Origin of the sequence: Hydrogenophaga sp. (genome assembly GCF_018780075.1) — a bacterium.
Taxonomy (GTDB): Bacteria; Pseudomonadota; Gammaproteobacteria; order Burkholderiales; family Burkholderiaceae_C; genus Hydrogenophaga.
On record NZ_JADMKB010000029.1, the window covers coordinates 1 to 46,564 of the forward strand.

The window sequence follows — 46,564 nt, forward strand, 5'->3', positions numbered from 1 at the left end:
AAGAACGTGGACGACGAGCTGGCCACGCAGGCCGGCCCGCAGCTGGTGGTGCCGATCCTGAACGCGCGCTACGCGCTCAACGCCGCCAACGCGCGCTGGGGCAGCCTGTACGACGCGCTCTACGGCACCGACGTGCTGAGCGAAGACAAGGGTTGTGAAAAGGTCGGCAAGAAGGGCGGCTACAACCCCAAGCGCGGCGCCAAGGTCATCGAATACGCACGCTACGTGCTGGACCGCACCGCCCCGCTGAAAAAGGGCTCGCACCTGGGCTCCACCGGCTACAAGGTCAACAAGGACGGTGAACTCGTGGTGAGCCTGGCCGAAGGCGGCACCAGCAAACTGGCCGACAAGAGCCAGTTCGTCGGCTACCAGGGCGAGGCCAAGGCACCGACCGCCGTGCTGCTCAAGCACAACGGCCTGCACCTGGAGATCCAGATCAACCGCTCCACGCCCATCGGCAAATCGGACGCCGCCGGCGTGAGCGACCTCGTGGTCGAAGCCGCTTTGTCCACCATCCTCGACCTGGAAGACTCCGTGGCCGCGGTGGACGCACAGGACAAGGTGCTGGCCTACCGCAACTGGCTCGGCATCCTGCAGGGCACGCTGACCGAAGAGGTGAGCAAGGGCGGCAAGAGCTTCACGCGCGGCCTGAACGCCGACCGCGAATACACGGCACCCAACGGCAAAAAGGGCGTGCGCCTGCACGGCCGCTCGCTCATGTTCGTGCGCAACGTGGGCCACCTCATGACCAACCCCGCCATCCTCTGGGGCGCGGAAGGCAAGGAAATCCCCGAAGGCATCCTGGACGCGATGGTCACCACCACCATCGCCATGCACGACCTCCAGCGCACGAAGAAGGACGCCATCCGCAACTCGCGCAAGGGCTCGGTCTACATCGTCAAACCCAAGATGCACGGCCCGCGCGAAGTGGCGTTTGCCGGCGAGCTGTTCGGCCGCGTCGAGCAGGTGCTGGGCCTGCCCGAGAGCACCGTCAAGCTCGGCATCATGGACGAAGAGCGCCGCACCTCGGTGAACCTCAAGGCCTGCATCGAAGCCGCCGCCAGCCGCGTCGCCTTCATCAACACCGGCTTCCTCGACCGCACCGGCGACGAGATGCACAGCGCCATGCTGGCCGGCCCCATGGTGCGCAAGGGCGACATGAAGACCAGCGCCTGGATCCAGAGCTACGAGCGCAACAACGTGCTGGTGGGTCTGAGCTGCGGCCTGCGCGGCAAGGCGCAGATCGGCAAGGGCATGTGGGCCATGCCCGACCTGATGAAGGCCATGATGGAGCAGAAGATCGCCCACCCCAAGGCCGGCGCCAACACCGCCTGGGTGCCCAGCCCCACCGGCGCCACGCTGCACGCCCTGCACTACCACCAGGTGCTGGTGTCCGACGTGCAGAAGGACCTGGAGAAGATCGACGCAGGCAAGGAGCGCGACAACCTGCTCACCGGCCTGCTGACCATCCCCGTGACCGCCAACCCCAACTGGACCGCGGCCGAAAAGCAGCAGGAGCTGGACAACAACGCCCAGGGCATCCTCGGCTACGTGGTGCGCTGGGTGGACCAGGGCGTGGGCTGCTCCAAGGTGCCCGACATCCACAACGTGGGCCTGATGGAAGACCGCGCCACGCTGCGCATCAGCAGCCAGCACATGGCCAACTGGCTGCACCACGGCGTGGTGACCGAGGCCCAGGTGCGCGAGACCTTCGAGCGCATGGCCGCCGTGGTGGACCAGCAGAACGCGGGCGACCCGTTCTACAAGAAGATGGCCGGCAACTTCGACACCAGCATGGCCTACCAGGCCGCCTGCGACCTGGTGTTCAAGGGCCTCGTCCAGCCGAGCGGTTACACCGAGCCGCTGCTGCATGCCTGGCGCCTCAAAGTGAAGGCAGCGCAGTAAGCCCACCCCCGCGCCGCGCCTGCGGTGCGGCACCCCCACAAGGGGCCACGCGATGCGGTCCGGCAAAACCGGTTGCGCCGCGTTCTGGACAACGTCACACGGCGCCTTCGGGCGCCGTGGTGTTGTCGGGTGTAATCGCGGCATGCGCGTTGCCCGATCCCTCGCCGTCCTGCTCTCCCTGTGCGCCCTGGCCCCGCTCGCCCAGGCCCAATCCCCCTCGTGGAAAACCACCTGCGAGTCGCGCCTGCCGGCCACGGCCATCGAGGTGAAGACGGCGCCCGCGCCCATCCGCTTCACCCACCACCGCAGCGTCGCCGAACTCACGAGCGTGCAGAAGCTGCCGCACCAAGGCTTCCACACGCTGGGGCTGACCGAGATGCGGCTGGGCACCCGCATCGACTACCGCAGCCCCTCGCTGACCCACCCGGACGAGCCGCTGGCCTGCACCCGTCCCCACATCGTCGTCACGCTCAGCCTGGACCCGCACGTGGTGTCGGTCGCGAGCGAATTCCCCGAGGGCGGCTGCGCGCACCGGTCCATCCGCGAACACGAGATGCGCCATGTGAAGGTGAACCAGCACACGCTGGACGACACCGCCACGCGCATGCGCCAGGGGCTGCTGGCGTCCTTCGGGAACAAGGTGTTCTACGGCACGCCCGCCGAGCTGGAGGACCGATTCAACCGGCACATTCAGGGCGAGTGGCTGCCCTGGGTCAAGGCCCAGATGGACCACACGCTGCAGCTGCACCGCGAGATCGACACACCCCAGGAATACGCGCGCAACCGCACGGCCTGCAACGGCGAGATCGCGCGCGTGCTGGACGCGATGCGCTGAGCCGCCGCGGCGGCGGGGTCGTCACGCCAGCGCACGCGCCTGCTGCCGGGCGCGCTGGGTCTGCCCGCCGTAGCCCCAGTCGGTGGCCGGCCGTTCGCGCACCGTCACATAGCTCGCGAGCTCGAAGCCGCCGTCCGGCGCCAGCTGGCGCTGCAGCTCGCGGTACGCGGCGTCGATGAAACGCGCCTTCTCGGCGTCGGTGTTGGTGCCGGCGGTGATGCCGATCTCCAGCAAAGCCGTGGCGCCCTGCACCGCGCCCCCGCCCACCCACCAGCGTGCCCGGGGCAGGTCGTCGATCACCACGGCGGTGACCTCCGGGCGCTTGCCCAGGATGTCGGCGGTGAGGCGGGTGAGCGCGGCGGCCAGGGCCTGGTAGCGCTCGGGGTTTTGCAGCGGGGCGATCTTGAGCATCAAGGTGGGCATGGTCAGGCTTTCTGGGGGTGGGTGGGGATGAAGGGGTGGCGCAGGCGCTGCACGCGCTGCCACAGCTGGCGCGGCCAGGCCTGGCCGAAGGCCCGCAGCGCCCGCCGGCGGTCTTGCACGGCCTGCCGCTGAATGCGGTCCAGCAAGGCCGCATAGGCCCGCGGTGAGAGGGTCTGGTACAGGTGTTCGGTGTGCATGGTGGGCTCCGTTGAAGGGGTGCCTGAACTCTAGGCACCGCCCCTCCGTCGGGAAACGGCGGCGGTGTCAAAACGGTTTTGCGCGCCGCGCAAAGGCCCGTGCAGCGCCCCGCCCCACGGCGGTGGCCTACCATCGCCGCCATGGACGACCTCGCCTTCGACGACCTGAAGCTCTTTGCCCGCGTGGCCGCACTGGGCAGCCTTTCGGCGGTGGCACGCGAGCGCGACGTGCCGGTCAGCCAGGTCTCGCGCGCCCTGACGCGCATCGAAAAAACCTGCGGCGCGCGCCTGGTGCACCGCTCCACCCACGGGCTCTCGCTGAGCGCCGAGGGCGACACCTTTCTCGCGTACTGCCACCGCATCACCGGCGCGCTCGACGAGCTGCAGGGCGAGTTCGCCCAGCACGCGGGCGAGGCCAGCGGGCGGGTGCGCGTGGCGGCCAGCACCGTGATCGCGCAGTACCTGCTGCTGCCCAGCCTGGGCGCGCTGAACCAGCGCCACCCGCGGCTGCGCATCGAGCTGGAGGTGAGCGACCGGCTGGCCGACATGGCCCGTGACGGCATCGACATCGCCATCCGCACCAGCACCGCCCTGCCCGACACCCAGGTGGCGCGCGCGCTCGGCCACCTTGACCGCGCGCTGTACGCCGCCCCGGCCTACGCCGAGCGGGCCGGGTTGCCGCAACACCCGCACGAGCTGCGGCAGCACCGCCTCATCACCAACACCGCCGCACCGCACCTCAACCAGTGGCCGTTCGAGGTGGATGGGCAACCGCTGCAACTTCCAGCCGAGGGGTACTGGTGCACCAACGACACCGGCCTGGCCGCCAACATGGTGCTGCAGGGCCTGGGCATCGGCCGGCTCGCCACGCTCGTGGCGGCACCGCTGGTGCAACAGGGGCTGCTGCTGCCGGTGCTGCCCGCGTTCTCAGACCACCAGCCGGTGCCGCTGTACGCCATCACGGCCAGCGCGCGCCAGCGGCTGCCCAAGATCCGGGCCTGCATCGGGTTCTGGGCCGACTGGATCGCCCAGACACACAAACCTGACGTCACTGCCCCATGAAAACCATCCCCTTGGACTACCTGATCTTCGACGCCAGCGACGATGGCGAGGGCACCGGCACCTGGGAAGCCATGGCCAGCGTGCGGGCGGCCGACCTGCCCGCGGTGCGGGCCGAAGCGCAGGCCGTGCTGGCCGTGGCCGAACGCCGCGCCCCCGGCCCGCGCGGGCCGCTGGACGACGGTGGGGCGTGGGACGCCGATGTGCAGCAGCACACCGACGGCGACTGGACCACGGTGACGCTGACGCTCACCGGCCCCTGGGCCTGGGGCGAGGCGCTGATCGAGGACTTCTGCAGGCGCTGAACCAGGCCCGGTACCCCACCAGGGCGCCGAGGTGGCCGCCCGGAACGCGCCACATGGCGGCACGACCTCAAGTTCCGGGCCAGATGTCCGAAGACCAGACAGGACCGCCCGGCTCCACACCGGGCGAACGGCCACCCCATCTCCAGAGGTTCGCATGAGCAACTTTTCATCCCGCCTGGGCCACTTGTCGATCAAGTCGCGCCTGGTACTGACCGTGGCCATGCTGTTGGTGGCCGGCCTGGTCGCGGTCAGCGCCTTCAACTTCCTGAGCCTGCGATCGACCACGCTGGCCTCGGTGAACGCCTCGGCGCAGAGCCTGGCCCTCGCACGGGCCGAAGGCATCGGCCAATGGATCGCCAGCAAATCCGCTGTCGTGGGCGCACTGCTGCCCGCCACACAGGTGGAAGACCCGATGACGGCGCTGACGCAGGCGGTCAAGAGCGGTGCGTTTGACACCACTTACATCGGCTATCAGGACAAGCGTGCCATCTTCTCGACCCCTCAGAACCTGCCCTCTGGCTGGGACCCCACCGGGCGCCCCTGGTACCAGAAGGCCGCCAGTGGCCAGGGCGTGGTGCTGACCGAGCCCTATGTGGATTCGGACAGCAAGAAGCTGGTGATGACCTTTGCCGCGGCCGACCGCAACGGCAGCGAGATCCGCGCGGTGGCGGCCGGTGATGTGTTCATGGACGTGGTGGCCGCGGCGGTGACCGCCATCAAGCCCACGCCGTCCAGCGACGCCTTCGTGCTGTCGAGCAACGGCAAGGTGATGGTGCACGCCCAACTGGACCGGGTGCTCAAGGATGCGGTCAGCCTGAGCCCGGCGCTCACCCCCGCGGCGGTGGCCGCCCTGGGCGCCGAACTGACCGAGGTGACGATCGACGGCAGCGCCCGATTGCTGACGGCCGTGCCGGTGGCGGGCACCGACTGGAAGCTGGTGATTTCGCTGCACAAGGGCGAGGCGCTGGCGTCGGTGTCGGATTTCCTGATGCGTTCGCTGATCGGCGCGCTGGTGGTCACCGTGATCGCGGCGCTGCTGGCCGGTGTGGTCGTGGCGCGCTCGCTGCAGCGGCTGGACCGGCTGCAGACCGCCATGCAGGACGTGGCCTCCGGCGACGGCGACCTGACCAAGCGGCTGGACGCCAGCGGCCACGACGAGCTGGCCCGCATCGCCCAGGCCTTCAACGCCTTCGTGGACAAGATCCAGGCCACGCTGCGCGACATCGCGTCGGCCAGCGAAGCGGTGCACAACGCCTCGCGCGAGATCGCCACCGGCAACCACGACCTGTCCTCGCGCACCGAGTCGGCGGCGTCGAACCTGCAGGAAACCTCGGCCACGATGGAGGAGATGACCGCCACGGTGGCCCAGTCGGCCCAGTCGGCCCAGGAGGCCAACCAGATCGCGGGCAGCGCCGCCGCCTCGGCCGCGCGTGGCGGCGAAGTGGTCGGCCAGGTGGTCAGCAGCATGGAAGCCATCACCCACAGCTCGCGCAAGATCAACGACATCATTTCGGTCATCGACGGCATCGCCTTCCAGACCAACATCCTGGCGCTCAACGCGGCGGTGGAAGCGGCGCGGGCCGGCGAGCAGGGCCGCGGCTTCGCGGTGGTGGCGGCCGAGGTGCGCAACCTGGCCCAGCGCAGCGCCGAAGCGGCCAAGGAGATCAAGCAGCTGATCGGCAGCTCGGTCGAGAATGTGGAAGCCGGCTCGGCCCTGGTGGGCCGCACCGGCGCGGTCATGGAAGAGATCGTGCAGAACGTGCAGCGCGTCTCGCAGATGATGCAGGCCGTGGCCGCGGCGGCCTCGGAGCAGCGGTCGGGCATCGCGCAGGTGGGCAGCGCGATCAGCAACCTCGACCAGATGACGCAGCAGAACGCGGCCCTGGTGGAGGAGAGCGCGGCCGCGGCCAGCGGCCTGCAGGACCAGGCCGAGCGGCTGTCCCGCACCGTGGGGCAGTTCCGCATCGGCTGATGCGGCTGATGCGGTCGAGGCTTTTTGAACGGACGCCAAGGTGTGAATGCATCGGGCGAGCCCGAGCGCCGCAAGCGGGTTTGCAGGATTCGTTCACACCGGCTCAACGCACCCGCTGCACGTCCAGCAACGACACCGCGCCCACACGGTCCGCTGGATGGCAGGGGATGTGGGATGCGGAGGCACCGCGCCGCGGCGACGGGTCCACGGTGACGCTGACGCTCACCGGTCAGTGGGGCGAGGCGCGGTGGCGCGGTTGGCACCGCACGACTGAAGCGCTGCGGGCGTTGCCTCAGCGCCCTTTGAACACCGCCGCCCGCTTGGCCACGAACGAGGCCACGCCTTCCTTCGCATCCTCGCTGTTCGCCAGGCCTTTCTGCACCGCATCGAACTCGGCCATCGCCACCAGCGGCCCCTGCTCCACCGCCTTCTGCGCATTGAGGCGCGTGGCGACCACGGCCAGCGGCGCCTGCCCGGCGATCTGGGCGGCGATGCGCAGGGCCTCGTCGAGTTCCTGGCCCGCCGGCACGACCCGTTGCACGAAGCGCAGGCGCAGCGCCTCGGCGCTGTCGAACTCGTCGCCGGTCAGCAGGTGCAGCAGCGCGTTGCCCAGGCCAGCACGCTCGGCCATGCGCAGCGTGGCGCCGCCGGTGGCCATGATCCCGCGCTTCACTTCGAGTTGGGAGAACCGGCTGTCGTCCGCCGCCACCACGATGTCGGCCGCGAGCATGAGCTCGATGCCCAGCGTGTAGGTGATGCCTTTCACCGCGACCACCAGGGGCTTGGTGCGTCGGCGCCAGCCGGCGTCGCCGAGGTTGAGCGGGTCCACCAGGCCGAAGGGCACAGCGTACTCGCCGCGCTGCATCAGCGGCGCGAAGGTCGGCAAATCGAGACCGGCGGTGAAGTGGTCGCCGTGCGCGTGCAACACGCCCACGCGCAGCGCGGGCTCATCGTCGAGCCGGGTGTAGGCCTCGGCGAGCGCGCGCATCATGGCCGGCGTGAAGCCGTTGCGTTTGGCCGGGCGGTCAATGCCGATCAGCAGCACGGCGCCGCGCGCCTCCGTGGTGATGCGGCCTTCGGGTGGCGTGGGGGCGGTGTTCATGGCCGCATGGTAGACAGCCACTGCCGGCCGCCCGCGTCACGCAGGCGTCAAGGCCTGCGCTGCACTCAGCGGATGCCCTGCACGTCGAGCGGCGTCACGGCGCTGGCCTGGTGGCCCCAGCGCTGGCGGATGAAGCTGGTCACGGCGGCGATCTCGGTGTCGTTCAGCAGGGTGCGGAACGGCGGCATGCCGTAGGGCTGGGGGTGGCCGGCGGTGGCGGGCGCGAAGCCGCCGCCGAGCACGGCCTGCACCGCGTTGACCGGCGAGACCAGTTGCACCGCGCGGTTGCCCGCGAGCGGCGGGTAGGCCATGCCCCTTCCGCTTCCAGTCAGGCCCTCACGCGCAGCGCCCTGGCCCTGTTCGCTGTGGCAGTCCAGGCAGTGCTGTTTGTAGACCTTCTCGCCCAGTTCGAGCTGGGCCGACGGCGCGGCGGGGGCGGCCGGTGGCAGCGCCACGGGCAAGGCCTGGGCCGTGAGGTATTGGCCGATGGCGCCCAGGTCGGCGTCGTTCAGGTGCTGGGTGCTGTTGAACACCACCTCGGCCATCGGCCCCATGGCCGAGGCGCCGGCGGTGACACCGGTTTTCAGCAGTTCGATGGTGGAGGCGCCGGGTGTCGCCGACGGCCCGGCCTCGTGCGCGGCGCGCAGCGAGGGCGCGTACCAGCCGCGACCGGGCATGAGGCCGCCGTCGAGCGCGCGGGCGCTGTCCACCCCGCCCAGCGCGTCGCGCGGCGAGTGGCAGGCGGCGCAGTGGCCCAGGCCCTGCACCAGGTAGGCGCCCCGGTTCCATTCGGCGCTCTGCGACGCATCGGGCTGGAACGCGGTGGGCTCGAAATACAGCTCGCGCCAGACCGCGAGCGCGGCCTGCGTGTTGTAGGGGAAACGCAGCGCGTGAAGCTGGTTGGCCTGCGCGACCGGTGGCAGGCTGCGCAGGAAGGCGTGGAGCGCGTCGCTGTCGTCGCGGGTGATGCGCGAGAAGCTCTCGTAGGGAAAGGCGGGGTAGAGCAGGCGGCCGTCGCGCGACTGGCCATGCTGCATGGCGCGCCAGAAGGCGTCGGCGCTCCAGCCGCCCAGGCCAGTGGCGTCGGGCGTGAGGTTGCCCGCGAACACCGTGCCGAAGGGCGTCTCGACGCCGCGCCCGCCCGCGTAGGGCTCACCACCGCGCGCGGTGTGGCAGGCGGCGCAGTTGCCGGCGCGCGCGAGGTAGGCGCCGCGCTGGACCAGCGTGGGGTCGGCGGGGGCGGGCTGGGCGGTCAGTGGCGGCAAGGCCTCCACGCTGAGCTGCCGCCCCACCATCACCGCGAGCGCGATCAGCAGCAGCACGGTCGCGCCCAGCGCGATGGCAAGCAGGCGGCGCACCGCCGTGCGGTTCACATCGCTCATTGGTCCGCACTCCCGCAACGCATCGGCAAGGGCCGGGCCGACGGCGCGACGGCGTGGGTGTCGGCTGGCAGCGGCTGCGCCGAGAGCCAGGTGGCGAGCGCGCCCACGTCGTCGGGCGTCAGGCGCTTCGCGATCTGGGCCATGCAGTCGGGCGCGTGCGCGTGGCGCAGGCCGGTCTGCCAGGCGCCGAGCTGGCCGATCAGGTAGTCGCGCGGCAGGCCGAGCAGGCCGGGGATGGCGGGCTGCATGCCGGTGAGCGCGTCGCCGTGGCAGGCCGCGCAGGCGGGCAGCTGGCGCGCCGGGTCGCCGCGCCGGATCAGCGCCTCACCTCGCGCGAGCTCATCGCGCGGCGCGTTGACGGTCTGCGGCGGCGGGTACGGCAGATCGAGGCCCGCGAAGTGGCTGGCGATGTCGCGCAGGTAGGCGTCGGGCAGGTGATCGAGCAGGTTGGCCATGCCGGGGTTCTGGCGCCGGCCGTCGCGGAAGTGCGTGAGCTGGTTGTAGAGGTAACCCGACGGCTTGCCCGCGATGCGCGGGAAGTAGCCGGCGTTGGTCGCGCGGCCCTCTTTGCCGTGGCACAGGGTGCAGGCCATGGCGCGCTGGGCCAGGGTGTCGGGCACGGTGCGCAGCGGCTCGGCGGCGGTCGCTGCGCCGTGCCAGAGCAGGGCCGCGAGGACGAGGACAATGGAGGTTCGAAGGAGGGGCATGGGCGCTTTGAAAGTACCACAGGCGCCGGGCCCATACACTGACCAGATCGCGCCTTTTCCATGCAGACCAGCCCCTTGCCCCACACCACCACCGACCCCACCCGCTGCCCGCTGTGCGGCGGCGACAACCGCTGCGCGATGGAGGTTGAGAAGGCCACGGGCGAACCCCAGCCGCCGTGCTGGTGCGTCACCGAAACCTTCAGCCCCGACCTGCTGGCGCGCCTGCCCGAAGCGGCACAGGGCCAGGCCTGCATCTGCGCGCGCTGCCTCGCCCGCTTCAACACACGGCTTACCCCATGAACACCCTGCTGGCCTGGCTCGACCGTTTCCCGCTGGCATTGCTGATCGCCCTGGCGCTCTGGCTGGCGGTGGCACCCATCGTGCCCGAGCCGCACCTGATCGAGAAGCTGCGCATGCTCAGCGAGGGCACACTGACCCAGCCCATCGACATCTTCGATCTGCTGCTGCACACCGTGCCGCTGCTCCTGCTGGCCGTGCGCCTCTGGCGCAACGCCAGGCGCGGCCGGGGCTGAACGCCAACGCTCGCAAGAAGCGCCGCGGCACAGGGCACCGCCGGGCCGGCTTTGCCGGACGGCCAGTGCCGTCCCCTTGAGGGGGTCGCGCGCAGCGCGGCGGGGGTGGTCCTAGTTCACGGCAAACGCCAGCACCAGGGCGCCCAGCGCCAACAGGCCCAGCGCGCCGATGAACACGTTTTCGCCCCAGGCCTCGAAACGGAAGCCGCCGTCGTGCACGCGCATCGAGGCGAACGAGAGCACCGCGCTGACGAGGAACACCAGCGCGTCCACCGCCAGCAGCTTGTCGACCACCACCCGCCCGGCGCTGAAGGGGCTGAGCAGGCTGATGTAGAGCGCCGTCAGGCAGACACCGATCATGGTGGCCGAGGTTGGCAGGATGTGGGCCGACAGCCCGGTGCCACGAAGCACCCGGCCCGGCCCCTCGTTTCCGGCGGCCGACATCATCCGAGGCGCACCGGCACGAAGATGGTGTCGCCGTCGCGCCGGATCAGCAGCGCCACCGACTTGGCCGACTTCGCCACCGCCGCCCGGACCTGGTCCACGCTCTGCACCGGCGTGCCGTTGACCGCCATCAGCAGGTCACCCGGCTGCACGCCGGCCAGCGCCGCCGGCCCGCCCACGTCCTCCACCACCAGGCCCGCGCCGACCCCGGCCTCGCGCTTCTCCTGGGGCTGCAGCGGGCGCAGCGCCAGACCGAGCTTGCCCTGGCCCACGCCGCTGTCGGCCTGCGCCACCGCGGCCTTCTTGTCGCTGGCGTCGCCCAGTTTCGCGGAGAGTGTCTCGGTCCGGCCCTGGCGCCAGACCTCCAGCGACACCTGGCTGCCCGGGGTGGACTGCCCGATCAGGGCCGGCAGGTCGCCCGAGGCCACGATGCGCTGGCCGTTCACCTGCCGGATCACGTCGCCCGACTTCAGCCCCGCCTTGTCGGCCGGGCCGCCGGGCTCCACGCTGGAGACCAGCGCGCCCTCGGGCCGGTCGAGCTTGAAGGAGTCGGCCAGGGTCTGGTTCACCTCCTGCACCGACACGCCCAGGCGCGCGTGGCTGGCCTTGCCGGTGGCCACGATCTGGTCCTTCACCTGGCTGGCGAGTTCGATGGGGATGGCGAACGACAGGCCCTGGTAACCCCCGGACTGGCTGTAGATCTGCGAGTTGATGCCCACCACCTCGCCGCGGCTGTTGAACAGCGGCCCGCCCGAGTTGCCCGGGTTGACCGCCACGTCGGTCTGCAGGAAGGGCACGAAGCTGTCGTCGGGCAGCGAGCGGCCCTTGGCGCTGACCACCCCGGCGGACACGCTGTTCTCGAAGCCGAAGGGCGATCCGATGGCCAGCACCCACTCGCCCACCTTGAGGTCGCGCGCGCTGCCCAGCGGCACGGTGGGCAGCTCCTTGGCGTCGATCTTCAGCACGGCCACGTCGGTCTTCGGGTCCGAGCCCAGCACCTTGGCCTTGAACTCGCGCCGGTCGGTGAGCTTGACGATGACCTCGCTGGCGTCGCGCACGACGTGGGCGTTGGTGAGGATCAGGCCGTCGGCGCTGACCACGAAACCCGAGCCCTGACCGCGCACCGGGGTGTCACGCTGGCCTCGCTGGCCACCACCCTGGCCCTGGAAGCGGCGGAAGAACTCAAAGAACGGATCGTTCGGGTCGATGCCGGGCGGCAGGCCGGGTGCCACAGCCGTCTCTTCGCCCTCGGCGGACGCTTTGCGCACGCCGCTGACGCTGATGTTGACCACGGCCGGACCGTAGCGTTCGGTGATGCGCGAAAAATCGGGCGCGCCCTGCAGGTTGGCCGGCTGGGCCACGCTGGACGTGGACGTGGACGTGGACGTGGACCTGGACGTGGACGTGGACGTGGCCGGTGCACTGGCCGGCGCTGCCGCCCGCGCGGGGCCGCCGGCCATGTAGGTCGCCCCGGCGCCGCCGAGCAGACCGGCGGTGAGCAGGGCGAGAACGAGGCGGGTGGGGGTGAGGGTTCGGGTGTTCATGGGTGCTCCTTGTGAAGCCATGGGTTGGCGATGGCGTCACTGTCGGCGCAAACACTTAGACCAGGCTTAGGGCCAGCGTCCAGGACGGGCCGTGCACGGGTGGCGACATGGCACACTGAATCCATGCCACACCACCCGATGCACGGCCTGCACTGGTCCGCCAGCTTCAGCGCCTGGCAACGCCAGGCCGCGGCCCTGCTGCCCGCGCTGCTGGTCGGCGGCGCGGCCGCAGCGTGGCTGGGTGCCGCTGGCGCCACGCCCTGGCTCTGCGGCTGGGTGGTGTACTGCGCGGTCTACAACGGGCTGGTCTGGCGCCTGGCCAGGCACCTGGACGCAGCCGCCACCCACCGGCGTGCGCGCTGGGAGGACCCGGGCGCGGCGATGCTCTTCGTGCTGGTCACCAGCGCGGCCTGCGCCAGCCTGCTGGCCGTGGCGATGGCGGTGGACAGTGGCCGCCAGCTGCAGGGCTGGCCGCGGGCCGCGCACCTGGGACTGATGCTGCTGTCATTGGCCGGCGCCTGGCTGCTGATCCAGTCGGCCTTTGCGTTGCACTACGCGCGCGCCTACTACCTGCCGCGCCAGGGGGACCACGAGCCCACGCGCGGCCTGGCCTGGCCCGGGGGTGAAGACCCCGACTACCTCGATTTTTTCTACCACAGCGCCATCGTCGGCATGACCTCGCAGGTGGCCGACGTGACGGTGCAGAGCCATGCCATGCGGCGCCTGACGCTGCTGCACGGCCTGCTGTCGTTCGCCTTCAACCTGATCGTGCTGGCGATGGCGGTGAACGTGTTCGCCACCGCGCTGGGTTAGGGTCTGTTCAGCGGAAACGCCACGCGCACGCGCAAGCCCCCGAGCGTGGGCGAAGCGTCCAGCTGCAGCTTGGCACCGTGCAGATCGGCCACCGCCTTGACGATGGCCAGCCCCAGGCCACTGCCCGTGGACGCCGCCTCGGGCAGGCGGTAGAAGCGGTCCAGCACACGCTCGCGCTCGGCCTCGGGAATCCCCGGCCCGCTGTCTTCCACGCCGAGCACCAGCGTGCCCGCACCGGCCCGCAGCGCCACATCGACCCGCCCTCCTTCGGGCGTGTACTTGACGGCGTTCTCCAGCAGGTTGCGCACGAGGATGCGCAGGGCTTCCGCGTGGCCGTTCACCTGCCCGGCGTCGGCCTGGGTGAGGCCCATGTCGATGCGGCGCGTTTGGGCCGCCGGCGCCATGTCGGTCACCGCGCTGCGCACCAGCTCGTCCAGCGCCACCGGCTCGGGCCGCACGCCCGACGCCGCGCGGGCCTGCTGGCGCGCCAGCACCAGCAGCTGCTCGATCAGCCGCGTGGCACGGTCGATGCCCGAGCCCAGGCGCTCCAGCGCGCGCTCGCGCGTGGCGTCGTCGGGCGCGCGCTGCAGGCCCTGAACCTGCAGCTTGAGCGCGGCCAGCGGCGAGCGCAGTTCGTGCGCGGCGTCGGCCACGAAACGCTGCTGCGCGTCAAACGCCAGGGCCACGCGCCGCAACAGGCCGTTGAGCTCCTGCACCAGCGGGCGCACCTCGTCGGGCAGGCCGGTCTCGGCGACCTCGGTCAGGTCGTCGGCCTGGCGCTCGGCCACCTGGCGCTGCACGCGCGCGACCGGGGCCAGCGAGCGGCTGACCACCCAGCCCACCAGCCCCATGAGCAGCGGCGCCAGCAGCAGGATGGGCAGCGCCGTGCGCAGCGCCAGCGAACCGGCCATGCGCTGGCGCACCGACATGTCCTGCGCGACCTGGATCACGAAGCTGCGCGCCTGCAGCGAGTACACGCGGTAGCGCGTGCCGTGCGCGCCCACGTCGTCAAACCCGAGCACCGCGCGCTGCGGCAGCTCGGCACGCGCGGCCGACTCGAACACCCGCACACCGTCCAGCGTCCAGATCTGCAGCACGAAGTCGAAGTCCTGCTCCTCGGCGGGCAACGGGATCACCCCGGTCGCCAGCGCCTGCGGCAGGCCGGCGCGCAGCGACAGCGCGGTCTGCTGCATGTGGTAATCGAAGATCTGGTCGGCCTCGGCGCGCGCCGCCCGGTACGCCAGCGCCGCCTGCAACACCGCCGTGGCCAGGATGGCCAGCAGCACGAAGACCAGCAGCCGGGCGCGCAAGGAAGACAGGAAGCGTGTCATGCAGCTTCGCCCCCATGCACCAGCCGGCTCGACGTGACTTCACCCAGGGTGCCGTGGAACCGGCTTCGCCGGGCCACAGGCACCGTCCCCCCACCGGGGGGAAGACGCGAAGCGGCGCAGGGGGGGCTCATGGTTTGGGCACGAAGTAGCCCACACCGCGCACGTTCTGGATGATGTCCGGCCCGAGCTTCTTGCGCAGGCCGTGGATGTAGACCTCCACCGCGTTGCTGCTGACCTCGTCTTTCCAGCTGTAGAGCTTTTCTTCCAGCTGCGCCCGCGAGAGCACCAGGCCGGGCCGCGCCAGCAGGGGTTCGAGCACCGCCCATTCGCGCGCCGACAGCACCACCGGCTGGCCGTTCACCGTGACCTCGCGCGTCGCGGGGTCGATGCTCACGCCCTGGTGTTCGTACACCGGCTCGGCACGCCCGGCGGCGCGGCGCAGCAGGGCGCGGATGCGCGCCAGCAGTTCGTCCAGGTCGTAGGGTTTGAGCACGTAGTCGTCGGCGCCGGCGTCCAGCCCCTCGATGCGCTGCTGCACCGAGTCGCGCGCGGTGGCGATCAGCACCGGCAGGCGGTTCTTGCGCGCACGCAGCGCCCGCAGCACCGAGAGGCCGTCGCGCCGGGGCAGGCCGAGGTCGAGCAGCAGCAGGTCGTAGTCCTGCGTGCACAGGGCCGTGTCGGCCGTCTCGCCGTCCTTCACCCAGTCCACCGCGTAGTGTTCGGCGCGCAGCAGATCGAGCACGGACTCGCCGATCATGGTGTCGTCTTCCACCAGCAGCAATCGCATGAAGGTTTCCTTGTGGGGCTGGGGCGTCACCGCCCTCCCGGCCATTCTGCCAGCGCACCCGGCGCCATTCTTAGGTGATTCTTAGGCGGGTCACAGGCCACACCACGCACCCCGCTTTTCGCGGGCGGTTATCGTTGCGGCATCGACCGCCCCGCACCATGACCCTGCCCCCCGACCATTCCCTCCCTGCGCTTCGCGCGCGCTACGGCGAGCGCTACCGCTGGCTGCTGCTGCTCTCGGTGATGGTGGGCACCATGGCCTCGATCATGTCGTCGACCATCATCAACGTGGCCATCCCCGACATGAGCCAGCACTTCACGCTCGGCCAGGAGCGCGCCCAGTGGGCCGCCTCGAGCTTCATGGCGGCCACCACGGTCTCCATGCTCACCACGCCCTGGCTGCTCGCGCGCTATGGTTACCGCAGCACCTACGCCGGCTGCATGTGGCTGCTGATGGCCGGCGGCATGGCCGGGGGTTTCGCCAACTCGTTCGGGTTGGTGCTGGCCGCGCGCGTGGCCGAAGGCCTGGCCGCAGGCGTGGTGCAACCCATCCCGGCCATCATCATCCTGCGTGCCTTCGAGCCGCACGAGCAGGGCCGCGCCAGCGGCATCTTCGGCATGGGCGTGGTGCTCGCGCCCGCGATCGGCCCCAGCATCGGCGGCGTGCTGGTCGACGTCTTTGGCTGGCGCTCGATCTTTTTCATGGTGGTGCCGTTCTGCATCGCCTCGCTGTGGCTGGCGCGGCGCTTCGTGCCCACCACCTCGCCAGGCGGACTCGCAGCCAATCGCCAGGGCGCCAGCCTGGACTGGCGTGGCCTGCTGCTGGCCGCCGTCGGCACGCTGTGCCTGCTCAATGGCCTGGTGCAGCTGCAGGGCGGCACAGTGCTGAGCGCAGCGGCTCTGCTGGGCGGCGCTGCGTTGCTGCTGGTGGCCTTTGTCGTGCTGCAGCGGCGCACGCTGAAAAGCCGCCAGCGCCACCCCGACCAGGGCGTGGACCCGCTCATGAACCTCTCACTCTTCAAGGACCGGCGCTTCGCCATGGGCAGCATCGTGGCCTTCATCTACGGCATCGCGCTGTTCGGCTCCACCTACCTGCTGCCGGTCTACATGCAGATGGGGCTGGGCCTGTCGCCGTCGTATGTGGGCAGCATCCTGCTGCCGGCCGGGCTGGTGCTGGCCGTGACCATCGCCATCGTGGGCCGCCTGACCGACCGCCAGCCCACGCACCGGCTGGTGAGCATCGGGCTGGTGGCGCTGACCGCGTCGTTCGCACTCATGGTCACCATCGACCCCGGCCGGCCCGCGCAGGTCATCCCCTTGCTGGTGACCTGGGCGATCCTCGGGCGCATCGGGCTGGGCTTCATCCTGCCCTCGCTCAACATCGGCGCCATGCGCGGACTGGAGCGCGGCCTCATTCCGCAGGGGTCGAGCGTGATCAACTTCCTGCGCATGCTCGGCGGCGCGGCGGGCGTGAGCCTGTGCGGCATCGTGCTGGAGTGGCGGCTGGCCGCGCACGGCGTGGTGCTGACGACACCGGGCAACATCCAGGCCCGCATCGCGGCCTTTGACGAGACCTTCCTGATGCTGGCCTGCATCTGCGCGCTCGCGCTGATCGCGGCCTGGCGGGTGCGCGAGGAACGCTGACGCGGGTCAGGTCGTGCGCTCGAAGGGCTCGACCCGCCCGTGCACGAAATGCAGCTTGCGGACCACCGTGTCCGACAACACGAACGGATAGAAGTCGGGCAGCCCCATGCTGCGCGACAGCTCGTTGAGCACGGCCGTCAGCCGGGTCCAGGCGTTGAGCATGGCCAGAAACACCTCGGCCTCGGGGGAAGGTTCTTCCTGCAGCACCGAGGGCAGGTAGTGCAAGGCGTCCACATCGACCTCGTCCGGCGCCATGCCGAAGCTCACCGCCGTGTCCAGCGTGTCGCGCATGTGCAGGTAGTGCGCCCAGGTCTCGGCCCAGTCTTCCCACGGGTGGGCGCTGGCGTAGCTGGAGATGTAGGCACCGGACCAGCCCGGTGGCGCCCCTTGCTGGTAGTGCGCGTTCAGCGCGGCAGCGTAGTCCTGCTGCTCGTCACCGAACAGCGCACGAAACCCCTGAAGGCAAGGGTCGTTGCGGACCAGCCGGTCCCAGAAGTGGTGCCCCACCTCGTGGCGGTAGTGCCCGAGCAGCGTCCGGTACGGCTCGCGCATCTGGCTGCGGACCTGCTCGCGGTAGGCGTCGTCGGCCTCGGCCAGGTTGAGGGTGATCACGCCCTGGGCGTGCCCCGTCAGCACCTGCGCCTGCCCGGGGAGCGACACCAGGGTGTCGAACACCAGCCCACCCGGACCGCCGTCCTCCGACAGCGGCTCCACCGGCAGCCCCAGGCCGATCAGCTGCGACACCAGGCGGCGCCGCGCCAGCTCGACCTTGCGCCAGGGTTCGTGGTTGCGCTCCAGGCCGAGGTCCGGGATGACGCGGTTGAGGCGGCACGCCACGCAGGAGCAGTCCGCCGCCCCGATGGAGCCGTCGTCGCGCACCAGCCAGTTGCACAGGGCTGGCGTGCCCATCTGGGCGCAGCGCCGGTAGCGCTGCAGGGGCGCGTCCCCGCTCTCTGAACCCTGCGGCGCCACCGCGTGCCACACCCCGGGTTCGGCGTCGGGCTCGATGGCCAGCACCTGGCCCAGCCAGGGGTCGAAACCCAGCGCCCGCCCACATTGCAGGCAGGTGTTGTTGCGGAAAAAAACCTGGGCGCCGCAGGTGCAGCGGTAGGCCCGCGCGGTGCTGGGGTGCAGGCGCAGAGAAGCGGAAGCCGGTGGGGTCATGGGGCCTGAGGTGAGAACAATGCCCGCATGTTCACCCCAAAAGCGGTTTCCGGAGCGCTGGCCCGCCCATTTCCTGCGATTTCGGGGCCGAGGTTGTGACAAGATGATGTCCATGTGCCAACTGCTCGGCCTCAACTGCGCCACCCCCACCGACGCCTCGTTCAGTTTCACCGGCTTCTGCCAGCGCGGTGGCGCCACCGACCACCACGCCGACGGCTGGGGCATCGCCTTCTTTGAAGGCCGGGGGCTGCGCCTCTTCATCGACCACGAGAGTGCGGCCAACTCCCGCATGGCCGAGTTCCTGCGCAGCTACCCGCTCAAGAGCAAGAACATCCTGGCCCACGTGCGCAAGGCCACCATCGGCGAGGTGATGCTGGAGAACGCCCACCCCTTCACGCGCGAGCTGTGGGGCCGGCACTGGGTGTTCGCCCACAACGGCGACCTGAAGGACTACTTCCCCAAGCTGCACGGCGCGTTCCAGCCGGTGGGCACCACCGACAGCGAGCGTGCGTTCTGCTGGCTGATGCAGGAACTCGCCAAGTCACACGCGAGCCTGCCCAGCGTCGCCGAACTCACGCACACACTGCGCGAGCTGATCCCGAAGATCACCACGTTCGGCACCGCCAACTTCCTGCTCTCCAACGGCGAGGCCATGTGGGCGCACTGCAGCACCAAGCTGCACTACCTGGTGCGCCAGCACCCGTTTGCGCAGGCCACGCTGATGGACCACGACTGGACGGTGAACTTCGCCGACCTCAACCAGCCCGGCGACCGCGCGGCCGTGATCGTGACCACGCCGCTGACCCGCAACGAGCAGTGGACCGCGTTTGAACCGGGTGAACTCAAGGTGTTCGTGGACGGCCTGCCCCTGGCCTGAGGCCGGGCCATCAACCCCGGCCGGCGCGGCGCTCTTCGCGTTGCATGAAGAGGTACAGCCCCTCCACCTTCTCGCGCGCCCACGGCGTCTTGCGCAGGAAACGCAGGCTGGAACCCACGCTCGGGTCCACGTTGAAGCAGCGGATGGGGATGCGCTGGCCCAGCTCTTCCCAGCCGTAGTGGTCGGCCAGCGCGGTGACGATCGCCTCCAGCGTCAGGCCGTGCAACGGGTTGCGCGCCTGCTTGGCGGGTGCTTTGGGCGCTTCGTCGTCGGGCGGGTTGACGGGTTGGTCGCTCATTCTTGGCCCTTGATCGATTGCTCCAGGGCGTCCACAAACATCGACGGCACATCGAACCCGGTCTGGTCGGTGATCTCCTGGAAGCAGGTCGGGCTGGTGACGTTGATCTCGGTCACACTGTTGCCGATCATGTCCAGCCCCACCAGCAGCAGGCCGCGCTTGGCCAGCGTGGGCGCGATGGCCTCGGCCACGGCACGGTTCTCATCGCTCAGCGGCTGCGCCACGCCCTTGCCGCCGGCCGCGAGGTTGCCGCGCACCTCGTTGCCCTGCGGGATGCGCGCCAGCACGAAGGGCGCGACCTTCCCGCCGATCAGCAGCAGGCGCTTGTCGCCAGCCACGATCTCGGGCAGGTAACGCTGCACCATCACGCTGGTGGCGCCGCCCTGGTTGAGCGTCTCGATGATGGAGCCGAGGTTCATGCCGTCGGCGCCGACGCGGAAGATGCCCATGCCCCCCATGCCGTCCAGCGGCTTGAGGATCACGTCCCGGTGCTCGGCGTGGAATGCGCGGATGTCGTCGGCCGCGCGCGTCACCAGCGTGGGCGGCGCGAACTGCGCGAACTCCATCAGCGCGAGTTTCTCCGGGTGGTCACGCAGCGCGCGCGGGCTGTTGAACACGCGCGCGCCTTCGCGCTCGGCCTGTTCCAGCAGGTGGGTGGCGTAGAAGAATTCGCTGTCGAACGGTGGGTCCTTGCGCATGAGCACGGCATCGAAGCCATGCACCGGATCGATCGCTTCGCGGGTGACTTCAAACCAGGCATCGGCATCGCCCGTGAGGACGATGTGGCGCACGGCGGCGGTGACCGGCTGGCCGCTGCGCCAGGCCATGTGCTGCGGCTCGGTGGCGGCGATGGTGTGGCCGCGTTTCTGCAGCTCGCGCATCATGGCGAAGGTGGTGTCCTTGTAGGTCTTGAAGGACGCCAGAGGGTCGGCAACGAAGAGGATGTTCATGGGGCTTGTTCAGGGGGCTTTGCGGGCAGCCCCGTACTGTTGCACAAACAGCGCGAGCGCGCCGGCGACCACGCCCCAGAAGGCCGAGCCGATGCCGGCAATGACCACGCCGCTGAGCGTGACGAGGAAGGTGATGAGCGCGGCTTCGCGGTGGTCGTCGTCGCGCAGCGCGGTGTGCAGACCACCGCCGATGCTGCCCAGCAGCGCCAGGCCGGCGATGGCCAGCACCAGCTCTTTGGGGAACGCCAGCAGCAGGCCGGTGACCGCGGCGCCAAAGAGGCCGATCACCCCATAGATCACACCGCTGCTCACCGCCGCGGTGTAACGCTTGCGCTGGTCGGCGTGCGCTTCTTCGCCCATGCAGATGGCGGCGGTGATGGCGCTGAGGCTGAGCGCGAACGCGCCGAACGGCGCCAGCACCAGCGTGGCCAGCCCGGTCAGGGTGATGATCTTCGAGATCGGCATGTCATACCCCGCGGTGCGGATGGCCGCCACGCCCGGCAGGTTCTGCGAGGCCATGGTCACCACGAACAGCGGCAACGCCAGGCTCACCAGCGCGGACAGCGTGAACTCGGGCGCGGTGAACACCGGGCGGGCCAGCGACAAGCTCACCGCCTCGCCGTTGAACTGGCCGTTCACCGCCACGTAGGCCACCGCCACGGCCAGCGTGAGCGGCACCGCGTAACGCGGCAGGCAACGCCGGCCCAGCAGGTAGGCCAGCAGCATGAGCAACACCAGCGGCAGCGCCGTCTGCGCAGCGGCGAACGCCTGCAGGCCAAACCGGGCCAGCACGCCGGCCAGCAGGGCCGAGGCAATCGCCACCGGGATGCGGTTCATCACCCGCTCGAACCAGCCGGTCGCACCGACCAGCACGGTCAGCGCGGCGCAGGCCATGAACGCGCCCACCGCCTGCGGCATGCTGAAGCCCCCGGCCAGACCGGCCGTGGCCAGCACCGCAGCACCGGGCGTGCTCCAGGCCACCATCACCGGCTGCTTGAGGATGAGCGAAGGAATGGCCGAACACAGCCCCATGCCCAGGCCGAGCGCCCACATCCAGGAAGTGATCAGCTCGGGCGTGGCACCAAAGGCCAACGCGGCCTGAAAGACGATGGCGACCGAGCTGGTGAAGCCCACCAGCACCGCCACAAAACCGGCCGTGGCGGCCGAGAGGTTGAGGTCACGGAAAAAAGACATCGGGCGATTGTGCCGGGAGCACCCCGCAACCCAAACGGGAAAGGACTCTCCGGAGCGCGTGCTCGAACCCAGGATGCGGTGGAGCCGGCTTCGCCGGGCCACTCGCATCGCCCCTTGAGGGGCGGAGCGGTTACGCGCAGCGAACAAGCGACGGGGGTGAGCCCATCTAAATCTCTATTTTTGAGCCCAGCTCGATCACCGCGTTGCTCGGCAGGTTCAGGAACTCGGCCGCCGCCCCCGCGTTGTGGTGCATCTGGGCGAAGATTTTTTCGCGCCAGGGCGCCATGCCGCTGCCCAGGGTGGGCACCACCAGATCGCGCGACAGGAAGTAGCTGGTGGTCATGGCGTCGAGCGCACAGCCGCGCCCGCTCATGAGCTGCAGCGCCTTGGGCACGTCGGGGTCGTTCTTGAACCCGTAATGGATCACGACCTGCCAGCAATCGTGCCCCAGCGGCTCCACCGCCAGGCGCTTGTCCAGCCCGATCCAGGGCACCTCGTGACTGCGCACCGTGACGAACAGGTTCTGCGCGTGCAGCACCTTGTTGTGCTTGAGGTTGTGCAACAGCGCGTTGGGCACGGTGCCGGTCTCGGCCGTGAGGAACACCGCCGTGCCTTCCACGCGCGCGGGCGGTGCCATGAACACCGCGTCGAGAAAGCTGTCGAGCTCAATGGCGTCGGCCTGTTGTTTGGCCGCCATCAACACCCGCCCCTGCTTCCAGGTCATCATGAGCATGAACACCACGCCGCCGATCAGCAGCGGGAACCAGCCGCCCGCGAACAGCTTGAGCAGGTTGGAGCTGAAGAACGCCAGGTCCACCACGAAGAAGAATCCGGTCGCCAGCAGGCACAGCCACAGCGGGTATTTCCAGCCGAAGCGGATCACGAAGAAGGTCAGCACCGTGGTGATGAGCATGTCCAGCGTGACGGCGATGCCGTAGGCGGCCGCCAGGTTGCTGGACGACTTGAACATCACCACCGCCAGCACGATGGCCACGAACAGGCCCCAGTTGACGAAGGGAATGTAGATCTGGCCGGTGTCGCGCACGCTGGTGTGCAGCAGGTTCAGGCGCGGCAGGTAACCCAGCTGCACGGCCTGCTTGGTGACGCTGAACGCGCCGGAGATCAGGGCCTGAGAGGCGATCACCGTGGCCATGGTCGCCAGCCCCACCAGCGGCAGCAGAAACCAGTCAGGGGCCATGTTGAAGAAGGGGTTTTTCACCGCCTCGGGGTCGCTCAGCAGCAGCGCGCCCTGGCCGAAATAGTTGAGGGTGAGGCAAGGCATGACGATGGAGAACCAGGCCAGGCGGATCGGTTTTTTGCCGAAGTGGCCCATGTCGGCGTAGAGCGCCTCACCACCGGTGACGCACAGCACCACCGCACCGAGGATGATGAAGGTGGTGCCCGGCTGCTCCCAGATGAAACGCAGGGCGTGGTGCGGGCTGAGTGCGGCCAGGATTTCGGGGTGGCCGACGATGTGCACCACGCCCAGCCCCGCGATGGTGAGAAACCACAGCACCGTGATCGGGCCGAAGAACTTGCCGATGCCGCTGGTGCCGCGCTTTTGTACAAAAAACAGACCGAACAGCACCACCAGCGTGATCGGCACCACGTACTGCTTGAACGCCGGTGAAATGACCTCCAGGCCCTCCACCGCCGAGAGCACCGAAATCGCCGGGGTGATGACGCCATCGCCATAAAACAGCGAGGTGCCGAAGATGCCGATCGCCAGCAGCCACTTGCGCAGCTCGGGCCGGTCTTTCACCGCCTGCGAGGCCAGCGCCAGCATGGCGATCAGACCGCCCTCGCCCGCGTTGTCGGCGCGCAGCACCAGCACCACGTATTTGAGGGAAACGATGACCGTCAGTGTCCAGAAAACGATGGACAGCACCCCGTACACGTTGTCATGGGTGAAGGGGACATGGCCGGACCCGAAGATCTCTTTGATGGCGTACAGCACGCTGGTGCCGATATCGCCATACACCACACCGATGGCGCCCAGGGTGAGCGCAGCAAGCGAAGATTTGCTGGAGGACAAAAAACCACCCGACCGGTTGGGGGTCAGGTCCGTTGTCTGGAAGCTCGCGATTCTGCGCCCGAGGCACACGCTCCGCCAGTGGGGCGATGTGCCTAAATGAGACGTTCCGGCGAGTTTGTTGCACCGCAACAACTGCAACAGGAGAGAAGTGTCATCCCCGATCACACGCCAACACAAGCCCTTCCGGCGAGGCGTGCCCGAGAGCAGGATGCGGTGAAACCGGCTCCGCCGGGCCACTTGCATCGCCCCCTTGAGGGGGTGACGCGCCGCAGGCGCGGCGCGGGGGTGGGCCTACTCGTAGACTTCTGCGTCCGGGTCGGTCGCTTCCAGCTCGTAGCTCGCCGCCAACATGGCCAGGCGGCCGATCACGCCGTACATGTAGAAGCGGTTGGGCACGCTGGCACCGGGCTTCACGCCGGGTTGCGGCAGCTGCGCGCTCTGTTCGAAGGCCAGCGGCACGTAGCTGGAGCCGGGCGCGTTCAGGTTCTCGTCCACGCCCCGGTCGGCGTGCACGCGGTAGAAACCGCCCACCACGTAGCGGTCCATCATGTAGACCACGGGCTCGGCCACGGCGGCGTTGATGCGCTCGTTGGTCAGCACGCCTTCCTGGATGATGACCTCGCCCACCGGCTGGCTCCCCACGGCCTTGGCCCGGGCCTTGAACCACGCGTCGTCCAGGTCCTTGGCGTCGCGCACCGTGAGCTGGCCCAGCGCCGCGTTGCCGTTGTCGGCCTTGATGACGACGAACGGCTTTTCGTTGATGCCGTATTCCTTGTATTTGCGGCGGATCTTGCCCAAGAGCGCATCGGTGTTGCTGCGCAGGCACTCCAGCCCGGTGGCTTCGGCGAAATTCACCTCGCCACACTGGTTGAACATCGGGTTGATCAGCCAGTGGTCCATGCCCAGCAGCTTGCCGAAGCGCTTGGACACCTCTTCGTAGGCCTTGAAATGGTTGCTCTTGCGCCGGATGCCCCAACCCGCGTGCAAGGGCGGCAGCAGGTACTGCTCGTGCAGATCTTCCAGGATGCCGGGGGCGCCCGCCCGCAGGTCGTTGTTGAGCAGGATGGTGCAGGGGTCGAAGTGCTTCAGGCCCAGGCGGCGCTTGCTGCGGATCAGCGGCTCCAGCGTGATGGACTCGCCGCCCGGCAGGTCGATGGTGGTGGGGGCCTTGATGTCGTTGGACAACGAGCCCAGGCGCACGTTCAGGCCGGCCTGGTAGAAGATGCGCTGCAGCTGGCGCAGGTTGCCGAGGTAGAACACATCGGTGCTGCTCTCGGGCACCAGCAGCAGGTTCTTGGCCTCGGGGCAGATCTTCTCGATCGCCGCCATGGCCGCCTGCACCGCCAGCGGCATCATCTCGGGCGTGAGGTGGTTCCAGCCGCCGGGAAACAGGTTGGTGTCCACCGGCGCGAGCTTGAAGCCGGCGTTGCGCACGTCCACCGAGCTGTAGAACGGCGGCGTGTGCTCCATCCACTCCAGCCGGAACCAGCGCTCGATCACCGGGGTGGATTCGAGGATGCGCTGTTCGAGTTCGTTGATGGGGCCAGTGAGGGCGGTGACGAGATGCGGAACCATAAGATTTGGACGCCCCCCGCGCCGCCTGCGGCGTCACCCCCCACTGGGGGGCGTCAGCCGCGGCCCGGCGAAGCCGGTTCCGCGCTGACCTGGACGCTCGGGCGATGCGTTTGGGCGGGAGATGGGGTTGTTGGAAAAGCCTCTAGCGTTGGGAGTATGGGGCCGAAAGCCGGGCTTGCAAGCCCGGCTCAGCCCCGAACCTCGCCTTCACCCAGCACCACGTATTTCAAAGACGTGAGGCCTTCGACGCCGACCGGCCCGCGCGCATGGAACTTGTCGGTGCTGATGCCGATTTCAGCCCCCAGGCCGTACTCGAACCCGTCCGCGAAGCGGGTGCTCGCATTCACCATGACGCTGGCCGAATCCACCTCGCGCAGGAAACGCTGGGCGTGCATGTGGTCGGTGGTGAGGATGGCGTCGGTGTGGTGGCTGCCGTAGCGGTTGATGTGGGCGATGGCTTCGTCCAGGCCCGCCACCACCTTCACGCTGATGACCGGTGCCAGGTATTCCTCGCCCCAGTCCTGCTCGCTGGCGGCCTCCACGGTCGCGCCCGGCACAGCCGACAGGAGGGCCATGGCCTCCGGGCAGCCACGCATCTCCACGCCCTTGGCGGCGTAGACGGCGCCGATCTTCGGCAGGAAGTCGGCCGCCACGCCGCGCGCCACCAGCAGGCTCTCGGTCGCGTTGCAGGGGCTGTATTTCTGGGTCTTGGCGTTGTCGGCCACGGTCACCGCCATGGCGATGTCGCAGGGCTGGTCCACATAGGTGTGGCAGTTGCCGTCCAAGTGCTTGATCACCGGCACCTTGGCCTCGGCGCTGATGCGCTCGATCAGGCCCTTGCCGCCGCGCGGGATGATCACGTCCACGTACTGCGGCATGGTGATGAGCTGGCCCACGGCGGCACGGTCGGTGGTGGGCACGAGCTGCACCGCGTCGGTCGGCAGGCCGGCGGCGGCCAGTGCCTGCTGCACCAGGGCGGCCAGGGCGCGGTTGGAGTCGATGGCCTCGGAGCCGCCGCGCAGGATGCAGGCGTTGCCGCTCTTGATGCTCAGGCTCGCGGCCTCGATGGTCACGTTGGGGCGGCTCTCGTAGATCATGCCGAACACGCCGATGGGCACGCGCATCTGGCCCACGCGGATGCCGCTGGGCATCTGCTTCAGGCCCGTGATTTCACCCGTGATGTCGGCCATGGCGGCCAGCTGCTCGCAGCCTTCGGCGCAGGTCTCGATCACCTTGGGCGTGAGCCTGAGGCGGTCCACCATCGGCTCGCTCAACCCGGCGGCGCGGGCGCGCTCCAGGTCCTTGGCGTTCTCCACCTGCAGCGGCGCCACATTGGCGCGCAGCAAAGCGGCCAGTCCGCGCAAGGCCTTGAGTTTGGTCGCCGCGCTGGCCTTGGCCATCAGCGCCGAGGCGGCCTTGGCCTGGCTGCCCAGCGTGTTCATGAGTTCGGTGGTGTTGGTCGCGTTCATGGCGCGATTTTCGCAGAGCAGCCCGCGCTTGGGGAGGCGGGGGCATTCGGGGGCGGTCCCGGCAACGCGCGTGACAACCGGGCGCGTCGAACCGGTGCACCATCGTGGCCCCCGCGTCCCCACAGCGAAACGCCCATGACCACCACCCAGTTCCAGGTCCGCAAGGACCGGCTCGACACCACGCGGACCGTGACCTTGCCGGAGGCGCCCCTCTCCGACGGACAGGTGCGGGTGCGCATCGAGCAGTTCGCCTACACGTCCAACAACATCACCTACGCCGCGTTCGGCGAGGCCATGGACTACTGGCGGTTTTTCCCGGTGCTGCCGCAGGCCGACGACGCCCCCTGGGGCATCGTGCCGGTCTGGGGGTTCGGCGTGGTGGTCGAAACGACATGCGCCGGGGTGGCCGAAGGTGAGCGCCTGTATGGCTACTGGCCCATGGCCTCGGACGCCGTGCTGCAGCCCGCGCGCGTCTCGCCCGAGGGCTTCTTGGACGGCGCACCGCACCGCGCGGCGCTGCACCCGGTCTACAACCACTGCCTGCGCTGCGCCGTCGACCCGCTGCACGACCCCGCCAACGAGCCGCTGCAAGCGCTGCTCCGGCCCCTGTTCCTCACCGCCTGGCTGATCGACGACTTCCTGGCCGACAACGCCTTCTTCGGCACGGGCCAGCAGGGCCGACGCGGCGTGATGCTGCTCTCGTCGGCCAGCAGCAAGACGGCGTACGCCACCGCGGCCCAGCTGGCCCACCGACCGGACGTGGAGGTGGTCGGCCTGACCTCGGCGGCCAACGTGGCGTTCTGCGAGAGCCTGGGGGTGTACAGCCGCGTGCTCACCTACGACCAGCTCGAGACCCTGCCCAGCGACACGCCCTGCGTGTACGTCGACTTCGCGGGCAACGGCGCACTGCGCAAGGCCATCCACGGCCGGTTCACGGCGCTCGCCCACAGCTGCTCCATCGGCGGCACCCACGTCGACCAGCTGGCCGGCGCACGCGACCTGCCCGGGCCGCGCCCGGTGCTGTTCTTTGCGCCGGCACAAGCCAAGAAACGCCATGCCGACTGGGGTGCCACCGGGTTCAACGAGCGCATGGCGCGCGCCTGGCATGCGTTCATCCAGCAGGTGAACCAGCCTTCGGCACCCTGGTTGGTGGTGCAGCACCACCGCGGGCCCGAGGCGGTGCAGGCGGCCCACGCCCTGGTGCTCGGCGGGCGCGGCGACCCGCGCCTGGGCCACGTGTTGTCGCTGTCGGACGGCGTTTAGGCCCCTTCAGCGCACCGGAATCGCGGTGGCACGGTCCACCGGCACCGCGGTCACCGAGTTCTGCGGCGAGCCCTCGATCACCCGATCAGAGTAGGTGAGGTAGACCAGCGTGTGCCGCTTGAGGTCGACCATGCGCACGATGCGCAGGCGCTTGAAGATGAAGCTGGTGCGCTCGCTGAAGATTTCTTCCTGCGCCTGGACGGGCTTGGGGATCGAGATCGGGCCGACCTGCCGGCAGGCAATGGACGCCTCGGATTTGTCCTCGGCGAGGCCGAGCGCGCCCTTGATGCCACCGGTCTTGGCGCGCGACAGGAAACAGGTGACGCCGGCCACCCCCGGGTCGTCGAACGCCTCGACCACGATCTTGTGGTCGGACCCGATGAACTTGAACACCGTGTCGACCGAGCCGATCTCTTCAGCCTGGGCGGCGGTGGAGGCGATCAGCAGCAGCGAGAGGGAAAGCACGAGGTAGCGCATGGGGGGCCTTTGCGAAGGGTGGTGAATGGACACACGGTAGCAGCACCCAGCCGGTCCACTCGTCCAGCGCCCAGACAAAGCTGTCACTCGATGTCCCAGGCGTGGTGTCGGCCTTGCCGCCGCAGGCGAGCTTGGCGCCTCCGGCCCGTGTGTCGTCGATCAGTTGATTGCCGTGGTCGACCGTGCCCATGCCGATCACGGAGCCCAGCACCACCAGTGGGGCCTTGCCGCCGAGCTCCAGCACCACGGGCTTCAGGTACTTCGCGCAGGTGGCGGCGATGATCTTGCCGACCTTGGTGGAACCGGTGAAATTCACGCGGCACACGGCCGGGTGCGCCACCGTGGTTGGGCGATACCACATGATGCGGTGGTCTCCTCGGCTAGGTTCTCATCGGGCGCGTTCATCTCGTCGCCCAGGTAGGCCTCGATCACCTCGGCGTTGCGCACCACCTCGGCGAGCGTGCCGTCGGCGATCTTGCGGTCCTGGCGCAGCGCACCATCACGGACATCGCGTTTTCATGGGGGTTCAACAATGGCGCCCATTTCAGTCGCGTGTTCCGAGAACACGCCGGTCTTTCGCCCAGCGATTTCCGGGACACCGCGCTGCGCCAGTCGGCAGCGGTCTGATTCAGCGCAGCGCGCAGGCCTGCGCCACCCGCAGCGCCATGCGGTGCAGCGCGTCCCACGGGTCGGCCGGCCAGTCGGGCTGCTTGAGGCCCTTGACGATACCGTCCACCGTGTGCGCGTCCTGCAGCCACTGGGCCAGCTGGGCGGGCCGGATCAGCGGCAGCGCGCGCTCCATCAGCTTTTCCTTCAGGCCCCAGACGCGGTTCTCGCGCAGCGCCATCGGCAGCGGGCGGCCCGCGTCCATCGCGTTGCGGATGCGGTTGAGCGTGCGGATGTCTTCGGCCAGCGCCCAGTGCACCAGCACGGCGGCCTCGCCCTCGGCCTGCAACCCGTCGAGCATGCGCTGCACGCGCAGCACCTGGCCGCCCAGCACGGCTTCGGCCAGCTTGAACGGCGTGTAGCGCGCGACGTTGAGCACCGCGTTTTCCACCTGCTCCAGCGACAGCTCGCCGGCCGGGTACAGCAGGCCGAGCTTCTGGATTTCCTGGTGCGCGGCCAGCAGGTTGCCCTCGACGCGGTCGGCAAAGAACTGCAGCGTGCGCTGGCCTTCTTCCCCCGCTGCGACGCGCTGACCCTGCTGCTGCAGGCGCTGCGCGATCCAGGCCGGCAGCGCCTGGCGCTCGACCGGGTCCACCTTCACCGTCACGCCGAAGCTGTCCAGCGCGGCAAACCAGGCACCCTTCTGGGTGGCAGCGTCCAGGCGCGGCAGCAGCACCAGGGTGAGCGTGCTGTCGTTGTCGCGTGCGGCTTCGGCCAGCTGCTGCAACACCTGTGAGCCGTCCTTGCCGGGCTTGCCCGAGGGCACCCGGATTTCGATCAGTTGTTTGTCGGCGAACAGGCTCATGGAGCCGCCACTGGCGAGCACCTCGCTCCAGTCGAAGTGCGCCCCGGCCACCGTGTGCACGGTGCGCTCGGTGTAGCCCTGTTCGCGTGCAACGGCGCGGATGGCGTCGGCCGCTTCCTGGATCAGCAGCGGCTCATCGCCGTGCAGGGTGTAGAGGGACTTGAGCCCCCGCTGCAGTTGCCCGGCCAGCTGCGGGGCGGCCACCTGCATGGCCTCAGAGCGATTTGACGGCGGCCAGGCGGCGCAGCACCTGCTGCGCGATGTCGCCTTCCATGTCGTGGAACATGGTGTTCTCTTCGGCCGCCTTGGCCAGCGCGGCGGTTTCCGTGAAGCTGATGTCGCGCTCCAGCAGCAGCTCGGTGTCGTCGATCAGGACCTTGCCCGCCACCGTGCTCAGGCGGAAGCGGAAACGCACGCGCAGCGTCAGCTCCCGCACCTGGCCCGAATCGGTCTGACCCGACACCACGCGCTCGTGATGGTCACGGGCCACATGCAACACCACCTGCACGGGCACCGCGGCGGTGGTGGTCTGCGCGGCTTTGGAGGCGTTGGCCACCTGGATGCCAACGGACACCATCGCCTGCTGGAGGGCCCGGGACACCTGCGTGTTCTCGAACCCGGTCACCAACACCGACTCAAACGCAAACTTGGGCGCCTGGCGCAAGGCAAAACCGCACCCCCCCAGGCCGGCGGTCGCGAGCAGCGCACCCGCGCTGGCCAGCGCCCTCAGCGCCACGCGCCGCCCGGACAAGGAAGGCTCCGGCGTCTCGCAGGAGGACTGGGGGGCGAAGGGGGTGTTGGGTTTCATGACGCGACTTTTATACCACCACGTTGACCAGACGGCCCGGCACCACCACCACCTTTTTGGGCGCGGCGCCGTTGGCCTGTTTGACAAAGGCTTCGCTGGCCAGCGCCGCTGCTTCGATGGCGGCCTTGTCCGCGCCGGCGGGCACGGTGACGCTGCCACGCAGCTTGCCGTTGATCTGCAGCATGAGCTCAATCTCGTCGCGCTGCAGCGCGGTCTCGTCGGCCTGCGGCCAGGGTGCGTCGAGCAGCTCGCCCGCCGTGGCAGCGTAGCCGAGTTCGACCCACAGGCTGTGCGCGATGTGCGGTGTGGCCGGGTAGATGCAGCGCAGCAGCATGCCGAAGCCTTCGGCCAGCGCGGCGTTGTCGCCTGCACTGCCGTCGCCCTTGAAGTCGTCCAGGGCATTGAGCATCTTCATCGCGCCCGAGACCACGGTGTTGTATTGCATGCGCTGGTAGTCGTAGTCCACCTGCTTGAGCACGGTGTGCACTTCCAGGCGCAGCGCCTTGGCCGCCTTGGACAGCGTCTGCGTGCCCAAGCTGGCCGCGAGCGCGCCCAGGCCCGCCGTGGCCGAGAGCTTGTTGCCAAAGCCCCAGACGCGCCGCAGGAAGCGGTAGCTGCCTTCCACCGCCGCGTCGTTCCACTCCAGCGTGGCTTCGGGCGGCGCGGTGAACATGGTGTACAGGCGCGCGGTGTCGGCGCCGTACTTCTCGATCAGGTCCTGCGGGTCGACGCCGTTGTTCTTGGACTTGGACATGGTGCCCACGCCCTCGTAGTCGATGGCCGTGCCCACCGGCAAATCGCCCACCGCCTTGATCAGCTTGGCGCCGATGACCTTGCCGGCCTCGTCGAACACGTGTTCCACGTCCTGCGGCCAGAAGTAGTCCTTGCCGCCCTTCTCGGTGCGGCGCGAGTAGATGTGGTTAAGCACCATGCCCTGGGTCAGCAGCTTGCTGAAGGGCTCGTCCACCTTCACCAGGCCGAGATCGCGCATGACCTTGGTCCAGAAGCGCGCGTACAGCAGGTGCAGGATGGCGTGTTCGATGCCGCCGATGTACTGGTCCATCGGCATCCAGTAGTCCGCGCCCTCGGCCACCATCTTGTCGTTGTTCTTCGGGTCGCAGTAGCGCATGAAGTACCAGGACGAATCCACGAAGGTGTCCATGGTGTCGGTCTCGCGCCGCGCCGCTTGGCCGCAGATGGGGCAGGTGACGCCGGCATGGAAGCCCTCGTGTTTGTGCAGCGGGTTGCCCGAGCCGTCGGGGATGCAGTCCTGCGGCAACACCACCGGCAGGTCTTTCTCGGGCACCGGCACCGCGCCGTGTTCGGCGCAATGGATGATGGGGATGGGCGTGCCCCAGTAGCGCTGGCGGCTGATGCCCCAGTCGCGCAGGCGGAAGGTGGTTTTCTTCTCGCCCAGACCCTTGTCGGCCAGCAGTTCGGCCACCTTGTCCACGGCAGCCTTCTGGTTCAGACCGTTCAGCACGCCGGAGTTCACGCACACACAGCGCTGCTTGTCGCCGTACCAGTCGGCCCAGGCGGTGGTGCTGAAGGTCTCGCCCTCCACCGCCACCACCTGCTGGATCTTCAGGTCGTATTTCAGCGCGAACGCGAAATCACGCTCGTCGTGCGCCGGCACGCCCATCACCGCGCCGTCGCCGTAGCTCATGAGCACGTAGTTGCCAACCCAGACCTCGACCTGGGCGCCGGTCAGCGGGTGCGTGACGAACAGGCTGGTGGCCATGCCCTTCTTCTCCTGCGTGGCGAGTTCGGCTTCGGTGGTGCCACCGGTCTTGCACTCTTCGATGAACGCCGCCAATGCAGGGTTGGTCAAGGCGGCGTGGTGGGCCAACGGGTGCTCCGCGGCCACGGCGCAGAAGGTCACGCCCATGATGGTGTCGGCGCGCGTGGTGAACACGTACATCTTGCCGTCGCCGATCAGTGCGCCATCAGCGCCTTTGATGGTGTGTGGGAACGCGAAGCGCACGCCCTCGCTCTTGCCGATCCAGTTTTCCTGCATCAGGCGGACCTTGTCGGGCCAGCCATTGAGGGTCGCCTTGGGGGTGCCCAGTTGCACGTGATCGAGCAGTTCGTCGGCGTACGAGGTGATGTTCAGGTAGTAACCGGGAATCTCGCGTTTTTCCACCGTGGCGCCGGTGCGCCAGCCTTTGCCGTCGATCACCTGTTCGTTGGCCAGCACGGTCTGGTCCACCGGGTCCCAGTTGACGATCTGGGTCTTGCGGTAGGCGATGCCTTTTTCCAGCATCTTCAGGAACAGCCACTGGTTCCACTTGTAATAGCTCGGGTCGCAGGTCGCGACCTCGCGGCTCCAGTCGATGGCCAGCCCCATGGCCTGCATCTGCTGCTTCATGTAGGCGATGTTTTCGTAGGTCCACTTGGCCGGTGGCACGCCGTTTTTCAGCGCCGCGTTTTCGGCCGGCAGGCCGAAGGCGTCCCAACCCATGGGCATCAACACGTTGTGACCGTTCATGCGCAGGTAGCGCGTGAGCATGTCGTTGATGGTGTAGTTGCGCACGTGGCCCATGTGCAGCTTGCCGCTGGGGTAGGGCAGCATGGAGCAGGCGTAGAACTTCTTCTTGCCGGCGACCTCGGTCACGCGGTAGGCGTCGTTGGCGTTCCAGTGGGCGTGCGCGGCGCGCTCGACATCCTTGTGGGCGTATTTTTCTTGCATGAACCAGGGACCGGACCGGGCCGGTGAATGAAAGGGGCAGCTCGCTGCGTAGCCCCCGATTTTAGGGCTTGGGGCGCCCTGCCTCCGCTGCAGGCAACCAGCGCTCAGCGTGTCGGCGCCGGCGCGGTGGTCGCACCCGTGGCCGGATCGGCCACAAAGCCGATGCGCGACAGGCCCACGCTCTGGGCCAGACCGATCAGCTGCACCACGCGACCATAGGGCACGGCCGTGTCGGCGCGCAGCTGCAACTCGGTCTCGGGGTCGCGCTGCGCGGTTTGCGTCAGGCGCTGCTTCAGGGTGGCGGCGTCGACCGGCTGCTCGTCCCAGAACACCTGCCCCTGGGGGTCCACGCTGATCGAGATGAACGCCTCGGGTTCGGCCGATGCGGCCACCGGTTCGCTGGCTTTGGGCAACTCCAGCTCCAGACGGCTGGACATGAGGGGCGCCGTGATGATGAAGATCACCAGCAGCACCAGCATCACGTCGACCAGCGGCGTGACGTTGATGTCGCTCATCGGCTCGGACCGGGCGGGCTTTTCCAGTCGGCCGAAGCTCATCTCGGGGCCTCGCTGTGAACGAGCAGCTCGCGCAGATCGCGGGCAAAGCCTTCCAGATCGGCCTCGATGCGCCCAATCTGGCGACCCAGCACGTTGTAGGCCAGCACCGCGGGAATGGCCACCGCCAGACCGGCGGCCGTCATGACCAGCGCCTCGCCCACCGGGCCAGACACCTGCTCAATGCGGAATTTGCCATCCACCCCAATGGCCGTGAGCGCGTTGTAGATGCCCCAGACCGTGCCCAACAGGCCCACGAACGGGGCCGTGGAACCCACGGTGGCCAACAACACCTGCCCGTATTGAAGGCGGTGCAACACACGGTGCAAAGCGTCGCGCAGCACACGGGTGAGCTGCTGCGAGCGGTCGCCGGCGGCGGCGAGGGTTTGCGGCGCGGCCTGCTCGATGGTGCGGGCGGCTTCCAGCAGCGGCAGCACCAGACGGCGGGAGTCGAAACCGTTCAGGCGCTGCTGGGCTTCATCCAGGTAGCCGGCCTGCCAGAACGCGGCGGTGGAGGTGTGCACGTCGCGCACCGCGCGGCGCAGCAGCCAGCCCTTCCAGAGAATCACCACCCAGCTCGCGACCGACATGGCCAGCAGCAGCAAGGCCACGCTGCGGCTGACCGCATCGCCCTGCCAGATGGTTTGCCAGACGCCGCCCATGGATGGATCTCCTGAAAAAAAGGGGTGCTGGCTCAGCGCAGGCCGAGCACGTCAAACATGTCGTACAGCCCACTGGACCGGCCGGCCAGGAAGCGCACCGCGCGCAGGCTGCCCTGGGCGTAGGTCGAGCGGCTGCTGGACTTGTGGGTGATCTCGATGCGCTCGCCGATGCCGGCGAACAACACGGTGTGGTCGCCCACGATGTCGCCACCGCGCACAGTGGCAAAGCCGATGGACGACGGATCGCGCTCGCCGGTCACGCCCTCGCGGGCATAGACGGCGCAATCTTTCAGGTCACGGCCCAGCGCACCCGCAATCACCTCGCCCATCTTCAGGGCGGTACCACTGGGCGCGTCCACCTTGTGGCGGTGGTGCGCCTCGACGATCTCGATGTCGTAGCCGGTGGACAGCGCCTTGGCCGCCATTTCCAGCAACTTCATCGTCACGTTCACGCCCACGCTCATGTTGGGCGCCATCATGATGGCGATGGATTTGGAGGCCTCGGCGATTTCCGCCTTCTGCGCTTCGGAGAATCCGGTTGTGCCGATCACCAGCTTCACGCCGTGCTCCACGCAGGACCGCAGGTGCAGCATCGTGCCTTCGGGACGCGTGAAGTCGATCAGGAACTGGCTTCCGGACAGGCCCGCGCCCAGGTCGGCCGTGATGGCGACCCCGGCGGCACGACCCGCAAACGCTCCCGCATCAAGCCCAAGGGCCGGGCTGCCGGCGATGTCGAGCGCGCCGGCCAGCACGCAGTCCCCGCTGCCCTGCACCGCTTCCACCAGCATCTGGCCCATGCGGCCGCTGGCACCGGCCACGCACACGCGGTGCGGGCTCTGGAGCACCGCGCTCATCGCGTGGCTCCCGGGGCTTCCAGTGGTGGGTAGCTGGTGGCCGGGGTGGCGGGCGGCGGAGCGGGCGCCGCGCCAGGAGCGGCGTTGCGCGACTCGAACGCCTTCAACTGCGCTTCGGTGGCCTCCAGTGCAGGCACCTTGTCGGCTTTGCGGCGGGAGTCCAGTGAAGACACGAACTCGGACTCGCTGGGCAGTTCGTCAGCCTCGTGGCGTTCCAGCACATCGCCCTTGAAAAACACGGTCAACCTGCGCTGCTGCGGCGCCTGACCTTGGCGTCTGAAAGTGAACACGTAGTCCCAGCGGTCGGCATGGAACACGCTGGTCAGCAACGGCGAACCCAGCAGACCGCGCACCTGTTCACGGGTCTGGCCCGGTTGCAGGGCCTTGGCCTGCTCGCGCGTGACGACATTGCCCTGGAGGATGTCGATCCGGTAGGGCGAGATCAACCCACCGGCGCTCGGCAGCTTGTCACGCAGGCCAGAACATGCGCCCAGACACAGGCACAAGGCAAGCACCAGGGGCGTGCACCGCTGACTCGCGCTCCGATCTGGAGTCGGCCGCAGAGGGGCAGGAAGGGAGAAAAACTGGCGCATGAATGCAACCCACAAAAGGCGCGCTCGACCGCGGTGAGCGGCAGGACATTGCCACGGGCGGCGCGCGCTGGCGATATGATCCGGTCATTGTAGCCCCGGGGTCCTGAAAGGCTCTGTCCGCAGCCGCGCTGCCCGCCCGCTTCTCCCGCCCGTCCATGACCAATATCGATGAACTCAAAAGCACTGGGCTGAAGGCCACGCTGCCACGGCTGAAGATCCTTGAGGTGTTCCAGAACGCCAAGCAGCGCCACATGACCGCGGAAGATGTGTACCGGGTGTTGCTGGACGAGCACTCCGACATCGGCCTGGCCACCGTCTACCGTGTGCTGATGCAGTTTGAGCAGGCCAGCCTTCTCACGCGCAGCAACTTCGAATCAGGCAAGGCGGTCTTCGAACTCAACGAAGGCCAGCACCACGATCATTTGGTGTGCCTCGATTGCGGCCGGGTGGAGGAGTTCTTTGATCCCGAGATCGAGAAGCGGCAGCAACTGATCGCCAAAACCCGCGGCTTCGTGCTGCAGGAACACGCGCTGTCCCTGTACGCCAGCTGCAGCAAACCCGACTGTCCGCACCGCACTTCACCGGCGTCACAGCGCTGAGCCCGTCCGCGGCGGATCATTCGCCGCGCAGCATCGCCGCGCGGTGGCGCGCAACAAATTCCTGATAGGTATCGATCCCGCGCAACTGCAGGATGGTGTTGCGCACAGCCGCCTCCACCAGCACCGCAATGTTGCGGCCGGCGACCACCTGGATCACCGCCTTGCGCACCGGCACACCCAGCACGTCCTGGTACAGCGGCTCGTGGGGCATGCGGTCGTAATCACGCTCCATGGTCTCTTTGCGCACGAGGTGCACGATGAGCGAGAGCCGCATCTTGCGGCGCACCGCCGTCTCGCCGAAGATCGCCTTGATGTCCAGCAAGCCGATGCCGCGCACCTCCAGCAGGTTTTGCAGCAGCTCCGGGCATCGCCCCTCGATGCTGGTCTGGTTGATGCGATAGAGGTCCACCGCGTCGTCGGCCACCAGACCGTGGCCACGCGAGATCAGCTCCAGGCCCAGTTCACTTTTGCCCAGACCCGACTCGCCGGTGATCATCACCCCCATGCCGAGGATGTCCATGAACACGCCGTGCATGGACGAGCGGTCGGCAAAGTGGCGGGACAAATAGGCCCGCAGCACGTCGATCACAAAAGCCGCGGGCTCGGGCGTGGCGAACATCGGGATCTGCGCCCGCTCGCACATGGCCATGAGCGCATCGGGCACGGCCTGCGCGTCGGCCACGATGAGCACCGGCGGTTCCAGCGTCACGATGCGCGCGATGCGTCGGCGGTTGTCGTCTTCGTTGGGACTGGTGAGGTAGGCCATCTCACGCTCACCAAACACCTGCACGCGGTAAGGGTGGATGTAGTTGAGGTAACCCACCAGGTCGGCACCGGACCGTGCTTCACGGATCGCCACCTCGTCAAAGCGGCGCTCGGAGGCCCCGAGCCCAGCCACCCACTGCCACTTCAGGGCATCCCGATGGTCCTCAAAGAGAACGTCGGCGCTGACAACGGTGGGTTTCACGCGGCGGCGTGGGCGGACTGCCAGCCGGTGATCAGTGTGTGCAGCGCGTCCGCATCGTTCGAGACTTTCATCTGCTCACGCAAAGCGCTGTCGCTGAGCAGCTCGGCAATTTCGGAGAGGATTTCCAGGTGCTTCTGCGTCGCAGCTTCTGGCACCAGCAAGAAGATCATCAGCTGGACCGGCAGTTCGTCCGGTGCGTCGAAACCGATCGGGCTGGCGAGCTGGAACACGGCAGCGAGGGGTTGCTTCAAGCCTTTGATGCGGCCGTGCGGGATCGCCACCCCATGGCCCAGACCGGTGGAGCCGAGCCGTTCGCGGGCAAAAAGGCTGTCGGTGATGAGCGCCCGGTTGAGGCCATGCAGCGTTTCAAACAGCAACCCGGCCTCTTCAAACGCGCGTTTTTTGCTGGTGGCGTCCACGGAAACCAGCACCTGCGGAGCGGGCAAAATCACGGATAGTCGGTTCATGTGGGCCTCTTTGGACCGCAAATTATGCCGAGTTGGGCGCCGTTGGCTAGACTGCGGGCACAAAAAAGCCGCTTGACTTTACAAGCGGCTTGTTGCATTGCAACATGCTCGGCGGTCATCCCGACAGAGTGACCACCGGGTTGATCACATCAGGCGCTTGGCCGAGCCGTGATTGTGATCCTGGGCTTTGTCCTTGTAACGCAGCACCTGGCGGTCCAGCTTGTCGGCCAGCTCATCGACCGCGGCATAGAGGTCGGCGTTGGCGCATTCGGCGAACAGATCCTTGCCTTTCACATGGATGTTGCATTCCGCCTTTTGCCGCATGTCCTTTTCTTTCAGGTTGTCCACCGTCAGCAGCACCTTGATGTCGACCACCTGGTCAAAGTGGCGTGATATTCGCTCCAGCTTGGTCGTGACGTATCCGCGCAGGGCGGGAGTGACCTCGAGATGGTGACCGCTGATTGTCAGGTTCATAAAAGAGCCTCCTTATGCTCCGGGTTGACACAAGCCGCCGGGCGGGTAGACCTCCCGGCGGCCACGGGGATGTCTGGACCCACTATGCCCATGAAAGAGCAGCGGCGCAAGCTTGCACTGCAACAAAGGGTGAAAAGGCAAACCTTGGCACTCACACGGGCCGAGGACCCACGGTCGAACCGTGCACGCGCACGCGCCACGCCATCGCCATCGCCGCCAGGCTGGCGCCCACGCCCACCAGACCGCTCACCCAGTAGTGCTGCACCAGACCGGCCGCGTCGCGGCTGATGATCAACCCGCCGACGAACGACGCCAGCCCCATGGCGGCGGACTGCACCGAGGCGTTGAGCGCCATGAAGGTGCCACGCAGTGCCGGATTGGCCGCCCCCGTGATCAGCGCCATGCCCGGAATCATGCGGCCGCTCATGAAGACAAACAGCCCGGTCGAGACGATCAACACCGCCCACAACGGCCACCGGGGCATGAGTGTGGCGGCCAGCAGCGGCACGATCACCCCCAGCGCCAGCATGGTGAAGGTGGGCACTTTGCCCATGCGGTCGGCCAGGCGACCAAACAGCCGCGCCGTGAACAGCGTGGCCACGCCGCCGCAGAGGTAAAGGTAGGGAATCTGCTCCGGCAACACGCCCACATTGGCCTGCATGTAGATGGTGAAGTAGGGCAACACGGTAAAACCGGTGAACATCAGCAGCGCGGAAAAAGCGAAGGCACGCTGGTGGTTGCGGTCGACCAGCACCATGCCGATGCCGCGCCAGACCGAGGGCCGGTCGTTCGCCTTCAAATGGTGGTTCAGCGGTGGCAAGGTAGCGGCGGCGGCCAGCGCGAGCACGCCGCTCAGCACGGCGATGCCGATGAAGGGGGCCTGCCAGCTCAGGTGGTTGGCCAGGAACAGGCCCAGCGGCACACCGGCCACGGTGGACACCGAAAACGACGACATGACAATGCCCATGGCACGTCCCCGGCGCTCAAACGGAATCACATCGGCGACGATGGTCTGCGCCAGGGCCGACAGCACGCCGCCAAACACGCCGGCGGCCACGCGCGCCACCATCAGAAACCCATAGCCCGGCGCCAGGCCACATGCCAAGGTGGCCAACGCGAACAGCACGTACAGGGTGAGCAGCAGGTGCTTGCGGTCGAACCGGTCCACGTAGGTGGCGGCGGCCAGGCCCGACACGCCGGCGGCCAGGGTGTAGGCCGCAACCAGCAGGCCGAACTGGGCGTCGCTGATGCCGAAGAGCCGAGTGAACTGCGGCCCCAGCGGCATCATGATCATGAAGTCGAGGATGTGGGTGAACTGGATGCCGGCGATGGTGAGCAGCAGCCAGCGTTCGCGGCGGGGGGTGAGCAGGGGATGTGTCATGATTTTGGGCAACTGCCCAATGTATCCGCCCCGCCCCGATGCGTGGCCTCACAAGGTTTTGGAAAAAGTGTCCCTCGATACGCTGATCACCCACAACCTGCTGCCCTCTGACGCATCGCCCACACCCACCGCCGGCTGCGCGCTGGTGCTGATGGGCGGCGGCGCTCGCACCGCCTACCAGGCCGGCGTGCTCAAAGCACTGGCGGCCATGCAAGGCCACTGGGCCACCTCCGGCGGCGCGGCCCGAACCGCCTTTCCTTTCCGCTGGCTGTTCGGCACCTCGGCCGGCGCGCTCAACGCCGCGTACCTCGCCAGCCGGGCCGAGCACGGCGTGCAAGCCCTGCTGGATCTGGCCACCTTCTGGAGCGGGTTGCGCTCCCATCGGGTCTACCGCCTCGATGCGCCGCGCTGGGTGCACGCCAACCGCATCGTGGCGGGCCTCACGCTGGCGCGGCAGGTCCGGCGCCACCGCGCGCTGCTCGACACCCTGCCCCTGGTGGACACGCTCCACCGCGCCATCGATCTGCGGGGCCTGGAGCGAGCGCTGGCGGCACAGCACCTGGACGTGCTGGGCGTGACCGCGTCCAGCTACACCACGGGCGAACACTGGACCTTCTGCCAGACCCGCCCCGACCATCCGGTCCAGCCCTGGCATCGGCCGGGTCGGCGCTCCGAGTTCCAGCCGCTCACCATCGAACACCTCATGGCCTCGAGCGCCATTCCCTTCCTGTTCCCGGCCGTGCCGCTCTGGGTGGAAGGGCATCGCGAGCATTTCGGCGACGGCTCCATGCGCCAGCTCTCGCCGCTCTCCCCGGCCATCCAGTTCGGCGCGCGAAAGATCCTGGCCATCGGTGCGGGTCAGCCGCAACGTTCGGGCATGGGCGCACGCATCGCCAACGAACCCACGGCCGGCACCATTGCCGGTCACGCCATGGCCAGCGTGTTTCACGACACCCTGCAGGCCGACGTGGAGCAGACCCAGCGCGTCAGCCAGACGCTGTCGAGACTGCCGCCCGAGCTGGCGGGCGCACTGCCCTACCACCCGGTCCGGGTCCTGGCGTTGCAGCCGAGCTTCTCGCTCGACGAACTGGCGCGAAAGCACGTCAAGTCCCTGCCCGCCGCCACCCGCAACACCCTCACCGGTCTGGGCGCGCTCAACACCGGGCAGGGCGAAGCCGGCAGCGCCGCATCGCTCGCCAGCTACCTGCTGTTCGAACCGGACTTCGTCAACGCGCTGATCCAGCTGGGCGAGGCCGACGCCTGGCGCCGAAAGGACGAACTGTCGGACTTTTTTGCCACGCCCGCGCAGACCGCAGCGCGAGCGGCGGTGACATAATCGCCGCAGTTTCCACCCACCGAGAGCCTCATGGACAGCACACCCCCCAGTTGTGTGCTTTCAGCCCTCCCCGCAACCGTCTGACAACCAGCGGTCGGTCGGCTGAAAGCGCCGCCCGCCAACCGCCCCACGCCGCGCGCTCCTTTCGCTGGCGTTTCTCAGACCCACCGCCCGGGAGCAACCATGCTCAACGTCTTCACCCTGGCCAATGGCCGCCTGTTCCAGGAAGAGATCGAGTCGCTCGAAGAGCTGGCCCGGTTCAAACCCATCTGGGTCGATCTGGAAGCACCCACGCTCGAAGAACGCCGCTGGGTCAAACAGCATTTCGGCCTGTCCATCCCCGAAGACGCGATGGACGAGGACATCGAGGAGTCGGCGCGTTTCTTCGAAGAGGACAACGGCGAGCTGCACATCCGCTCCGACTTCCTGATCGATGACGACGAAAACCCGCGCGCCATCCGCGTGGCTTTCATCCTGAACGAACACAACGCCGCGCTGAAAAGCCAGGGCGTGCTGTTCTCCATCCACGACGAGGACGTGCCGGTGTTCCGCCTGCTGCGCATGCGCGCGCGCCGCATGCCAGGCCTGATCGAGAACGCGAAAGACGTGCTGCTGATGCTGTTCGACGCGGACGCCGAGTACTGCGCCGACACGCTGGAAGACATCTACGACGACCTGGAGCAGGTCAGCCGCCAGGTGCTGGCCGGCAACGTGACGGACAACAAGGCCGGCGAGGTGCTGTCGGCCATCGCGCGCCACGAAGACATGTCGGGCCGCATCCGCCGCAACGTCATGGACACGCGCCGCGCGGTCAGCTTCATGATGCGCAGCCGCATGCTCAGCGCCGAGCAGTTCGAGGACGCGCGCCAGATCCTGCGCGACCTCGATTCGCTCGACAGCCACACCGCCTTTCTGTTCGACAAGATCAACTTCTTGATGGACGCGACGGTCGGTTTCATCAACATCAACCAGAACAAGATCATCAAGATCTTCTCGGTGGCCAGCGTGGCCCTGCTGCCGCCGACGCTGATCGCCAGCCTCTACGGCATGAACTTCCAGTACATGCCCGAGCTGAGCCAGAAGTGGGGTTACCCGTTTGCGCTGGCGCTGATGGTCATTTCGGCCGTGGTGCCGATGCTGTACTTCAGGAAACGCGGCTGGCTGAAGTGAGCCTGATGCGGTGGCGGCTCACAGCCATCCGTTGTCGATGAATTCGAGCACATCGTAGGCCCGGCGCTCCAGCGGGTGCGACTGCGCGGCGTCGATGATGCGACGCACACCGTCCACGTAGGGCGTGTTGCCCAACACGCGGGTTTCCAGGGTGATGGCGCAGGCGCCGTCGTCGATCTGGATGCGGTGGAACGCGTGCCGCGCCAGGTCTTGTGGCGCCAGGCCGAGTTGACCGGTCTGCATCGCGGGGTCGCGCACCGACACGATCGCCCGGGGGTCCACACCCAGCGCCTCGGCCATGGCCACCGCCGTGCCCGGCACCGAGGTCTTGTCCGCCTGGTGCGATTCGGTGATGGTGATCCGGCTGTCCTGGAACCAGTGTCCGCTGCGCCCCAGCATCGCCATGAACTTGAGCATCAGGATGTTGGCGTTGGGGCAGATGACGACGGGAACGCCCTGCGCCAGCGCGGCCACGTCGGTGCCGGTGGACAGCTCGATCAACACCGCGCCACGTTCGCGGCAGAAACCCACGATCTCGGGCAGCTCCCGCCCCGAGCCGGCGTGCACGATGGCCGTGACCCGCTCCATCGCGCGCCGAGGCAAGGCGTGGCGATCGGTCCACTGGCCAGCCGAAGCCCCCAGACCGACCCGCACTTCGTTGGCCAGCTTGCCCGCCCCCGCCACCAACGTCTCGGGCGCGGTCATGGCTGGAACAAGGCTTCGATCACGGCCCCGCTGTAACGGCTGGCCACCTCGCGCAGGAAGCGCGGAAAGTCCACGTGCGCGGCGTCGTCGGCGCGGTCGGAGATGGTGCGCACCACGGCCAGCGGCACCCCAAAGTCGTGGCACACCTGTGCGAAGGCCGCGCCTTCCATCTCCACCGCCAGGGCGTCGGGCAGCTCGCGCTGCAAGGCCTCGCTTTCGGCCGTGGTGGCCACGAAGCGGTCGCCGCTGATCAGCAGCCCCTGGTGCAGGCGGGGCGCTTGCAGGCCGAAGGCGGTCACGGTTTGGGCGCCCAGCTGCTGCGGCAGCGTGTGCAGCATGCGGTCGCAGGCCAGCTCCAGCGCATCGGTCAACGCCGCATCGGCCTCAAACCGCGCGCGGCCGTAGCCCGGCACCTCGTGGCGCGGGAACAGCGGCGAGGCGTCCATGTCGTGCTGCAGGAAACCTCGCGCCAGCACCACGTCGCCCACGTTCACATCCGCGCCCAGCCCACCGGCCACCCCCGTGAACACGATGCGGTTCACGCCGAAGCGCTGAATGAGCAGCGTGGCGGTCGTGGCCGCCGCCACCTTGCCGATGCCGCTGAGCACCGCCACCACCTCCTGCCCGTGCAGGTGACCCACCCAGAACTCGCGTCCGCCAACGGTCTGTTTCTGTTCGTCGGGCATGAGCGCCAGCACGCTGGCGAGTTCGTCGTGCAGGGCTGCGACGATGGCTGTGCAAGGCGTCTTGTTCATGCCCCGCATTGGATCAGAAGACTGAGGGGGCCCCGGAGCGCGTGCCTTGGCCCAGAACGCGGTGGAACCGGCTTCGCCGGGCCACTCGCGTTGCCCTCTGAGGGGTGACGCCGCAGGCGGCGCGGGGGGTTACTTCTTGTCGCGCAGTTCGCGGCGCAGGATCTTGCCCACCGGCGTCTTGGGCAGCTCGGTGCGGAACTCGATCACCTTGGGCTGCTTGTAGCCCGTGAGGTTGCTCTTGCAGAAGTCGCGCACCTGCGCTTCGGTGAGCGCCGGATCTTTCTTCACGATCACCAGCTTGACCGCCTCGCCCGACTTGTCGTCGGGCACACCGACCACGGCGCACTCCATCACGCCGGGCAGCTGGGCGACCACGTCTTCAATCTCGTTGGGGTAGACGTTGAAGCCGCTCACCAGCACCATGTCTTTCTTGCGGTCCACGATCTTGAAGTAGCCGCGCGGGTCCATGATGCCGACGTCGCCGCTCTTGAAGAAACCGTCGGCGGTCATGACCTTGGCGGTCTCGTCGGGGCGCTGCCAGTAGCCGGCCATCACCTGCGGGCCCTTGATCGCGATCTCGCCCGGCTGGCCCTGCGGCACCTCGACACCATCGTCGTCCAGGCACTTCATCCAGGTGTTGGGCAGCGGCACACCGATGGTGCCGCTGTACTCGGTGCTGGTGGTCGGGTTGCAGCTGGCCGAAGGACTGGTTTCCGAGAGGCCATACCCTTCGCAGATCGGGCAGCCGGTCTTCTCCAGCCAGAGCTTGGCCACGGCGCCCTGCACCGCCATGCCTCCGCCCACCGAGACCTTGAGGTTCTTCCAGTTGACGGTGTTGAAGTCGGGGTGGTTGGCCAGGCCGTTGAACAGCGTGTTGACCGCCGGGAAGCTGTGGAAGGTGTGCTTGCTCAGCTCCTTGAGCACCGCCGGCAGATCGCGCGGGTTGGGGATCAGGATCACTTTGCCGCCGGTGCGCATGCCCAGCATCATGTTCACCGTGAACGCGAAGATGTGGTACAGCGGCAGCGCGCACACACTGGTGGGCTGCTCGCCCGCCGGCACCTGCTTCATGACGGGCTCGTTCCAGGCCTCGGACTGCAGCACGTTGGCGATCACGTTGCGGTGCAGGAGCACGGCGCCCTTGCTCACGCCCGTGGTGCCCCCGGTGTACTGCAGCACGGCGACGTCGTCGGGCTTGATGTCGGGGCGCTTGAGCGTGCCGCGCGTACCCTTGGCGATCGCGTCGTTGAACCGCACCGCGGTCGGCAGATCGAAGGTGGGCACCATCTTCTTGACGTTGCGCACCACGTAATTGACGACCGCCCCCTTGAGCAGGCCGAGCAGGTCACCCATGGCCGCGAGCACCACGTGCTTGACCGGCGTGCTGGCGAGGCACTGCTCCAGCGTGGCGGCGAAGTTCTCGATGATGACGATGGCCTTGGCGCCCGAGTCCTTGAGCTGGTGCTCCAGTTCGCGCGGCGTGTAGAGCGGGTTCACGTTCACCACCACGAAGCCCGCGCGCAAGATGCCTGCCACCGCCACGGGGTACTGCGGCACGTTGGGCATCATGATCGCGACGCGGTCACCCTTCACCAGACCCAGCCCTTGCAGATAGGCCGCAAAGGCCTGTGACAGGCTGTCGGTCTGGGCAAAGCTCAGCTCCTTGCCCATGAAGCTGTAGGCCGGGCGGCCCGCGTTCTTCTGGAAGCTCTCTTCGAGCAAGTGCACCAGCGAAGGGTACTGGGCGACATCGATGTCGGCCGGCACGCCGTTCGGGTAGGCGCCGAGCCAGGGTCGCACGGCGGACGCCTGCGTCGGTTCACTCATGAGGGTCTCCCGGGGTCTGTTACAAATCGTCAACCAGCATTCTCGCGCGGCCACCCGATTCGCGCGCGCGTGTTTTCCCTGACGGGATTCTGACATGCCGCCCTGAAACGCCTGATTGAAAGCCTCTGGCGCTATCAAAAAGAGAAGGGCTGGCTTTGGGCGGCCCTTCCGTCACCGCGCGCTCAGCTCTTCAAAGCGACCAGCACTTCGTCGAGCATCTTCTTCGCATCGCCGAACAGCATGCGGTTGTTGTCTTTGTAGAAGAGCGGGTTGTCCACCCCGGCGTAGCCCGAGGCCATGCTGCGCTTCATCACGATGGAGGTGCGTGCCTTCCAGACCTCCAGCACCGGCATGCCGGCGATCGGGCTGGTCGGGTCGTCCTGCGCCGCCGGGTTCACGATGTCGTTGGCGCCGATGACGATGGCCACGTCGGTGTCCGGGAAGTCGTCGTTGAGCTCGTCCATCTCGAACACGATGTCGTAGGGCACCTTGGCCTCGGCCAGCAGCACGTTCATGTGGCCGGGCATGCGGCCGGCCACCGGGTGGATGCCGAAGCGCACGTTCACGCCCTTCTCGCGCAGCGTGCGGGTGATCTCGAACACCGTGTGCTGCGCTTGCGCGACCGCCATGCCGTAACCGGGCACGATGATCACGTTCTTGGCTTCGCGCAGCATTTCGGCGGTCTCGGCGGCGAGGATGGGGTTCACCTCGCCCACCGGCTCGGCGGCGGCACCGCCCGCTGCCTTGGGCGCGGCGGCGGTGGTGCCGAAGCCCCCGGCGATCACGCTGATGAAGCTGCGGTTCATTGCGTTGCACATGATGTAGGACAGGATCGCGCCGCTGGAACCCACCAGCGCGCCCACCACGATCAGCAGGTCGTTGCTCAGCATGAAGCCGGTGGCCGCGGCGGCCCAGCCCGAGTAGCTGTTGAGCATGGACACCACCACCGGCATGTCGGCGCCGCCGAT

The 46,564-nt window shown here is 68.3% G+C and carries 47 protein-coding genes and 2 pseudogenes; 15 read left to right on the top strand and 34 right to left on the bottom strand.

What is annotated here, in order from left to right:
- The coding region (locus tag IV088_RS06760; protein ID WP_291099524.1) for a malate synthase G at positions 1-1,905 on the top strand (1,905 nt) is incomplete at its 5' end.
- Between the two features lie 142 nt (positions 1,906-2,047).
- Complete coding sequence (locus IV088_RS06765) at positions 2,048-2,740, top strand: hypothetical protein (RefSeq protein ID WP_291099527.1); 693 nt, start codon at positions 2,048-2,050, stop codon at positions 2,738-2,740.
- Positions 2,741-2,761: 21 nt separating this feature from the next.
- Here the strand turns inward: IV088_RS06765 and IV088_RS06770 are convergent, their stop codons facing one another.
- A complete protein-coding gene (locus tag IV088_RS06770; protein ID WP_291099530.1) occupies positions 2,762-3,163 on the bottom strand; it encodes a tautomerase family protein in 402 nt (133 codons plus the stop codon).
- Between the two features lie 2 nt (positions 3,164-3,165).
- Complete coding sequence (locus tag IV088_RS06775) at positions 3,166-3,360, bottom strand: hypothetical protein (protein WP_291099533.1); 195 nt, start codon at positions 3,358-3,360, stop codon at positions 3,166-3,168.
- Positions 3,361-3,501: 141 nt separating this feature from the next.
- Here IV088_RS06775 and IV088_RS06780 point away from each other — a divergent pair, with 141 nt between their 5' ends.
- From IV088_RS06780 to IV088_RS06790, 3 genes are all read left to right on the top strand, one after another.
- A complete protein-coding gene (locus tag IV088_RS06780) occupies positions 3,502-4,422 on the top strand; it encodes a LysR family transcriptional regulator (RefSeq protein WP_291099535.1) in 921 nt (306 codons plus the stop codon).
- 5 nt (positions 4,423-4,427) lie between these two features.
- Positions 4,428-4,724: a hypothetical protein gene (locus tag IV088_RS06785; RefSeq protein ID WP_291099649.1), complete on the top strand. Its 297-nt coding sequence runs from the start codon at positions 4,428-4,430 to the stop codon at positions 4,722-4,724.
- 154 nt (positions 4,725-4,878) lie between these two features.
- Positions 4,879-6,696 carry a methyl-accepting chemotaxis protein gene (locus IV088_RS06790; protein ID WP_291099537.1) on the top strand — a complete coding sequence of 606 codons (1,818 nt, stop codon included), beginning with the start codon at positions 4,879-4,881 and terminating at the stop codon, positions 6,694-6,696.
- A 292-nt stretch (positions 6,697-6,988) separates the two neighbouring features.
- Here the strand turns inward: IV088_RS06790 and IV088_RS06795 are convergent, their stop codons facing one another.
- The 3 genes from IV088_RS06795 to IV088_RS06805 form a co-directional block, all read right to left on the bottom strand.
- Positions 6,989-7,798 (bottom strand): crotonase/enoyl-CoA hydratase family protein, encoded by an 810-nt coding sequence (locus IV088_RS06795; RefSeq protein WP_291099540.1) that lies wholly within the window; start codon positions 7,796-7,798, stop codon positions 6,989-6,991.
- Positions 7,799-7,863: 65 nt separating this feature from the next.
- A complete protein-coding gene (locus tag IV088_RS06800; protein WP_291099543.1) occupies positions 7,864-9,180 on the bottom strand; it encodes a cytochrome c in 1,317 nt (438 codons plus the stop codon).
- The gene (locus tag IV088_RS06805; protein ID WP_291099546.1) at positions 9,177-9,887 is read right to left on the bottom strand and encodes a cytochrome c4; all 711 of its coding nucleotides are present in this window, start codon (positions 9,885-9,887) and stop codon (positions 9,177-9,179) included. The genes IV088_RS06800 and IV088_RS06805 overlap by 4 nt, the downstream gene beginning before the upstream one ends.
- 60 nt (positions 9,888-9,947) lie before the next feature.
- Here IV088_RS06805 and IV088_RS06810 point away from each other — a divergent pair, with 60 nt between their 5' ends.
- Together IV088_RS06810 and IV088_RS06815 are read left to right on the top strand one after the other, a co-directional pair.
- Positions 9,948-10,187: a cysteine-rich CWC family protein gene (locus IV088_RS06810; protein ID WP_291099549.1), complete on the top strand. Its 240-nt coding sequence runs from the start codon at positions 9,948-9,950 to the stop codon at positions 10,185-10,187.
- Positions 10,184-10,420, top strand: a complete 237-nt coding sequence (locus IV088_RS06815; RefSeq protein ID WP_291099552.1) for a hypothetical protein — start codon at positions 10,184-10,186, stop codon at positions 10,418-10,420. The genes IV088_RS06810 and IV088_RS06815 overlap by 4 nt, the downstream gene beginning before the upstream one ends.
- Before the next feature lie 111 nt (positions 10,421-10,531).
- Here the strand turns inward: IV088_RS06815 and IV088_RS06820 are convergent, their stop codons facing one another.
- Both IV088_RS06820 and IV088_RS06825 read right to left on the bottom strand, forming a co-directional pair.
- Positions 10,532-10,864, bottom strand: a complete 333-nt coding sequence (locus IV088_RS06820) for a hypothetical protein (protein ID WP_291099555.1) — start codon at positions 10,862-10,864, stop codon at positions 10,532-10,534.
- A complete protein-coding gene (locus tag IV088_RS06825; RefSeq protein WP_291099558.1) occupies positions 10,864-12,408 on the bottom strand; it encodes a Do family serine endopeptidase in 1,545 nt (514 codons plus the stop codon). Before IV088_RS06825 ends, IV088_RS06820 begins: the two co-directional genes overlap by 1 nt.
- Positions 12,409-12,531: 123 nt before the next feature.
- On the opposite strand from IV088_RS06825, the gene IV088_RS06830 reads away from it, so the two are divergent.
- The gene (locus tag IV088_RS06830) at positions 12,532-13,221 is read left to right on the top strand and encodes a DUF1345 domain-containing protein (RefSeq protein ID WP_291099561.1); all 690 of its coding nucleotides are present in this window, start codon (positions 12,532-12,534) and stop codon (positions 13,219-13,221) included.
- Here IV088_RS06830 and IV088_RS06835 read toward each other — a convergent pair.
- Positions 13,218-14,552: an ATP-binding protein gene (locus IV088_RS06835; RefSeq protein WP_291099564.1), complete on the bottom strand. Its 1,335-nt coding sequence runs from the start codon at positions 14,550-14,552 to the stop codon at positions 13,218-13,220. The two genes, IV088_RS06830 and IV088_RS06835, sit on opposite strands and share 4 nt — an antisense overlap.
- A 127-nt stretch (positions 14,553-14,679) precedes the next feature.
- Entirely contained in the window at positions 14,680-15,339 is a 660-nt protein-coding gene (locus tag IV088_RS06840; protein WP_291099569.1) for a response regulator transcription factor, read from the bottom strand.
- Between the two features lie 158 nt (positions 15,340-15,497).
- Between IV088_RS06840 and IV088_RS06845 the strand changes: the two genes are divergently transcribed.
- On the top strand, positions 15,498-16,982 hold the full coding sequence (locus IV088_RS06845) for an MFS transporter (protein ID WP_291099572.1): 1,485 nt from the start codon (positions 15,498-15,500) through the stop codon (positions 16,980-16,982).
- Positions 16,983-16,988: 6 nt separating this feature from the next.
- Here the strand turns inward: IV088_RS06845 and IV088_RS06850 are convergent, their stop codons facing one another.
- On the bottom strand, positions 16,989-18,146 hold the full coding sequence (locus IV088_RS06850) for a putative zinc-binding metallopeptidase (protein ID WP_291099575.1): 1,158 nt from the start codon (positions 18,144-18,146) through the stop codon (positions 16,989-16,991).
- A 112-nt stretch (positions 18,147-18,258) separates the two neighbouring features.
- Between IV088_RS06850 and IV088_RS06855 the strand changes: the two genes are divergently transcribed.
- Positions 18,259-19,023: a class II glutamine amidotransferase gene (locus tag IV088_RS06855; protein WP_291099579.1), complete on the top strand. Its 765-nt coding sequence runs from the start codon at positions 18,259-18,261 to the stop codon at positions 19,021-19,023.
- Positions 19,024-19,033: 10 nt separating this feature from the next.
- Here IV088_RS06855 and IV088_RS06860 read toward each other — a convergent pair whose 3' ends face one another.
- The 6 genes from IV088_RS06860 to IV088_RS06885 form a co-directional block, all read right to left on the bottom strand.
- On the bottom strand, positions 19,034-19,321 hold the full coding sequence (locus tag IV088_RS06860) for a VF530 family protein (protein ID WP_291099582.1): 288 nt from the start codon (positions 19,319-19,321) through the stop codon (positions 19,034-19,036).
- Positions 19,318-20,271 (bottom strand): glutathione synthase, encoded by a 954-nt coding sequence (gene gshB, locus IV088_RS06865; protein ID WP_291099585.1) that lies wholly within the window; start codon positions 20,269-20,271, stop codon positions 19,318-19,320. The genes IV088_RS06860 and gshB overlap by 4 nt, the downstream gene beginning before the upstream one ends.
- A 9-nt stretch (positions 20,272-20,280) precedes the next feature.
- Positions 20,281-21,465, bottom strand: coding sequence for a benzoate/H(+) symporter BenE family transporter (locus IV088_RS06870; RefSeq protein WP_291099588.1), 1,185 nt, complete (start codon positions 21,463-21,465; stop codon positions 20,281-20,283).
- Positions 21,466-21,631: 166 nt separating this feature from the next.
- Entirely contained in the window at positions 21,632-23,500 is a 1,869-nt protein-coding gene (locus tag IV088_RS06875) for a potassium transporter Kup (protein ID WP_291099591.1), read from the bottom strand.
- A gap of 291 nt (positions 23,501-23,791) precedes the next feature.
- The gene (gene gshA / locus IV088_RS06880; protein WP_291099594.1) at positions 23,792-25,075 is read right to left on the bottom strand and encodes a glutamate--cysteine ligase; all 1,284 of its coding nucleotides are present in this window, start codon (positions 25,073-25,075) and stop codon (positions 23,792-23,794) included.
- A gap of 188 nt (positions 25,076-25,263) precedes the next feature.
- On the bottom strand, positions 25,264-26,544 hold the full coding sequence (locus tag IV088_RS06885) for a glutamate-5-semialdehyde dehydrogenase (protein WP_291099597.1): 1,281 nt from the start codon (positions 26,542-26,544) through the stop codon (positions 25,264-25,266).
- Between the two features lie 135 nt (positions 26,545-26,679).
- Here IV088_RS06885 and IV088_RS06890 point away from each other — a divergent pair, with 135 nt between their 5' ends.
- On the top strand, positions 26,680-27,807 hold the full coding sequence (locus tag IV088_RS06890; RefSeq protein ID WP_291099600.1) for a DUF2855 family protein: 1,128 nt from the start codon (positions 26,680-26,682) through the stop codon (positions 27,805-27,807).
- 6 nt (positions 27,808-27,813) lie between these two features.
- Here the strand turns inward: IV088_RS06890 and IV088_RS06895 are convergent, their stop codons facing one another.
- The 3 genes and pseudogenes from IV088_RS06895 to IV088_RS26335 all read right to left on the bottom strand — a co-directional run bounded on the left by IV088_RS06895 (position 27,814) and on the right by IV088_RS26335 (position 28,734).
- Entirely contained in the window at positions 27,814-28,284 is a 471-nt protein-coding gene (locus IV088_RS06895) for a CreA family protein (protein ID WP_291099603.1), read from the bottom strand.
- A 109-nt stretch (positions 28,285-28,393) separates the two neighbouring features.
- Positions 28,394-28,624: pseudogene (locus IV088_RS06900) on the bottom strand (aldehyde dehydrogenase family protein); the annotation flags it as partial.
- Complete coding sequence (locus IV088_RS26335) at positions 28,597-28,734, bottom strand: hypothetical protein (RefSeq protein WP_367171572.1); 138 nt, start codon at positions 28,732-28,734, stop codon at positions 28,597-28,599. The gene IV088_RS26335 and the pseudogene IV088_RS06900, both read right to left, overlap by 28 nt.
- Before the next feature lie 33 nt (positions 28,735-28,767).
- On the opposite strand from IV088_RS26335, the pseudogene IV088_RS06905 reads away from it, so the two are divergent.
- Positions 28,768-28,911 (top strand): annotated as a pseudogene (locus IV088_RS06905) (helix-turn-helix domain-containing protein); the annotation flags it as partial.
- Position 28,912: 1 nt separating this feature from the next.
- On the opposite strand, the gene holA reads toward IV088_RS06905, so the two are convergent.
- The 7 genes from holA to IV088_RS06940 form a co-directional block, all read right to left on the bottom strand.
- Entirely contained in the window at positions 28,913-29,965 is a 1,053-nt protein-coding gene (gene holA / locus IV088_RS06910) for a DNA polymerase III subunit delta (RefSeq protein ID WP_291099605.1), read from the bottom strand.
- Positions 29,966-29,969: 4 nt separating this feature from the next.
- Positions 29,970-30,563, bottom strand: coding sequence for an LPS assembly lipoprotein LptE (gene lptE, locus IV088_RS06915; RefSeq protein ID WP_291099608.1), 594 nt, complete (start codon positions 30,561-30,563; stop codon positions 29,970-29,972).
- 10 nt (positions 30,564-30,573) lie between these two features.
- Entirely contained in the window at positions 30,574-33,252 is a 2,679-nt protein-coding gene (leuS, locus tag IV088_RS06920; protein WP_291099611.1) for a leucine--tRNA ligase, read from the bottom strand.
- Between the two features lie 104 nt (positions 33,253-33,356).
- Positions 33,357-33,809, bottom strand: a complete 453-nt coding sequence (locus IV088_RS06925) for a biopolymer transporter ExbD (RefSeq protein ID WP_291099614.1) — start codon at positions 33,807-33,809, stop codon at positions 33,357-33,359.
- A complete protein-coding gene (locus tag IV088_RS06930; RefSeq protein WP_236963522.1) occupies positions 33,806-34,468 on the bottom strand; it encodes a MotA/TolQ/ExbB proton channel family protein in 663 nt (220 codons plus the stop codon). The genes IV088_RS06925 and IV088_RS06930 overlap by 4 nt, the downstream gene beginning before the upstream one ends.
- A 32-nt stretch (positions 34,469-34,500) precedes the next feature.
- Positions 34,501-35,322 carry a 4-hydroxy-tetrahydrodipicolinate reductase gene (gene dapB / locus IV088_RS06935; protein ID WP_291099619.1) on the bottom strand — a complete coding sequence of 274 codons (822 nt, stop codon included), beginning with the start codon at positions 35,320-35,322 and terminating at the stop codon, positions 34,501-34,503.
- Positions 35,319-35,837, bottom strand: a complete 519-nt coding sequence (locus IV088_RS06940) for an outer membrane protein assembly factor BamE (protein ID WP_367171573.1) — start codon at positions 35,835-35,837, stop codon at positions 35,319-35,321. Before IV088_RS06940 ends, dapB begins: the two co-directional genes overlap by 4 nt.
- 233 nt (positions 35,838-36,070) lie before the next feature.
- On the opposite strand from IV088_RS06940, the gene fur reads away from it, so the two are divergent.
- A complete protein-coding gene (gene fur, locus IV088_RS06945; protein ID WP_236963519.1) occupies positions 36,071-36,514 on the top strand; it encodes a ferric iron uptake transcriptional regulator in 444 nt (147 codons plus the stop codon).
- A gap of 16 nt (positions 36,515-36,530) precedes the next feature.
- Here the strand turns inward: fur and hprK are convergent, their stop codons facing one another.
- The 4 genes from hprK to IV088_RS06965 form a co-directional block, all read right to left on the bottom strand.
- Positions 36,531-37,481 carry an HPr(Ser) kinase/phosphatase gene (gene hprK, locus IV088_RS06950; RefSeq protein ID WP_291099624.1) on the bottom strand — a complete coding sequence of 317 codons (951 nt, stop codon included), beginning with the start codon at positions 37,479-37,481 and terminating at the stop codon, positions 36,531-36,533.
- Positions 37,478-37,948, bottom strand: a complete 471-nt coding sequence (locus IV088_RS06955) for a PTS sugar transporter subunit IIA (RefSeq protein WP_291099627.1) — start codon at positions 37,946-37,948, stop codon at positions 37,478-37,480. Before IV088_RS06955 ends, hprK begins: the two co-directional genes overlap by 4 nt.
- A 144-nt stretch (positions 37,949-38,092) precedes the next feature.
- On the bottom strand, positions 38,093-38,422 hold the full coding sequence (gene raiA / locus IV088_RS06960) for a ribosome-associated translation inhibitor RaiA (RefSeq protein ID WP_236963516.1): 330 nt from the start codon (positions 38,420-38,422) through the stop codon (positions 38,093-38,095).
- Positions 38,423-38,573: 151 nt separating this feature from the next.
- Positions 38,574-39,803 (bottom strand): MFS transporter, encoded by a 1,230-nt coding sequence (locus IV088_RS06965; protein ID WP_291099631.1) that lies wholly within the window; start codon positions 39,801-39,803, stop codon positions 38,574-38,576.
- Positions 39,804-39,870: 67 nt separating this feature from the next.
- On the opposite strand from IV088_RS06965, the gene IV088_RS06970 reads away from it, so the two are divergent.
- Together IV088_RS06970 and corA are read left to right on the top strand one after the other, a co-directional pair.
- On the top strand, positions 39,871-41,139 hold the full coding sequence (locus IV088_RS06970; protein ID WP_291099633.1) for a patatin-like phospholipase family protein: 1,269 nt from the start codon (positions 39,871-39,873) through the stop codon (positions 41,137-41,139).
- 183 nt (positions 41,140-41,322) lie between these two features.
- The gene (gene corA, locus IV088_RS06975) at positions 41,323-42,309 is read left to right on the top strand and encodes a magnesium/cobalt transporter CorA (RefSeq protein WP_236963513.1); all 987 of its coding nucleotides are present in this window, start codon (positions 41,323-41,325) and stop codon (positions 42,307-42,309) included.
- Positions 42,310-42,327: 18 nt separating this feature from the next.
- Here the strand turns inward: corA and IV088_RS06980 are convergent, their stop codons facing one another.
- The 4 genes from IV088_RS06980 to IV088_RS06995 form a co-directional block, all read right to left on the bottom strand.
- Positions 42,328-43,014 (bottom strand): dihydrodipicolinate reductase, encoded by a 687-nt coding sequence (locus IV088_RS06980; protein WP_291099637.1) that lies wholly within the window; start codon positions 43,012-43,014, stop codon positions 42,328-42,330.
- Positions 43,011-43,769: a 5'-methylthioadenosine/adenosylhomocysteine nucleosidase gene (locus IV088_RS06985; RefSeq protein WP_291099640.1), complete on the bottom strand. Its 759-nt coding sequence runs from the start codon at positions 43,767-43,769 to the stop codon at positions 43,011-43,013. The genes IV088_RS06980 and IV088_RS06985 overlap by 4 nt, the downstream gene beginning before the upstream one ends.
- 129 nt (positions 43,770-43,898) lie before the next feature.
- Positions 43,899-45,596, bottom strand: a complete 1,698-nt coding sequence (locus tag IV088_RS06990) for a long-chain-fatty-acid--CoA ligase (RefSeq protein ID WP_291099643.1) — start codon at positions 45,594-45,596, stop codon at positions 43,899-43,901.
- A gap of 182 nt (positions 45,597-45,778) precedes the next feature.
- The coding region (locus IV088_RS06995) for an NAD(P)(+) transhydrogenase (Re/Si-specific) subunit beta (protein WP_291099646.1) at positions 45,779-46,564 on the bottom strand (786 nt) is incomplete at its 5' end.

What these genes read in the sequence shown, in the direction of transcription:
- IV088_RS06765 (WP_291099527.1), top strand. Translation starts at nt 2,048, where the DNA reads ATGCGCGTTGCCCGATCCCTCGCCGTCCTGCTCTCCCTGTGCGCCCTG.
- IV088_RS06770 (WP_291099530.1), bottom strand. Translation starts at nt 3,163, where the DNA reads ATGCCCACCTTGATGCTCAAGATCGCCCCGCTGCAAAACCCCGAGCGC.
- IV088_RS06775 (WP_291099533.1), bottom strand. Translation starts at nt 3,360, where the DNA reads ATGCACACCGAACACCTGTACCAGACCCTCTCACCGCGGGCCTATGCG.
- IV088_RS06780 (WP_291099535.1), top strand. Translation starts at nt 3,502, where the DNA reads ATGGACGACCTCGCCTTCGACGACCTGAAGCTCTTTGCCCGCGTGGCC.
- IV088_RS06790 (WP_291099537.1), top strand. Translation starts at nt 4,879, where the DNA reads ATGAGCAACTTTTCATCCCGCCTGGGCCACTTGTCGATCAAGTCGCGC.
- IV088_RS06795 (WP_291099540.1), bottom strand. Translation starts at nt 7,798, where the DNA reads ATGAACACCGCCCCCACGCCACCCGAAGGCCGCATCACCACGGAGGCG.
- IV088_RS06800 (WP_291099543.1), bottom strand. Translation starts at nt 9,180, where the DNA reads ATGAGCGATGTGAACCGCACGGCGGTGCGCCGCCTGCTTGCCATCGCG.
- IV088_RS06805 (WP_291099546.1), bottom strand. Translation starts at nt 9,887, where the DNA reads ATGCCCCTCCTTCGAACCTCCATTGTCCTCGTCCTCGCGGCCCTGCTC.
- IV088_RS06810 (WP_291099549.1), top strand. Translation starts at nt 9,948, where the DNA reads ATGCAGACCAGCCCCTTGCCCCACACCACCACCGACCCCACCCGCTGC.
- IV088_RS06815 (WP_291099552.1), top strand. Translation starts at nt 10,184, where the DNA reads ATGAACACCCTGCTGGCCTGGCTCGACCGTTTCCCGCTGGCATTGCTG.
- IV088_RS06820 (WP_291099555.1), bottom strand. Translation starts at nt 10,864, where the DNA reads ATGTCGGCCGCCGGAAACGAGGGGCCGGGCCGGGTGCTTCGTGGCACC.
- IV088_RS06825 (WP_291099558.1), bottom strand. Translation starts at nt 12,408, where the DNA reads ATGAACACCCGAACCCTCACCCCCACCCGCCTCGTTCTCGCCCTGCTC.
- IV088_RS06830 (WP_291099561.1), top strand. Translation starts at nt 12,532, where the DNA reads ATGCCACACCACCCGATGCACGGCCTGCACTGGTCCGCCAGCTTCAGC.
- IV088_RS06835 (WP_291099564.1), bottom strand. Translation starts at nt 14,552, where the DNA reads ATGACACGCTTCCTGTCTTCCTTGCGCGCCCGGCTGCTGGTCTTCGTG.
- IV088_RS06840 (WP_291099569.1), bottom strand. Translation starts at nt 15,339, where the DNA reads ATGCGATTGCTGCTGGTGGAAGACGACACCATGATCGGCGAGTCCGTG.
- IV088_RS06845 (WP_291099572.1), top strand. Translation starts at nt 15,498, where the DNA reads ATGACCCTGCCCCCCGACCATTCCCTCCCTGCGCTTCGCGCGCGCTAC.
- IV088_RS06850 (WP_291099575.1), bottom strand. Translation starts at nt 18,146, where the DNA reads ATGACCCCACCGGCTTCCGCTTCTCTGCGCCTGCACCCCAGCACCGCG.
- IV088_RS06855 (WP_291099579.1), top strand. Translation starts at nt 18,259, where the DNA reads ATGTGCCAACTGCTCGGCCTCAACTGCGCCACCCCCACCGACGCCTCG.
- IV088_RS06860 (WP_291099582.1), bottom strand. Translation starts at nt 19,321, where the DNA reads ATGAGCGACCAACCCGTCAACCCGCCCGACGACGAAGCGCCCAAAGCA.
- gshB (WP_291099585.1), bottom strand. Translation starts at nt 20,271, where the DNA reads ATGAACATCCTCTTCGTTGCCGACCCTCTGGCGTCCTTCAAGACCTAC.
- IV088_RS06870 (WP_291099588.1), bottom strand. Translation starts at nt 21,465, where the DNA reads ATGTCTTTTTTCCGTGACCTCAACCTCTCGGCCGCCACGGCCGGTTTT.
- gshA (WP_291099594.1), bottom strand. Translation starts at nt 25,075, where the DNA reads ATGGTTCCGCATCTCGTCACCGCCCTCACTGGCCCCATCAACGAACTC.
- IV088_RS06885 (WP_291099597.1), bottom strand. Translation starts at nt 26,544, where the DNA reads ATGAACGCGACCAACACCACCGAACTCATGAACACGCTGGGCAGCCAG.
- IV088_RS06890 (WP_291099600.1), top strand. Translation starts at nt 26,680, where the DNA reads ATGACCACCACCCAGTTCCAGGTCCGCAAGGACCGGCTCGACACCACG.
- IV088_RS06895 (WP_291099603.1), bottom strand. Translation starts at nt 28,284, where the DNA reads ATGCGCTACCTCGTGCTTTCCCTCTCGCTGCTGCTGATCGCCTCCACC.
- holA (WP_291099605.1), bottom strand. Translation starts at nt 29,965, where the DNA reads ATGCAGGTGGCCGCCCCGCAGCTGGCCGGGCAACTGCAGCGGGGGCTC.
- lptE (WP_291099608.1), bottom strand. Translation starts at nt 30,563, where the DNA reads ATGAAACCCAACACCCCCTTCGCCCCCCAGTCCTCCTGCGAGACGCCG.
- leuS (WP_291099611.1), bottom strand. Translation starts at nt 33,252, where the DNA reads ATGCAAGAAAAATACGCCCACAAGGATGTCGAGCGCGCCGCGCACGCC.
- IV088_RS06925 (WP_291099614.1), bottom strand. Translation starts at nt 33,809, where the DNA reads ATGAGCTTCGGCCGACTGGAAAAGCCCGCCCGGTCCGAGCCGATGAGC.
- IV088_RS06930 (WP_236963522.1), bottom strand. Translation starts at nt 34,468, where the DNA reads ATGGGCGGCGTCTGGCAAACCATCTGGCAGGGCGATGCGGTCAGCCGC.
- dapB (WP_291099619.1), bottom strand. Translation starts at nt 35,322, where the DNA reads ATGAGCGCGGTGCTCCAGAGCCCGCACCGCGTGTGCGTGGCCGGTGCC.
- fur (WP_236963519.1), top strand. Translation starts at nt 36,071, where the DNA reads ATGACCAATATCGATGAACTCAAAAGCACTGGGCTGAAGGCCACGCTG.
- IV088_RS06955 (WP_291099627.1), bottom strand. Translation starts at nt 37,948, where the DNA reads ATGAACCGACTATCCGTGATTTTGCCCGCTCCGCAGGTGCTGGTTTCC.
- raiA (WP_236963516.1), bottom strand. Translation starts at nt 38,422, where the DNA reads ATGAACCTGACAATCAGCGGTCACCATCTCGAGGTCACTCCCGCCCTG.
- IV088_RS06965 (WP_291099631.1), bottom strand. Translation starts at nt 39,803, where the DNA reads ATGACACATCCCCTGCTCACCCCCCGCCGCGAACGCTGGCTGCTGCTC.
- corA (WP_236963513.1), top strand. Translation starts at nt 41,323, where the DNA reads ATGCTCAACGTCTTCACCCTGGCCAATGGCCGCCTGTTCCAGGAAGAG.
- IV088_RS06980 (WP_291099637.1), bottom strand. Translation starts at nt 43,014, where the DNA reads ATGACCGCGCCCGAGACGTTGGTGGCGGGGGCGGGCAAGCTGGCCAAC.
- IV088_RS06985 (WP_291099640.1), bottom strand. Translation starts at nt 43,769, where the DNA reads ATGAACAAGACGCCTTGCACAGCCATCGTCGCAGCCCTGCACGACGAA.
- IV088_RS06990 (WP_291099643.1), bottom strand. Translation starts at nt 45,596, where the DNA reads ATGAGTGAACCGACGCAGGCGTCCGCCGTGCGACCCTGGCTCGGCGCC.